Source organism: Bradyrhizobium sp. BR 10261 (assembly GCF_019455395.1).
Classification (GTDB): Bacteria; Pseudomonadota; Alphaproteobacteria; order Rhizobiales; family Xanthobacteraceae; genus Bradyrhizobium; species Bradyrhizobium manausense.
Genome location: NZ_JACOFQ010000040.1, coordinates 1 through 57,671, shown reverse-complemented (window position 1 = coordinate 57,671; position 57,671 = coordinate 1). Strand labels below are relative to the sequence as shown.

Genomic DNA, 57,671 nt, shown 5'->3' with positions numbered 1-57,671 from the left:
AACAGTGTCCCGGCAAGCGGATTCGTTGCTTCTCGTGTGGGCGTCGCGGCCAGGTCGCTGCCCAGCACATATCCACCCAGGGCGGCTTTCCCGAGAAAATATCCAATGATGATCTGGTCGAAACGCCAGTTCAGGGTGCTGACGGCCTGTCCGAGCGATAGCCACACAGAGAACGAGAATAGAGAGCGGCTACCCTTTATCCGGAATTTCGGTCGGAACGGCTGGATCAGATAAGAGGCGACGACATCGATGAAGTTGGCGACGACAGCCCCGGCGATCAGCGCCCAGTAGCTCCTAAAGCAAATGGCGATCCCGGAGGAGACGAGGATGGTAGCGAGCGCCCGGCTGCTGCTTGTCACAAATTCCTGCCAGAAGACGAGTTGACGCTGCATCATCGCTAGCATCGGATTTCGAAGGCCGGATATCACGATCGAACAGCTCAGGACCAACAGGATCGGAATCAAACGTCCATCGCCGTAGGACAAAGACACCGGATAAGCGAGCAACGAGAGCAAGAGTGCGAGCAAGCAGGCGCGAGCCAGGCTCAACGTCCATGCGGCGTGGAATTGATCTTCACTTGGATCCTTATGGTGAATGAGCGCCGATGCCAGGGACAGTTCAGTCATCGACGTCAGAACAGCAATGATGGCCGTCGCGACGGCAACCAGGCCGAAATCCTCCGGCGTGAGCATCCTTGCCAATATGAGCATGTTCAGGAAGCCGAGACTGGCAACCACCAGCCGGCTCACACCGATCCAGGCAGCTCCGATGGCGATTGAATTTTTCGACAAAGGGAGCGCCGTACGCGCACCATTAGCGACCATTTTCAATGCTCGTTCATTGACAGATGGCCTCCAGTGCGCGCTCGAAGATGTCAGGCGCAACCTCGAAATCGAATGGACTGGGCCCAAACGCTCCCTGCGGGCGCGTTCCCTGGCTATCCCCCACGATGTAAGAATAGTCCGCGCCGGCGGACGTTGCGATCGTGTAGTAGTAGGGATGCACGTGGTCTGAAGGGATCAGCTCCAGGACTTTCGTTCCAGGCGAGCAGAATACGAGATTGGTCAGCCCCGCACCATGTGGGCCAACGACAATCGAGCATTCCGAGAAAAACGCCGCTTCATCCTCAACGTCATCAAAGTCGTAGATCTCGAAGCCGAACTTTTTCAGTGCAGGCATCAGCTCTTCTTCGTTGGCAATCTTCCTTTGTCCTTTGCGCGGAACGTATACGCGCCTGTCGTGACGAAGCGGCGACTTGGCTACCTGTAAGCGGAAGAACTCCGTAAGCCATCGCGCATAGTTCCGTCGCAAGCCTGGAAACGAAGTGCCGATTACGAGATCGGCCTGGATATCCTCCTGGGCTGCCCACACGCACTTGTGCATTGGAATTCCAAGCCGGCGAACGAGTTTGGCTGCCGTTTCGGACGCTGGCTTGGGCAAATAGACCCAATCGACATCATCGAGCGACAGGCCACTTTTCTGAAATAGCGCCAAGCGTCCCAGGCAGTCGAGCAGGAAGTGCCCATAGTTTCCTCCGGCGAAATCACTCGCCAGCGAGAGACAGGTGCCGCTTAGCGGCAGCGGCGTCCCGTAGGCAATTGATCGCGGATGGCGCGAGAACGACGATCCGTACCAGGTGCTCTCGTAGAGCAGCGATCCATCCTCCGTCACGAGCCAGCCGTCGGGACCGAGGATGCGGGCCTTGTCCAGGCGGAGAATGCCTAGCTCGGGCATTCTGTTGTCAACGCTTTCACCGAAACCTGCGTCGCGGCTGCCGAATCGAACCGGCGCCTTCCGCGCCAGTACCTCTTCCTCGACGGCAGTCAGCCAAGTATGCGGATGTTCACTTCGCCACGTGCGATGATCACAAAGCCGGCTCGGGCTGCCGCGCAATGCACCACGGAGGATTTGCCTGACGGCGCGAACCTTTGAGTTCATGGACGACTACCATTGCAAGAGACGCTGACCGTGACAGGCAAGCCCGCATGACGGCTCACCTGCCACGTGCCAAAGCAAAATTCAGACCGACCTTCGGACAGCGTGCCGATCGCAATCAGCGGTACTCGGCTTGATCCAGACCAGACGGAGCCTAATGCCACCTTTGGATGCACCACTCCGATCAGCGGCGCACATGCAGCGACAATAGACGGCAAGATCTGGCTTTTTTTGGTTGGATCACCGTGGTGTCGCAAGCAACTGGGACTTCTTTGGGGCCGACCTCGCCCGCGACTTCAGCCGTCAGTTTGCTGCCCAGCAGATAGTTCCCTTCACGCGGCACGGCCGGCAGCGCAAATTCGATCACGCTGACGCCATCTTCCCCTTCCTTGCGAGAGACCTGTTGCAGCGGCTTCTTTGCCGATGCGACCATGACGCCGGTTGTTTCATCGAAGACGTAGGCATGAAGCGTTCGATCTGTCGGATAGTCGTTCGGAATCTTGATCGGAATTTCGATCTTGAGCGGATCGGTTGTGCTCAGTGACAATACCCCAGCATCCGGCTTCTTATCCGCTACTACATTCGTAACATTAAGGAATGTCGGCTTCGGCATGTCGTTGAGCGCCGCCCTATATCCAAATTCATTCGGATCCGGCGTCACGTCGCTCGGGCCGCATTTTCGGCTTCCCCGCTCAGAGGACGTGAACTGGCAGACGCGAACGTAGTCGATCTTGAACGTCTGCGGAAAAGCCGCGTCATCGATCCCGTGCCGGCCGGCCCAGGCTGCTCCGCCGATGGCGAAATTAAGATCGATGTGCGCCGGCGGCCCCAACTGGCCGTCCTTCCTGAGCCACTGATACATGCGCGTGTAGACGAGACGGCCGTCCCAGAAGAACGAAATGCGGTCAGGCGCCCAAACGAAGCCAGCAATATGCCAGTCCTTGTTCAGATCCTCCTTGCTGACCATATCCTGGAACCTGAGCACGAACGAGTTGTCCAGATACGTGTAGGACTGCGGCGTCCACTTATCTTTACTCATGGCATTCGAGTGCAGCATGTTCGGCTTGTCTTCCACGCCATTGATGACGTACTCGAAAATGTCGATCTCCGGCGGATGCCAGAACTTTCCATCGATGTCGTAATCGGCTTCGAGCCAGAATGCCGGCCACGATCCCCGCGCATTCGGAAGAAAGACCCGCGCTTCATAGTAGCCGTAGTAGAATGTCTGATGGCTCCTGATCATCGCGGAATCGAACGTGTCCGCCCCCTCATTCTTTTTTGCAGTAAGATTCAGCGCACCTTCGGACACCACGTGGTTGTCGCGGTAGCGCTGCTTTTCATCGTTGAAACGATCCATCGTTTCGTTGTTGTAGATGTATCGGGTAGCCCATTTGGTTCGATCAAGCTTGTCGCCGTTGAACTCATCCGAAAAGACCAGCTCCCAGCCAGCGCACCAGGCCGGCGTTGCGGATCCGAGTGCAACGACTATCGAGGCGACACAAAGGACTTGCCTGCGCACGGCTGCGATCATCAACGAGGTCCTTTCGGTTCGGCTGTTAGCCCGGCCGGGAAACGCTGTGCCGGTCCAATGCACAAAGACGATGGCAACGGTGACGCTGCCACGTCGCAAGCCGGCACAATCAAGCGCACGTCTCTGCGGCTTTTCCCCGAATAGACAGTCAACTTGCGATCGTTTTGGGGCGCTGACTGGTCGAACAATCAAGAACATTTGACTGTTCCTCGATCAGGTTCCCTCCCTGAGTGCCGTTGAGTGCTTGAATGATCGGCCGGACGGCCGGTTTCGCTTCCGAAGCCCTATCGAGCCGTTTTCGAATCTGTCCCGTCACCTTCACTTCAAGGACGCGATGGCTGATCGTTGCAACGATAAGCGACGGCGGAAGCGAGACCAGCAGGAAAACCAGTTGCGATCCGCTCCCCAATGCATCGACCATGCCCGTTCGATACATGATCAGCTTGACCCCGGCCATGACGATCGGCGGCCAGAGATAAAAACTGAAGCTGACCGTTCCCAGCCACTGCATCACCTGCCAACGCAACATTCTTCCGAACAGACCGTTTCCTCGGGACATGCCTAGCAGGAAAATAGTCCCGAAGACGCCACCAAGAACCATAAATGGAAAAGCAGAGATCCAGTCATGGAATGACAAATATGCTGGCGTGACAAAGCCAACGTAGTCTGTTGCGCTGGCAAGCTCTAGGCCTCTCCAGACCGTCAGGAACAGCACGAAGAAGATCGCCGGGTACTTTGCCAGGGATTGCAACAAGGTCGAGGATAGGTACTTCTCCGCGATGAGCACGCCACCAATCATCAGGAGCGCGCGTGGATAGTACACGAGCAAGATCAGCGAACTGACGGCTAATGCCAGGGCCAGCGGCCGACTGATGCCGCCGGTCAGGAAAACGACAGCACATACTGCATAGAACAGGAATTCGTATCCGAGCGACCACGCGGCGGGATTGATGTGGATGATGTCAATAAATGGAGGCGGCGCCAATAGATTTGCACCAACCAGCAGCAGACTTGGACCCTTTCCTGAAAGCCAGCCAAAAATCGCGATCGCGAACACGGTCGCCCAGAGCACAGGAAGAATCCTTGCATAGCGATCAAGAATAAAGGTCACGACCGAGGATGCCCGATACAGGCTTGGCAGAATCACGATTCCACTGATTCCGAAGAAGAACTCGACGCCGAATTTTCCGGTCTGCAGGGCTTCTCCCAACAGGCCCCTGGCAGACAGATCGAACGTGGGTAGTCCGGAATGAACGACGTGATAGACGAATACCATGAGGCAAAACAAACCTCTGGCACCATGAACGTAAGGGTTAAATCTTGCGCTCGTGTCGTGTTCCATGTGGGAAGTCACTACAGGCTCAAGTATAGAGGGTGAACAGCCTCACGAGCGAGACCAAGATCGACCGCGATCGTTGCCCTGCGCTCAGACGTACCCACCAACCGAGGCGCCAAGAAGCAGTAATCGACGAGTCCTAACATGGTGAGCCTCGACACATTCCCAGCCAGAACCTCGTCTAACAAGCGCCCTGCAGCAGCGTCAAGCGACGAGAGCAACAGCGTCATTTTCGCGCATATCGCCTTCATTCTGTGCATTTGCATGCAGCGCTTCGGACTCCTCATCGGAACCGGACAGATCTTCTTTTCGCTGTTCGGATTCTTCGCGCTCGTCGCGTGGGGATGGTGGGTTGGTCTGGTGAGCATTCGCGGGCCGCAGACTCTCGCATTCGGACTCGTCGTCGTCTGGTTTCTCTTCAGCGCGGTCGCCGCAGCCGAATCTCCCGATCGCGGTGTCGAGACCAGTGCGGCATCACTTGCGATGGTTCTTGTCACGAATTCGATCTTCCTGTTCGGACCCTCGACGAGATTCTCGAACGAGGCGGTCCTTCCCGTCTTCCTGTTCTATGTTCGCCTGTGCGCCGTTCTGGCAATCGTCCAGATCGTTCTTCAATTCGGCGGAATACGCATCTTCTCGTTCAAGGATGCCATCCCGGCGCTCGATCCGGTCCTCGTCGAGTCCGCCTACAATCAAAATGCGGTGGAATTTTATGGGTCTTTGAATCGGCGCGCGAACGGTTTTTTCCCGATGGAGCCAGGAGCACTATCCCAATTGCTCGCTATAGGTGTGATTGTCGATGTGTTCATTTTGCGGCGACTTGCCTATCTTCCGCTATATGCCATCTCGTACGTGCTCACTCGGTCCGGATCGGGCCTCCTGGTGCTCGTCGTGTCCCTCGGTGCCTATCCCCTGATTGCTCCGCTCAAATCACTGCGGGTTATCGCCATCGGGGCGGCCGTTGCCTTGGTGATCGGCACAACGTATCTCGTTGCACCGGAACCTTTTGATCCCATCGTTAGTAGGCTTGATGAATTCAGTTCAACCAAGTCGAGCGGCTATGCTCGCTACGTCGCACAACTACAGACCTGGGACTATCTCTTTCAGACCGACAGAGTGCTTATCGGCTCCGGGCCCGGCGGGTTGGAACGGTCGCCCGCCTACTTTGGCGGCAGCGGAAATCCCGTTCTCAAGCTCGTCGCGGATTACGGAATTATCGGGCTACTGATTTTCCTGTTCTATCTCGTCCTCTCGATATTCAGGAAAGACAACTCGATGCTCGCATTGACAATGCTGGCCTGCTATCAGCTCGGTGGCGGCAACCTCGCGATGGCTCCATTCCTGATCATGATGGCAATGCTGTGCGTATGGTCGCAGCCACCAGGCAGCGCCGGCCTGAGGTCGATCCGTCCCAAAGCTGCGTCTGACCGAAGTGTCCCAGCCCTGCCCTGATCATCGAATGATCCGGAGTCGGCCGAGCAACGCGCGCAACCATTTCGGCCGCTGGGCGGGCACGTAGCGCAAACTCACCAGGGCACGACGGAAGTACTGCGGACTGATCAGGATGCAGAAGATCCAAGCCAGCAGCGATATGCGCTGCGATCTTGAGAAACCTTGCGGCGACGCAGCCGCTCCAAGCGCATCGACAGCGATGCTCAATGAACTATCCGCCGCGATTGGATGAAGGTCCGGCCGCAGCTTGAACGACGCTATCCGCAAACAAAGAAATATCAAATTGCTCTTGAGCGCATCGGGTGCAACCGGCAGCTTCTCCGTGCGCGCGATCTCGGAAAAGAACTTGTACCGCCTCCGCGTGAGGTCGATCTCTCTCGCAAAGCGGGTATCGTCGAGTTGAAGGAAAGCCCCGTGATTGAGGCCGTGCACGCGATAGTCCGCCAACGGCTTGGTGATCGTCACGATCTCGCCACATGCAGGAGCGGCCGCCAAAAGATAACTGTCCGGAGCTCGATCAATGAAGTCGGACTCAAAGCCGAAGACACGCTCGACAAACCATTTCGAGTAGGCATTTCCTGACCCGGGCGGCGTCGGATAAGCGCCGGTTGTTGCCATCCATTTGCGGACGTCCTCCGAGGACGGACAGGAGAAGTACTGCGGCAGGACATTTCCGGTCGGCTTCCCCTCGGCATCGATCACGCGCATCTGAAACTGATATTTGCTCGCGGCTTTGGACCAGACGGATACGATCTCCGTCATCACATCAGGATGCAGGGCATCGTCCGAGTCGAGAAATATGATGATATCGCCGGACGACCTGCGAAAGCCGTTCACACAGGACATCATCTGCCCGGCGTTCGCCTGGCTGATGATTGTGACTTCGTCTGCAAATTCGTTGATGACGTCGAGTGAATGGTCCGTCGACCCGTCATCGACGACGATCACTTCGATGTTTGGCCATCGTATGTCCAGCGCGCTGCGGATCGCGGATCCCACGTAAGCTGCATAATTGTAGTTCGGAATGACGACCGAGAGGCGCGGCAGGGTCGCCAGTTCGACTTCCGGCAACTCAGCATGTCCTGGTATCTTCTTCAACATTCGCCGCTCAGAATACTCGCGTTGTAAGTACGTCGCATGACCGCCGACAGAACATCACCGTCGACGGACGTCAGACACCCAATCCAGGAAGGTGCAGCCTCTAGCACGTGTTTTCAAGCGCAAGGAAGAGGCACGATTCCTTCCGCAATCCGGGAACCATTTTGCCTGTCATTCTGTTGCCGCAACTGCAAATCTATCCTGCCGCCGACAATCGCGGCTTCTTTCGGGAGCTGGCCCCAACTCATGGATGTGCAGAGCAGTGAAGATACATGATAACCGATCTAGGCGCTCAGACGGTTATGCGGCGATATGTGTAGCTATCGCTTCATCGCTCCTCGCAACGATGGCAAACGCTCAAATTTCCGGCTTCGGTCGCACATCTCCTCCGATGTATGGCGGCTCCGGCATTTCCACTCGGCCTTCGAGTTCGATTCGACCGATGGAAGGTACTTTCGCTCCAAATCACACGACAGCGGACGGAAAGCTTTGCATATCGGTCAATCCGTTGACGCACCCCCAAGCCAACAATCCCAAGATCATCGAGCAGATCGTGCTGGTTCAAAACATTTGCGGTCAGTCGATCAGGGTTCGGGTCTGCTACGCGGGAAGTTCCGACTGCATTGTCGTTCCGCTCGCAGGCTACCAGAAACTGCAGAGACTATTGGGGATTGCGGCAGGATCAACGAACTTTCAATTTGAGTATCGCGAGCTCTATTGAGTCGTCCATTCAGACGAAAACCCCTGGTTGCACGCTCAAGAAATGTGCGCGTTGCCGCTTGCAACGCCACCGCATTCGGGATCGCCAAGATGGAACTGAAGTTTCCGCGTTCACACGCGCTGCCTCTAACGATCTTGTTATCGCCGCATCAAAAGCGCACCACTAACCAATTGCTGCCCCGATTTGCTCGCATATCCAGCAGCGAAAGCGCTCGCGGTCGCGAGTGGGCGTACTGCGTGTCAAGCGATCCTGGTCTGTGCAGGCACAACTCTTGCAACGCCGGTCGTGCAGTTTTCCAATGCGCGCGCTCGATCGTCAGCAAGCCTTGAACCAAAGCTCGTCGCAGTTGATCCAGCACATTCACTCACGTTGACCTCGCGCACATGTCCCATCCCACCCAGGCTATTGTATTTGGAGGCGCAGGCTTCATCGGTACACATCTGATGACGCGAATGCTCGCTTCCGGCCGCTACGACCGGATCGTCTCAGTGGATATCGCGAAGCCCAGGGCGCACGTCGAAGGCGTCGAATATGTCCATCATGATGTCCGTGAGCCAATCGACCCGAAACTCGGTGGCGGGGTGCCTGCCGATATCTTCAACCTCGCCGCGATCCATGTCACCCCGGGTCATCCGGACGGCGACTATTATTATACAAACGTGCTGGGTGCGGTGCACGTCTGCCGATTTGCGAGAGACACTGGCAGCCGGAATGTCATCTTTACCAGCTCGATATCGGTCTACGGTCCGACGGAAACCCCGCTTACCGAAGATGCGACGCCAGTCCCCGTCAGTGCTTATGGCCGTTCCAAACTCTCGGCCGAAGCAATCCATCGCCTATGGCAGTCGGAGGACCCGGACAGGCGGCTGACCATCGTGCGCCCCGCAGTTATCTATGGGCGCTACGAGCGAGGCAATTTCACGCGATTGTCGAGGCTTCTCGAAAGGCGGGCCTTCATCTATCCCGGCCGAACCGACACCATCAAGTCGTGCGGCTACGTGAAGGACCTGGTCTCGTCGATGCTCTTCATGGCGTCTCGCAACGACAGTTTGTCGATCTACAATTTCTGCTATGAGCACCGTTACACCATCAGCGAGATTTGCTCCGCCTTCTCTGCAGCTGCCGAATACCCAAAGCCGACGATAACGATTCCGGTATGGCTCATGAATCTCGCCGTGCTTCCATTCGAGGTGCTGCAAGCTGTCGGCATCAAGACCGGCATCAATCGTGACCGGATCAAGAAGTTGTGGTTTTCTACGAACATTCTGCCGAAGCACCTGATCGCAAGCGGGTTCAAATTCGACTACGATCTGGCAAGCTCGCTTGTGGATTGGAATCGGGAATCCTCCATGAAAGATTTTGATTGAGGTCTCGTTGGCTTGATCATTCAAGTGCCCGGAGATCGGAGACTCACCGCCGGAACTTCAAAGCCGACCCTCGCCACCATAGCGGACGAAACCAGACTCGTTCGCATTCCGGTGCCTCATTCGGTCGTAACCCTGAGACCGGATTTGCCTTGCCTGCTGCAGCTGCTCGATCCCCATCCTTGTCCGTCACACTCAGGCCGATATTGCATCGCAGAATTGGTGGCCGGTCGGGCGCTGTTCCACCGGGTCGGCACGCGGGATTCGGGCAACCTGCCCAATTCATGGGCGAACAACGATCTTCTCAGGCGGCGTAAATTGCCTCGATGTTGAAAGTCGCTTTTTGGCGGAGTTGACGGATGATGGCATTATGACGATTTTGCGGCGAGCGGCACCGACAATGGCCCGGCAGCGTTGCCGACACTTCTCTGACCAACAACGTGCCGAACTATCCGGCTAGGTGTTCCGCCGAGGCCTCGATGCCATTGCTCAACTCTCGAGCGCCGCGATCTCGATCACCCGGCGTGTCGAATTCTACCAATGTGCAACTTCTACGCGGTACTTTGCAATTCACGAATTCAACGCGGCGGCAAGGCCAGCCTGATGCCGCATTCACAGAGATTTAGGTAGGCGGGCCGGATGCTTCAAAAGATCACATCTCGCGAGATTGAAACCACCGCGCCGGAGGCTCCATCGCTGGAGCAGACCATCTCCTCTGCGCTTGCGCTGGTGAGCCGCCAGTATCCAGTAATGATTTTCACGCTGCTCCTGTGCATCTGTCTTGCCGGCTTTTACGTGTTCACGGCACCGAAGCGATATACCGGAACGGCCATCCTGATGATCGACAGCCGCAAGATGCAGGGCCTGCAGACGCAAGCGCCCGCGAGCGGCGCAGACAACCCGATCGACTCGGCGATGGTCGACAGTCAGGTCGAACTTCTCAAGTCCGAAGCGATCGCCTCCAAAGTCATCAAGGACCTGAAACTTGCGGAGTCGGCAGACTTCATGAGCGACGGTGGCGGATTGCTCAGCAGCATCAGTAACGCGATTACCAGAATATTCTCCGAGTCGACCCCGCCCACGGAAGAGCAAATACTGCGCGCAGCACTCGCACGCTTTGCGAGCGGCCTCAGCATCAAGCGAGTCGGCGTGAGCTATGTTATCGAGATATCCTTTCAGGCATTATCGCAGGACCTGGCAGCGCGGATCGCCAACGCGGTCGCCGACGGCTATATCGTGGACTCGTTGGAATCGAAATATCAGGCCTCGAGACGGGCGGCGGTCTGGCTGCAGGACCGATTGAAGGAATTGCGGTCGCAGGCGTCTTCCGCCGAACGCACCGTTGCGGATTTCAAGGCCAAGAACAACATCGTCGACGCCGGCGGGCGACTGCTCACCGAGCAGCAACTCGCTGAAATCAATACTTCGTTGACGACTGCGCGCAGCCAACGTGCGGAGGCACAAGCCAAGCTCGAACGCATCACCGCGATATTGAATGCGGACACCGAAGATTCCAAGGTCATTCTGAATGAACTGGCAACTGTGAGCGAGACGATGGCCAACCCGGTCATCACCAAGTTGCGCCAGACCTATCTCGAGTACGCGGCCAAGCAGGCCGATTGGTCGAACCGGTATGGATCGACACATCTGGCGGTTGTCAATTTACGCAACCAGATGCGAGAAATTCGACGCTCGATCATTGACGAACTGCGACGCACGGCCGAGGTCTACAAGAGTGACCTTGAAATTGCTAAGGCGCGCGAGGAGTCCAGCCAGAAGAGCTTGAACGATACGATCGCGATCTCGAATAATACCAGCCAGGCCCAGATCATCCTGAGAGATCTGGAAAGCAACGCTCAGAGCGCTCGCGCATTGTCGGACAACTTTCTGCAACTGTACATGGTCTCGGTTCAGCAGCAATCGTTTCCCGTTACTGAAGCGAGGGTGATCAGTCAGGCCGCGTCGACTCTTCCCAACAAGACGTCGCCAAGAACGACCCTCATTCTGCTTGCGGCGATCGTGGGTGGGTCGATTCTCGCGGCTCTCGTCGCAATTCTACTTGATTTGATGGATCGCGTCTTCCGCACCGTTTCGCAGGTCGAGCAGTTCGTGGATACCCGCTGTCTCGCTTCGATTCCGGTCATCGAGCAGGGTGCCGTCAAAGCGAATTCCGCTGAATCCGGCAAGGCCGCCTGGAGATTCGGTAAACGCGACAAGCCCAAACCGCAGCAGGCACCGCCGAGATACGGAGCATCTGGCACGACGTTGCCACTACATGGGTCCGCGCCCGGGTTCAGCCACCAGCAGTCGTATCGCGACCGTCTGCTTTCAACCGAGGAGAGCGTCGGGCGGCACGTGATCAATGCCCCGTTTTCACGCTTCGCAGAGGGATTTCGGTCAATCAAGCTAGCCAGCGATTTTGCAAATTTCGGTGCAGGGTCCAACAAGGTCCTGGGGATTACCTCCGCACTTCCGAACGAGGGAAAGTCAACCGTCAGCGAAGCGCTGGCGCAGACCCTGGCGCAAAGCGGGTGCCGTACGCTGCTGATCGATGGCGACATCCGCAACCCAAGCCTCACCGCAAGGCTTACACCGGCTGCTCAGGATGGCTTGATCCATGTCGTCATCGGCCAAGCCGACTGGAGGAACGTGGTCTGGATAGACCCGCAGACGAATCTACATTTTCTTCCTTGTGCCATCACATCCCGCTTCTCGAATTCGAGCGACCTTCTGGCCTCGCAACAGATGGAAGACCTGTTCCAGCAACTACGGCAGCACTTTGATCGCATCGTTCTCGATCTTAGCCCGCTGGCGCCGGTCGTCGACGTTCGGGCGACCAGGGGGTTGGCTGATTCCTATATCCTTGTCATCGAATGGGCGAAGTCGAAAATCGATATCGTCGAGCGCGTGCTAGACGAAACGCCGGTTGTGCGCGAGCGGATGCTCGGTGCGGTTCTTAACAAGGTGAACGTGTCGGTGATGAGCCGCTACGATACGTACGGCGCAGCCTACTATCGCAATCGATACTACAAGAGGTATGGTTACGTCGATTGACGTCAGATGATTGATCCGGACCGGTGGGCAGCGCTTGCCCGATTTTTGACAGGGCCCTTGGATACAACATGAATGATTTGGCGCTAGCGCATGTCAGGTCGGCGCTTCTCATGGCGCGCTCAGTTCTGCTCGGTACCGGTCTGTTGATGACGACGACTCCCGGTCGAGCCGAGCCGGTGCGTCCGGGCATTCTGAACTGCGGGTCTGGCATCAGCGCCGACCAGCGTCGACGTTGCGACGAAGAGGCATTCAAGCAGATCCAGTCCGGCAGCCAATCGACACAGCTTGAGGGCGGATGGCGCCTAGTGAAGAGCAAGAATCCAGACGGCGGCGACGATGCCATTTCAGTGATGCATGTCGTCGATAGTGCCAAGTCGGATACGCGCCTTGCTGGTCTGAGCCTGCAATGCGGGAAGGGCGGCATCGAAATTGTACTCATTGTACTCGAGCCACTGTCCCGCTCGGCGCGACCGAACGTAGCCCTCATGGCAGGAGATAAGCGCGCAGAGTTCCAGGCATCTGTAATCCAGGGCGGCGTGGCGCTCCTACTACCCGCCGACGCCTCGAAGCTTGCTGCCAGCGACTGGCAAACCGCAAACGAGCTTGCGGTCGAAATCGGGACTACACCGAGCGCGATCCGCGGCGCGGTGCCGATGGCGGGACTGGCGACGGCTCTCCGTTACTTGTCGCAGTATTGCCATGCTCGATAGTTTAGCTGGTCACGGAAACTGTCATGCCGGCCGAATCCCGTAAATCGACTGCATGTGACGAGTTGACAGGCCGCGTTGTGATGATGCGTCATAGTGGCAACTATCCGGCCATCCATCACCGAGACGACGGTGGCGTCGCGTGCTCGGCTATGCGACGCGTATCAATGTTTCACTCGCGCAATGCTGCGCTCCATTCCCGCTTCCACGTCTCACGGTTCTCCGATTGCTTATCGCTTCCTGGCTTTTGATCACATTGCTGGCCGCGACTCCGATCTTGGCCATCACAAGTGGCTCCTTCGCACAGCATGTGATTTCACTTGCTACTGCCTTGATGATGGCAATGGCAACAAGAGGTCCGGAGGCGCAAATCGCGTCTGCGGCGCAGTTGCTGAAGCAGTTTCTCATTATATTCTTGCTTCCGGTCGCCTGGATGACGTTGCAAATCTTTCCGATGTCTTCGCTTGCGAACCCGATCTGGTCGGCGACTTCGATCGCATTGAATCAGCCATCGCTGCAGGGCAGCATTAGCGTTGATACGGGCGCAACGCTGCAAAGCCTGTTCCTCTATCTGGTCAATGTGTCGCTGCTGGTGTCGACCGTCATCATCACAAGGGATCGCCGTATGGCCGAAACGGTCCTGTTCGTATTGAGCGCAGTGACGACTCTCATGTCAGTCGAGTTCCTACTCGGCCGGCTCGATTTATTCGCCGGAATCATTCCCCAGTCCGGCGCAGCTAAGAATCTGTTTCCGGCAGCTGCGGCCCTTGCGATATTGACAAATGGCGCGCTGGTCGCTCGGGCACTCGAACGCCACCTGCACCAGCAGAACATCCACAATCTGGCCTCGCCCCAACTGTGGGTCGGCGTTTTCTGCGGCCTGTTAGGAATTACCGTAGCTTTCGCCGCACTTGCGGCCCTCGAACGACACACATTGGTGGCGGTTACTGGCTGCGGATTGATGGTCCTCGTGTTCATAGCCGCTGTCCGGCGCTTGGGATTTCGCTTTTGGCCCTCGGCTCTATTGTTCTTGGTCCTTGCAGCGATCGCCAGCGCGATGGTTGTGCCGCACTCGCTATCCGGAGGCTTGGGTCTCGTTGGATTCGTCGGCCTCCCCCCGGAAGCAGTTGCGCCGGCAAGGCACCTGCTCTCTGATGCACCGACGTGGGGGAATGGTCTCGGAACCTTTAGGTTGACTTCGAGAGCCTATCAGGAGTTCGGAGCTGCGCTGGCAGACCCTCCCTCTACCGCAGTCTTGATGGCTGTCGAGGCGGGAAGATTGCCGAGCGCCCTCCTGGCAGCGTTCGCCGCCCAGTTCCTACTCGTTAGCTTTCGCGGCGCCGTCCGGCGAGGACGTGATTCCTTTTTCGCGGCCACCGCGGCCGCCGGCGTCGTCGTTGTACTCTGCGAGAGCTTTCTTGACTCAAGCCTCTCAAACCCCACGATTCAAGCGATTGTGGCGATGATGGTTGGAGTTGGACTTGCACAATCCGTGGGACGGACCAGTGGCGCCAACCACTCGGCGGCATCCGCGCACCGTAACCCTAGCTTTATATTGAACTAATGCATCGACAATGAGTTCATCGGGCTCCTTTCGCATTCTTTTGATGGCGTTGGCCGTGACGGTCGGATGCTATGCCATGGCGTCGGCCGTGACGGCGCTAGGGCGGACAACATTTCCCGCAGATGCGGCCGAGATTGGGGCGCGGTGGACTGGAGATGCGACCTCAGTGTTGGGAACGCGCTCGCCGTTTGGATCGGAGCTGGAGAGCAATCATTCCTTGATCGGCGCGCTGCAGACAATTGAGTCCGGTCAGCTAGGGCCCACGATCCTACGATCAATAGCGCATACCGACGCTCTCAGCCGGGTCCGGCGGACGCTGTCGACTTCTCCTTACAATCCTGAACTATGGCTGGCGCTGGCGCTGCTTCAGATCCAGCGCGATCCGCACGATCCGGTCGTGGTCGAGGCCCTGAAGATGGCATATTTCGTCGCACCAAACGACGCGCGATTGATGCCGGTGCGGATCGACATGGTGGCCCACTTCGACGCACTCGCCCTTCCCGATGTCAAGGACCTCGTACGCAATGACATTCGGCTCATCCTGATACGCCGATCTGGGTCGAGATCGGCACTCGTGTCCGCTTATCGGAGGGCATCAAAACTGGGCAAAGCTTTCCTGGAGGATGCCGTTGAATCGATCGACCCGTCCTTCCTGGCGACACTGCGCGGTTGAATTCGGACAGGGCACTCCTGATGAAGTGCGGGGAGCCATCGGCACCGGGTGATGCCGTAGTTGACCGCTTCGTTCATAGGTTACAGAACTTCGATCGTTCAGGAAAAGCGCGCGCTGCCGCGCGTTTTTCTTTTCACGATCAATTCTCTTGGGCTATACGGGGCGGTTCCCGCCGCCGGCGAACTTACCTAGCGCTCGCGCGCGATCCATAGGTCCAGCGCCAACCGAGTCCACAAACGACGGTCATTGTCGTAGCCGATGTTTGCGGGGATTGACGAAGGCGGTCGTGGGGTGATCGACACAATCTCGGGAACTCGTCGGCTGAAAGGAGCCAGCTGACGCTGCAACAGCGCTGCGTACCCTTTCCTTCCGCGGTTCCGACGGTTAACTTGATCCCATACTGCTGCACTTCGGTGGGACTGGATGACGATACTTGCCATATTAAGCATCTGGCTGCTGCTCAACGTTTTATTCGTGCTCATCGTGGTTCCTCCCCGCGGGTCGCGATCGCGGCTCAACAGGTCGGGAACAATCCTTGCGCCGGTCCCGATCGAAAAGAATCAAGACCAGCTCGATAGCAACGAAACATTCTCCCTTCGCCACGCTCTCGGATCACTCGCGACGGGAGTCTTTTTCGTCCTGATGCCCCGGGTGATCGCAATACGGGAGGTCATCGTGCGGCTATGGAACAGGACGCGTAGGTATAAGGCCTAAAACTTGGTGATGAGCGCGACGACCTGCTTCAAAGGCTCCAAAAGGAGCTCTCGCCTCAATCCGCATCTAGCTCAGCGCATATGAATGAGTCCGCGCCGCGCCCCGCCAAGGCCGCCCGCGCTGCCCTAGTACGCCTCCTGGGAAATGACGGTAGCCGCCGTGCGCGCCATGATTTTCAGGTCGAGCCAAATGCTCCAATTCCTTACATACCAAACGTCATATTCTACCCGCTTTTCCATCAGGTCGATGGTCGGCGTTTCGCCCCGGAAGCCGTTAACCTGAGCCCAGCCCGTGAGGCCCGGCTTCATGTGGTGGCGGTATACGTAATTGCTGATGAGCTCGTCATAATAGTTGTCGTGGGCAAGCGCATGTGGGCGTGGTCCGACCAACGACATGTCGCCGCACAGCACGTTCCAGAGCTGGGGCAACTCGTCAATGCTGGTCATGCGCAGGAAGCGCCCAATCCTCGTGACGCGCGCGTCCCTCTTGGTTGCCTGAGTAATCGAGTTACCATTCTCGCACACGTACATGCTGCGAAATTTCCAGATGTCAAACGGCTTGCCGTTGAAGCCGCGGCGCGACTGTCGAAAGATCACGCTTCCAGGCGAATCCAGCTTGATCAGAATGGAGACGGTGATCAGCACCGGCGCCAGGGCCACTAGCGAAAACAACGCCAGACCGATGTCGAGGCAGCGCTTTTGGAGACGTTCAAACACGCTGAGCGGTGGTCGCTGAATCTCGATTGCCACCGTGCCGCTGACCGGCAAAAACGGGCGCGATACCAGATCAGCGATCGAATTATCCGGCAAGAGACGGATCGGCTGTGGTACAGCGCGCAAGTGAAGTTCGAGTTGCTGCAACAACGGCAGCTCATTCCAATCAACCGCCAACAGGTACTCCTCGACATCCGCTGCACGGGATTGGAGAATGACATCGCGAATTTGGCTCTCCCAGCTGGTCCCATGGTTGTTCGCGGGAAGCACGAAATGGCGAACCACGTCGAATCCGTTCTTGCGCAGGTCCTTGAAACGGCTCGAGGTGAAATCAAGCGGCTTCAAGCTGAGCAAGGCAACCTTGCGATCGACCAATCGGCCCTTGGCAAAGTTCGTGCCGAGCACCCACTGCCACGCAAAGCGCAGGCTGAGCAACCCAAGGCCGCCAATTCCGGTGAAGACGAGAAACGTGCCGCGGGAGAGATTGTCCGACGATTTCAATAGAAACGCCGCGACCGCAAGGATCGTCAGTGACACCAGCCAGATGATCACCGCTTTGCGCAATTGCCAGACCAGACTGAGCAAACGGTGCGTTGCATACACACCCTGAAAATAGGCGATTGCAACGAACACTGCGCTGACGATCAGTCCGGCGCCGATGGGCGCTCCGTCTCCAGATGACGGCGCGGCGACGCTATAAAGTTCCGACGCCAGCGCATAGCAGAGCAAGATCAGCAAAAGGTCGGCCGCGATGACGAGGAGCTGAAAAGGCTTCTGAAGAGCCGTGCCCCGTGCGGAGGACGTGGCATAGGTGCTATCGGAGCCATAAGTGGCAACAACCATTCGATCCTCTACGTGTGGAGAGTGCCTGGCGGTCATTGTGATGCTGAAGATTTACCGCTTCCAAACGAAGGGTGTTAAGTGATCGCAGCGACATTGTGGCGCTGCATGCAAAACTTTTGCGATGCACGAATGATGTGTCGCGTCGAAATGCGCATCGACAATTCGACCCGCGCTGAAGATCTCGTCACGGTGCTGACATATCGGCGACGCGCTGCCGCATTTTGAATCAAGTTCCATATCCTCGGCGTGCTTTAATGGTCACGCGAGCGCGGCTTCGCTCATCTTTGAGGTTTGAGGCGCTCATCTGTCGCGAGAGCGCGAGGAGTCACTTGCGGGAATACAGATGAATTTCAATCTGCGGCTGCATCACGAGATTTGGAATGAGGCATGCATCTTTGCTATGCAGTTCAGCGCTGCAATTTTCGCGGACTGCTGGAATCTGTCGCAAGGGTAGGCAAGAAGTTCCGCCCTTCTTTTGGCGTGATCAAGCCGGAGAACGAGGACCTACTCCATCCACCACACATTGTTCGTATCAGATGGGGAGTTCTCAGGTGCCGGCGACTTGGGGAAACTTCTCGACCACCTGATCGATTTTGCTCCATGATATCTCTCGCCCGACCACGTCGGCCAATCCACAAGCCGCACTTGCCCGACGGGATTCGCGTCTATGCGATCTCGGATATTCACGGCTGTGCGCATCTGCTGCAGCCGATGTTGCGGGTGATCGACGCCGACGTGGCTCGCAGCCGCCCGCACTATGCGATCGAGGTTTTCATGGGCGATTACATCGATCGCGGCCCGGACACGCGCGCCACCCTCGACATCCTGGTCGAGCGTAGTCGCCGGGGCAATGCGGTCTTCCTCAAGGGTAATCACGAGGCATTTCTGGTGAGCGTGTTCGAAGACCCTTCACTGTTCGCGGACTGGATTGCGGTCGGGGGGGCGCAGACATTGATGTCTTACGGGCTCGCCCCGCCGGATTTGAAGCGCGAGGAGCCGACGTCGATCCTGCGCGATTTGATTCGCGCAATGCCGACTGAGCATCTGGAATTCCTGGACAATCTGCGGCTTAGCTTTACGTGCGGGGATTTCTTCTTTGTGCATGCGGGCGTTCGACCCGGCGTGGCGCTATCCGAACAGCAAGAGAACGATCTTTTGTGGATTCGTAAGGAGTTCTTGGAGAGCAAAAAGCATTTTGGAAAATATGTCGTGCATGGTCACACGCCGGTGCGCAGCGCCGACGTACGGTATAACCGCGCCAACATCGACACCGGCGCCTATGCTACCGGCAATCTCACTCTGATGAGTATCCAGGGAAGCAGCATGCTCGCGGTGTGACATGGCGACAAGGGCTTGCCACGCGGGAAACGGCTTCCAAGGTTGGAACGGCTGGCGGTCGCACCAATCAACCTCTAGTTAAGCCGCAGCGCTCTCTCCCGGCGCATACGTGTCTGGGCCATCCAGTCACCCCAGGCGGGTTCATGCTTGACGTAAAGCTCCGCCCAACGTTCGCCATGCCTGGCCTGCGGACGCGCGCCGCCTCGCCGAGCAGGTCGGCGCCGGGACGTGTGTCCGGCCTGTCCAGCGCCTCGAACTCGCTCGTTTAGTTCGAGGACTGGATTGCCTTCGGCGGGACCCCGACGTTGATGTCCTACGGGCTCGCTCAAGCGCGACGAGCCGGCATCGATCCTGCGCGACTTGATTCGCGCGATGCCGACCGAACATCTGGAATTTTCGACAATCTGCGGTTGAGCTTCAGTTGCGAAGACTTCTTTTTCGTCCACGCCGGCGGTCGTCCGGGCGTTCCGCTGGCCGAGCAGACCGAGCGCGATTTGCTCTGGATCCGCGAGGAGTTTCTGCGAAGCGACGAGCAGTTCGGAAAATATATCGTCCATGGCCACACGCCGGTCCGGAGCGCCGAATTTCTGGCGAACCGCGTCAACATCGATACGGGCGCCTATGCCACGGGCAATCTGACCTTGATGAGCATCCAGGGAAGCAGAATGCTGGCGGTGTGAGATCGGATGCGAACGAGCCGATGGACTAGTTGAGCAAGTGAGTCGTCAGCCGAGTGCGGGTCTCGGCCATCCAATGGCTCCAGGCCTGCTCGTGTTTGACGTAGAGCTCGAGCCAACGCTCGTTATGCTTGTGCTCACGAATCCCAGACCCATTGGCGAGCAGATCAGCGCCCGGGCGGGCTTGCCCACTCTCGAGAGTCTCGAATTCGATTGTCTCGGAAATCGTCAGGCCGACCAGAACACGTTGGCCGGCACCGTCCTTGATGTAGCGCCGCGGAGCATCCTTCTTTGGCTCGCTCATGTCGTCGTCCCCTGGATTGATACGAAACGCGTCTACGGCGTGACTGGAACCTAGAAAGCCCGTCGCGTATGTCCGAAAGTCGAAATCGGAGCAGGTGTCGCTGATGAGCGTGAGGCGGAGGGGAACAAGTTCGCCAACTTACGGCGGACACGCCAGGCGCGTAATGCGTATCCCAACGCTAGCCCGGAGCAGAAGAACGATGCGGAGACAGAGGCAGAAACCATTGAATGCGTCCTGAGGAATCTGACACTCATCAAGAGTGAGTAGTGTGTCGACATCATGATTCCTGGCGCCGAAAGATTGATCACGTGAGATCTTTGGTGTGCAGCGTCGGACTCGATCTTCACCGCACACCTGCACTTATCCCTTCGGAGTTGCACGACGATTCCTGATATGGCGCTCGGCGCTCTGATCCGGCCGATCACGACGCGCACGGGCTCCATGCCCCGTAGACAGATTGTTCGCGGCATTTGGTGCGACCGCACGCCCTTGCAACCTTTCGGAACCCGTAGCATTATTGCCCGTCTCATTTTAATAGGGATTCCATGCAATGAGCCTCCGTGCCCTTGTTCCATCGATTGCCCTTTCCGTACTCGGCATCGCCATGACAACAACCATGGCTCCGGCCGCAGAACTGGCGCTTGCCCCATCGCACCATCGCGCGGCCTACGTCCAGACCGGCTATGTGTTTTGGGACGACGTCTATCCCCCCGCGGTCTATGGCCCGCAGCTTCGTCCCGTCGAAGAGGTCCAAGCCATGAAGGCACAGGCCCAGCCGATCCCTCGTCGTGGTTGGTGGCCATTTTGGTTTCGGTAAGCACCGGAGTGATTAGCTAAGCCAAGTCACGCTCGAACAACGACCGCCGCTACATCGGGGCAACCGAGCAGCGGCGGTTTGCGTTGCAAGCTCGAGCTTTTTCGCTGATGGGACTGCCGCGGAGCGCTTTTCAACTGCGTAAGTTGGGCGATGCGCTCAAGAGCCGCGCAACCGCAGCCGGGCACCGCCTGTCACGCACCTGCTGGGCCGGGCAGCCATAGCGGCGGGCGACATCGGTTACAATGTACGCATCCGGCGAAGGCCCCTGCTAGACCGCGCATCGCCGCGCGCCCCGGCTGGAAGAAAATGCGAAAACAACCCCTGCACAGTAGGGGTGATTAAATACCTCAACCCAAACCCACTTCGCTATTGGCCAGCCCGGCCGTTGCCGATACCACTCAGCCCGCCCCCGCCGCGCGGACAATGGAACCGATCATGCCGTTTGAAAGCTACAAGAATAGCCGCATCCTCGTAACGGGAGGCGCCGGCTTCATAGGATCGCACATCTGCGAGCGACTGCTCGATGCCGACGCCGAGGTGGTGTCGGCGGACAATTATTTCACCGGCAGCCGGCGCAACATCGCCCATCTGATCGCAAATCCGCTATTCGAGGCGGTCAGGCACGACGTCACCTTCCCGCTCTACATCGAGGTCGACGCGATCTTCAACCTGGCCTGCCCGGCCTCGCCGATCCACTACCAGCGCGACCCCGTGCAGACCACCAAGACCTCGGTGCATGGTGCCATCAACATGCTCGGCCTCGCCAAGCGGCTGAAGGCGCGTATCTTCCAAGCCTCGACCAGCGAGGTTTACGGCGATCCGCTGATTCATCCCCAGACCGAAGATTACTGGGGCAACGTCAATCCGATTGGCATCCGCTCCTGCTACGACGAGGGCAAGCGCTGCGCCGAGACGCTGTTCTTCGACTACTGGCGCCAGCACGGCTTGCCGATCAAGGTCGCGCGCATCTTCAACACCTATGGCCCGCGCATGCAGCCCAATGACGGCCGCGTGGTCTCGTCCTTTATCGTCCAGGCGCTGAAGGGCGAGCCAATCACCGTGTTCGGCGACGGCGATCAGACCCGCTCGTTCTGCTATGTCGACGATCTCGTCGAGGCCATCATGCGGTTGATGGCGACTGCTGAAGAGGTCACCGGCCCGATCAATCTCGGCAACAATTCCGAGTTCACGATCCGCGAGCTCGCCGAGAATGTCATCAAGCTCACTGGCTCGCGCTCCAAGCTCGAATTCAAGCCGCTGCCGCAGGACGATCCGCGCCAGCGCCAGCCCGACCTCACCAAGGCGAAGGCAGTCCTGAACTGGGAGCCGAAGGTTGCGCTCGAAGACGGGCTGAAGGAGACCATTGCCTACTTCAAGCACTCGCTCGAAATCGCCTGAGCCCGCTCGCGCCTTCCATCATCTCGCCCGCTGCTCGCTGCTGCTGGCATGCCGGACGTGAGCTTGCGGTCGGGCCGCCGGCTACTGATCTGAAGTGCCTCTGCAATCGAACGAACCGTCTCGCCCGCGTCAGCCCTCGCCAGAGCGAGTTCGCGAAGATCTTCCGAATAGGGTCGCGTCATCCATGCTGGCCCCTGTTCCCCAGCATGGAGTTTGAATCAGATATTGCCGCCGGTGGGAATCCCGATTCCGGAAAAAAACAACATGCGCTAGGCTGCTTTTGGCGGAAGGCTGATCGTGCTATGCGGCGTGGGCGACGCTTTGAGGCTGCCCATTCCAAGGCAGCAGTTCGTCAATGCGCTTGGCGGGGTGATCCGGTAGGCGCGCCAGCACGTCGGCAAGCCAGGCCTGCGGGTCGATGTCATTGAGCTTGGCGGTGGCGATGAGACTGTAGATGGCGGCCGCACGCCGGCCGCCCTCGTCGGACCCGGCAAAGGTCCAATTTTTTCGACCCACGGCGACCGCCCGTAGCTCACGCTCAGCAGCATTGTTCGACATGCAAAGCCGTCCGTCATCAAGGAAGCGGCTAAATGCATCCCATCGGCTGAGGCAATGATTGATCGCTTTGGTCGTGTCATTGTTCCTGGAGAGCTTGGCGCGCTGCTCGCGCAACCACGCCTCCAGCTCGACGATGAGCGGGCGGCCGCGCTTCTGGCGCACACGCAAACGCTCCTGCGGAGCAAGGCTGTTGATCTCGCGCTCGATGGCGAACAGGACATCGACGCACTTGACCGCCTCGGCCGCGATCGGCGCCTTGCTGAGCCGCGCGAGATCAAAGAACTTGCGCCTGCCATGCGCCCAGCACGCGGCCTCGATGATCGGGCCACCTTTGCGATTGGCCTCATAGAGCCTGCCAAAGCCGGCGTAGGCGTCGGCCTGCATCAGTCCGGCATAGCCCGCCAGATGCTGCTCCGGATGCACACCGCCACGAACACGCTCTCTGTCCGGACTGCTGGTCGCGCCGTCGATTCAAATCACAGCGATCAGCCGGCCGTCTGCGGCCGCCACGTATGTTGCGGCATCCGCCAGTCAATGCCCTCAAGCAGGTAGCCAAGCTGGGCTGGGGTGATCGTCACCACGCCATCAGCCGACGACGGCCAGAGAAAGCGGCCGCGCTCCAGCCGCTTGGCATAGAGCGACATGCCCAGCCCATCATGCCAAAGGATCTTGCTTGCCGCTTTTGCCACGGAACAGATAGAGGTCGCCACCGTGCGGGTCTCGCTTGAAGGCTTCCTGCACCGGCAAGCCCAGCGAGTTCATGCCGCGACGCATATCAGTGTGGCCGGTCGCAATCCACACCCGCACGCCCGACGCAATGGGGATCACCGGAGGCGTCCATCTGCCAGCGCGGCCACGGCGGCCTTTAGCGTCGCCGCGTCGACCGCACCCGTGATCCGCATCCGAGCTCCGGTCGCAAACTCGATCTCGATCGCCCCGCCGCTGCTGGCCGGCGCGGCTGGACAAGGCGTCGGCCCCGATTCCGCGACCACCACCGCCGGTACGAAGCCAGGCTGATCGGCGGGATCCTTCGGCTCCGGCCGAAACGAGCGTCGCCATCGCAGCAGCAGTGACCGCGAAACGCCATACCTGACGGATACGTTACAATCGCACCCGGCTTCAAGGCTTTCCGCGACAATCTGGGCCTTCTCATGCGGCCGGTTCTTCCGACCCGCAACAGCATGCACTTGTATCCGTCTGGTGAAGGCCGCCTTGCCGATGAGGCGTGTTGAGTACTGTCCTAATGGACAGTGATGGGCGCACCATCGGCAGTAATGAAGGACTCCGTTGATAGTGCTAATACGCGAGCAAGCAGCCCCTCGTTGCCCCGCTTGGCGCGAAGCGCGAGGATGACGAGGGAAGGCACGAGGCCTTATCCGCTCCTGCGGCGGCCTTCGCCGCGCGGACGGTCGATCAGGAAGTCCTCCAGCCTATTTCCAGCCATAAGCTGTGCTTTGAGCCACAGAGGTGTCTTGCCACGGCCTGACCAACTTTGCACCAGATTATCTGGATTGTGATACTTGGCGAAAACTGGCGGGTACGAGCGGCGTTTTCGCACACCCCTCATCCTCTCGGCAGCGTCGAGTTCACAAAGGCGCAATTCCAATGCGGCTTTCTTGGTGACTATCTTTTCAGCCAGCACATCCGTGATTTCTTGATACAAAATCCACAGATCATCTGTGCACATGGATCTAAACTCGTCACTTGTCATGACACCCCCAAAGCAAGACACCGTGTTTGCGCTGCAAGCGGCAATCTAATCTACCGCGGGTGACCGGCAAGAGTTGGGCGATATAATCCACATTATTATCATTATCGGACCTGGATTTTCGCCGCCGAATGCAAGGCTGGTCCATCTGCCGCGTGGTTCAATCGTCGGCAATGGTCAGCCCGACCGTCCTTGAACCGATCATTGAGCAGCGCAATTCAAATGGATGCGGACTCCATTTTAAATATGATCTTGCCGCCATTCTCGTTTTGAATACCACCACCCATACTGCTAGAGGAGTTTCTGCGATGCCACTGCATTTCCGTCGCTCTGTCACGCACATGGACATATGGAGTGCAAGCACTCACGGCCTTTCTTTTATGGTCAGGATCGAGAGCATCGATGGTCCCAGGTTTTATGATCGCCCTGGCTATATGGCGAGTTGGAGGCCGCTTTACGAAAGCGCGGCGCCATCGAGCTCGATGCTCGATGCATCCCCACTCACGATGTTTGCGGAGGCCGAGAAGGCCTTGGTCTGCTCAGACGTATAGGACGAGATGAGCAGAACTCGATGGCAGCACCTATAGTCTCCAACCTCTCAGGTTCGCGATAGCCGTCAAGCCCCGACTCGCCGGACTGCTTTGGCCAACTCCTCTCCTGGCGCTCACAGCCGGAGTTGAGCGGGAGCTGGCACGGGCACCCGGCTAGTTTAGGGCTGGAGCATCTCCAGCGGAAATTTCCGGGGCTGCGCGGTTGATGCTGCTACTCCGCTTCTACGAAGCGGCGACAGATGCGGGCGAACTTCGGCAAGTTCACGCCGAAGGACTCTCAAGCCGGGGAGACCACACCAACTGATGATTGGCCCAAAGCCCTTGGCGTCATTCTCCGGGCTGCGCCAACGTTGCACCGCCGGCGGGGCTACCGCCACATAGTAGGAGCGTCACTCAGCGCTTTCCGGCCGACCTGCATCAGGCCATCGGCCGATGTTTCGCCTTTCGTCGCGGCCTCAAGAATTTTGGATGCCACATGTGCGCGGGCACCGGTTTCGTGAGGCGAAACGCCATCACAGATTTCGTTCAGAACTGCACGTAGCAGGGCAGTGGTAGCGGCATCAAACATTGTGCCCCCGGAGAATGAAAGATATACAAGGATCGGCTCGAGAGACGAATTCAAGAAATTGATCGTCAGTTTAGCAAAATAACCCAAGGGTTCAATCGGATATATTTCAAGCCGGGGAATTTTTGAATTTTTTAAAGTAGCTGGACCGGACTGCGCTTTTTCATCCTCGGGATTTTTAGGGAAAGCTTGAGTTCTCGCGCCTTCGAGATGACGGCAGCTGGGCTGCGTTCAAGCCTCGAAGCAAGTTCTCGGGTGGGCAATTCTCGCGCTAGCGTCCTCAATAAGGCCAGATCTTGATAGCTCCACGGTCTCACGACGTGTCGTCGCATCGCTGTCTCCAACTCGGTTAAATAAAAAATCTACTGCCAAAAATTCGTTCGGCGCCGCATACAATGAAAATAGCGCGGTTTAGGCGATGTCGAAGCAGGCGAACTGTCCGGCGCCGAGAGGCTTGTGGAATTATTGCGAACTGAGCGCTTTCGGTTTTAATTAACAAACCTCGCCGCTTGCCAACAGCAAGGCTCACGATCGGAGTTTGGCTCGCGGGGTTGCACGTTTTCTTGGGTCGTTGGTGGACGATTTGCGAGCCTGTATCGCGAGATTTGGGCCACGAGCCAGGAGCCGCCTAGTGCGGACGACGCCAGCGACGCCGCTTGATAGCCTCCTCTCCGACCCGGATGGTGATTTTGTCCGATACGACCGGAGGATCGAATGGGTAGTGCTTGGCGTCGCCCAGAACGAGCTGGAGAGTGTGCCTTCCAGGCGGAAGTTCGAGATACGTTTCGGTCTGTCCGGCGCCGAAGTGCAAGTGAGATTTGTCTTGCGGGATTGGCTCCTTGGGATCGACCGGCTCGTCAACGTCCACCAAAAGATGGTGATGACCGCTGTTCGCGTAGTCGTCGCCCGCGTGCGTCACGCCCATGTTTCGCAGCCCGAACCGGGCCCAAAAGCCGCTTTTGATTTTCTGGCCATCCATGGGCGAGATAAAGTACAGCTTCGCGTCATTCGGAGCCGATTTACCTTGCCCATGCGCCATTTCTGTCAGCAAGAGCGGCGCTACAAGGACAACCATTCCCACAATCCTCATCCGGTACCTCCTTGCCAGTTCTCAGGGACCTAGGGCCACACGCAGGCCGTGCGTCGGATATCTGACCCCAGTGTCATAGCTGTCTCGGTTCGAGGGACGCACGTATCTGGCATCGTTTTTCCAAGAGCCGGACCGAATAACGCGCGAGGCGCAGTCCCCTGTAATCCAGGGTGAGCCATCTGTCGGCGCGCCCTGATAATTTTTATGCCAGCAGTCATCGGTCCATTGATCGACCGTCCCTCCCATGTCGTACAGACCGAACCGATTTTGCGGATAGTTTCCCACCTTGACCGGAGCCGCGGACGAGGACGGTTCGCAATCCTTGCATCCCGCCATCCCCGGCAACATCCGATCGCCCCACCAATACTTGGACTGAGTGCCTGCGCGCGCCGCATACTCCCACTCCGCTTCACTCGGCAGCCGATATGGCTTGCCGGTCACCTTGGCCAGCCATGTCACATATTGTCGTGCATCCGTCCAACTCAGGTTGCCCGCTGGCGCCTCGTCTTCTCCCGCTGCGCTAACGGTGCAGGCCTTGGCGGCGGCGCATTCATTCCATTCTCGAACGGTCACTGGATATTTGCCAATTGAGAACGGTCGCACCGTCACCTGATGGATCGGCCGTTCCGTCGGATCATCATTGCTGCCCATTGCAAACGCACCACCGGGAATCGGAACCATCTCGGGCTCGCGCGGAGTAGGCTCATGAGACGCCTGCGGAACGGGTGTGCTCGACTTCGCCACGATGGTTGGCGCGTTGACGCTTGACGATGCCGGCGCCTCCGGGCTCTGCTGAGACTGAGCCAGACTGGGAGTTGTCGGCGTGAGTGGAGCGACGGGGGTCGAAGACGGAACCGAAACTTGCCGCCCCTCTCCACCCTTCGGCTGCTGGACCAGGTACCACAGCACACTGCTCGCCAAGACCAGACTTGTGACGCCCAGCAGCAAGATCAGGATCGTCTCGCGACGATTCCGTCGACCTGCAACTGCCTGTGCATCGGGGAGGACCCGGTAGATCGTCACAGGATCGGTGATGTTCTTGACGCGCCGGTCTCCCAACGCTTCATAGCCGCAGACCAGCTTGTGTTTGATCTGCTCGTAGATTGCGCCGGAGATGAATACCTGCCCCGGTTCAGCAAGACCTTCGATGCGCGTGGCGATGTTGACGCCGTCGCCGTAAATGTCGTCCGGCTCGACGATGACGTCACCCAGGTTGACGCCAATCCGATACTCGATTCTTGAATGCTTCGGCAAAGGGACGTTGCGGCCAAGCAGGTTCTGCTGAATCACGATTGCGCAACGCACCGCTTCAACCGGACTGTCAAAAATCGCGATAAAGCCGTCTCCCGTCGTCTTAACGAGCCTCCCCTCGTGTTCACTTATGCTCGGCTCCACCAAATCGCGCTGAATGCGTTTGACACGCTTGTGGGTCCCCTCCTCGTCCAACTGCATGAGATGGCTATAGGAGGCGATATCACCGACGATGATCGCTGCGAGGCGGCGCGGCGCGCTACTGTCCCCACCTCCCTCCCGCTCTCCAGACCTGAAACTGCGTATCTCGGCCATCATTGAGCTCCAGGGCTGCGGACAGTTCTTGAGTCGCCATGCAGCTTTCGATTGGCGTGATCAAAATGATATTAAATAGACCATATTTAAATTTGAGGTCAATGTCTATCATCGGACCCTTTACCCGAATTCAATGTAGCGATTTCTTGGTGTATCCTCTCACCGTTGCAGGCTCTCGTGCTGCGAAAAGCGATCAATTGTCTAGATGGCCCCGCGCAGCGAGCGGGGCTTCTCGCCGATTGCCTCGTGCAACGAACTTTGGTCACCGGCCCTGCTCTTTTTCATGAACAGTAAGGACGATCGGTTTGCCTGCGGGAAAGCAGCCGCCGTTGTGAACGGGGTCACAACGGAATTGAAACGAGAGCGCTAAGGTGCGCCGACGCACTTGCGCGAATATCCTATAGGTGCGCGCTCCAAAGATGGAGGCGACCATGCTCGTCATATTCGACCTGCTCTATCGCGAATATTGCCGCGCCCGCCTTGCTGAAATGCAAAAACCGCTTTTGCTCGCCGGCGAAAGCGCCAAGCCTTCAAAAGAAGGTCATGGCGCCGCTGATCGGACTCACGACGAGAAAGGCTCCCTGCAGCAATGCGGCTGGCACGCTGCCGATCGAGGCGGCTGACCGCTGCGCACGCTGTTATAATCGCCTAATTCGCAGCCCAATCCTGACGAATTCCACCTTCCAGTCCGCGCTGCGTGACTAAATTTGGTCAAATTGGCACTGGTCTTTATCTCCGGGGCAGGACCAATTAAACCCGGAGTCTTGCATGTTTAAGCAAATAGTTGTTGCGTCCCTGCTTGTTTTAATTGAGCCCATCTCCTCGCAAGCTCGCCCGTTCCGCACGAGCCGGCCGCCAGAATGCAATGTGACAATGCCGTGCGATTTTTCGTATTCACTGCCAGGTGCGGCGCGCTTGTCTAGATCTTCCTATGGACTGCATGCTCTTGAGCGAAGGCCGTTTGCCAGATTGGCTATGTCTGCGGGCAGAGTAGACGTCCCAGCCGCCCGTATCGTTGGAGGTCGCCCTGCGGGCTGTCCTCAATCCTTCTGCGGCTGCGGTGCGGCTATGCATGTCTTTGGCCGCATCGTGCCGGAACTGAATCTCGCAGCCAATTGGCTGCGCTTCCCGCGGACGTCGCCGGCGCCCGGTATGGTGGCAGCGCGACACGGACACGTCTTCGTCTTGGAACAGCACATCGGTGGCGATATTTGGATGGCGTATGACGCAAACTCGGGAGGCCACGCGACGAGGATTCACGCGCGTTCGCTACGAGGCTACACAGTGGTGAATCCGCACGCAGCATGACGTACGCCGCTGCCGGATTTCGCCCACCCTGACGCGGACGAGCCTGCATGGCATACCCGCACGCAGAGCTTGAAGATGCGCGCGCGCGACAAAATCGGAGCGGCTGACAGCCATCGCGGTAGGGTCGGGATCCAACGGTGGAATCGCGTGACTACCGTCCGCGACCAGGTGTAGACGCGCGAGACAAGGAGCACTGCCGAGCGCTGTTGGTTAGACGGGTCGAACAGGTCATGCATCCAGCCGGAACGATTTCGCTCAGAGTTTCGCTCGCGCTCGGACGCAACGGCCTGGCCCCATTCTCCCCTAACATCCAAAGCCGCTGATCGCGCGCGATTGCAATGCCTCTCAACATAAAGCGACGTCGGGTTGAAGGCTGCCGCGTAGGTTACAAACGGTCAGCCGCCCGGATAGCCAGGGGCGTTCAATCTCAATTCATGAGCCTGAAAATCGACAATCACTCGGTTTGAATATTGAATAGAGCGAGTTAACGAACCATTTCGTCAAAATCAGCAGATCAGACGCGCGCCGACGCATGAAGCTGCCGCAGCGCTGCGGTCGGAATACTCAATTGATGGCGGCGCACCCCGTTTCGCATCGCTCCGATCGCGCAAGAAGTACGCCATCGGCCAAATGCTCCCAATACTCGGCCTCAGCGAGCAGCTTCCAACTTCGATCGGGATGATGAGCTGCAGTTTGTCGGCACAGCTGTGCCATCGCGCGCAATCGGCGTACGGTGTCCATCCACTCCTCCCTGGGTATTATTTTCTCGAAGTCTAATTCCATTTTTACGTCCAAGTCATTATGATTACATTTAATAACTATTTTATATCGGTAAAGGGTACTTTATTTCTGATTTTCAGCGAGCATGGCAGTCGGCTGGAGAACGCCGCTTTAAGGATCGCCAACGCGACTGCTCGCAGCAAATCTTCCCGCAGGATGGTCCGCCCACCGGGAAGAGAGTGACCCGGCGGGCATTCAGGGCGTGGCATATCTTGGCGTCTCGCGGGTTAGCTCTGATAGGGGCAGCGGGCCAACATCCTCGCTAGCTTACCTGAGCAGAGATCGCGGGGTGGCTCGGCTCGGGGTGTAGAAGAAACTCTGCATTGACGCGACAGTCGGCCTTGCGGATCATCGATGCGGCGAGGCCGAGGCCTGCGATCAGTTGGTCCCGGGCCGCTGTTGGCAGCGCACCACCTTCGGCGCGAGGAGACGAGTTCGGCTCGCATATGATGGCGCATCACCCCGCACGGAGAGTGTTTACGGGAGCGATTTCCGCCTCAATGTCTCGCCGCTCTCTCCAAGAATTCCAGCAGCGCCGGAGTCAATTCGTCGATCTCGACAAAGCGGCGACGCAGCTCGTCTGCGATGTCCGTGGTGACATCACGGGACCATCCTTCCGCCGTGTTGAACGCCACGATGCGGCTGGGATGCTCGTACTGACCATCGATCAAACGCCGCACCAGTGTCGCGCGAGAGGTGTCCTCTTCGGCCGTCTCGCACCAAGCTCTCCCAAGTCGGCTCCCGAAATCCTCAAGCACAAGATAGACGTCCTGATCTGCCGCCACGAGAGGCACTATGGATGGGGAGCGGCTCATGCCAGAACCTCTAAAGACTTCGATAATTGGTCATTTCGACTGTCGCGCTATTTACTCATGAGGGCGATTTATAATCAAGTTTAAATCGACTTTAATTGTGGACATGATTTTAATTTGAGGTAGGATTGGTGGTCGCTGGCGCCGGATGCACGCGCCAAGGACCTGCGAGAAACGGCCCCGGCATCCTCCTGCCCCCCTGCTTACGCCCCCAAGGGTGCCGGGCCGTTTCCTTGCCGCTCGGTGCCTCGTGCGGAGCGGCTGTCAGCGCGGATGAGCACAATCGGCTCGGTAAGGATTATTTCTGGCGAGAAGGGCTATCTCGAGGTCCTTTGCGTCGACACAGTCGAGCAGGACAGAGCTTGCGAAGGACTCCTTTGAACGTCCCGAGTTCGAGTGCATCGGCGGCTCTGGGATGGCTTCGTCGCAGCAACCGTTAGCTCTGAGCAGGCGCCGGTCTTGCCAACTGTCGGCTCTCGAGCGCTCTCGTTTCCCCGTTGCCGCGTTGTGTCGTTTGCCGAGTGGGTTAAGGCGCCGCTACTTTTACGAGGACTTGCCAGGAGCACCGGTCCGGCAAACCCTGTTCGTGATTTCAGAAGCATCTTGGGAGTCGCGCTATGCCCAGAACATTGGAAGCCCTGCTATGGTGCTCAGCTCTCGCGACTTGGCTGATGCTTCTCTTCGTCGTCATGGAGAAGCGAATGAAATCGCTTACAAGGACCGTTAGTCGCATGATCGCTGAAGTATTCAGGATCAAGACGAACTAATTCGCCTTACGCCGGGCCCCTGCAGAAAGACCAACAACGCGTCCATTGCGCAGCATCATCCGCTTGCTGGCGAGCGGACTGTTAACGCAGGTTCAAGGCACCCGGTCAGCCGTGAGGATGTTTAGTCCCGCAGCATTGCGTGTATTTGCGTGAAATGAGTGGACACCTGCATTGGACCAAGAGCGGTGGGCCGTGTCATTCCAGCGGCTGCTCATACGATAGGCGCGCCTTGCCACCACGGCGCATCGGCCCGCGGGATGCCCGACTTGAGCTTGCTTCTAATTAAATATTGCTTTAATTCTATATGGATATAATAATTAAATTGAGATTGGGTTTTATGGCTGAAGGTTCGAAAGGCCTTAAACGCGGCAGCGGCGCCTCTTCTGGCTCGGGCATTGTGGCCCAGCCCATCCAGCCGGAGCCATTTTCACGGCTGGGATCCAAGGCTGCACATTGGAGTGGCAAGCAATTGAACGACAGCACGATGAATTATCCATACTGCACACACTTCCGATGGAGCTTCATTGGCATGAGGCGACCCATTTCACGGGCTTATCCCACGCAATCCAGGAACTGCCCTGCTGTCCCGATGGTCCTCAGATGTTTCGCTCAAGTCCATTAGCAATAACGCTTCTGCTGCCAGCGCTGGTCGTCCCTGCTTCTTACGTGGTTGCCGACGACCAGCCAATTCCGCCGGCGGAGCCGAAATCACAACAAGAGTGCACCACCTATCAGCGGCAGCAGATCGACTACGCCCATGCAGCAGCGCAGAAGAGCCGGGAGTGCTCCGAAAAATATCGAACAGCTAAGAGCGACGACATCGTGCTTTACCAGTCCTCGTGCGGAGGCAACATATTGAGCGCCTTCAAATCTTGTAGGGCACTGTCCGATGAGGCTTGGTGTGCTCTTGCAGGCGTGAGCGAAAAGGTAAGCGCATGTCTTGCAAAGGCCGGTGCGGCAGAACAGAAGCGCCTGACAGAGGTGCTCGCTCAGAGTGAGAAACAGAAAAAGGTTGAGACCGAAAAGGTCCCAAGAAGAAATGATGCGGCGCGAGACAGCGGCTCTGGCACCTCCGATTCCGCACCACAAGAACAGGAGCATGTCGGGACACTGGAACGGCATTTGACAACGGGCAGCGGCAACGCCGAGAGGCAGACGGCATCATCCGCAAAGGGGATAGACGACGCCAGCGGAGCCAAGCAGGTCATGGACGACACCACTGCGGAGCTTCGCAAAGTCGTGCAACACGAACAAGAGCGCGCAAGCCGCTTGGAGGCAGCCTTGGCAGCGGCCCGGCGTGAGGTGGAAGCTCAAACGGCACTGGCAACCAAAGCGATCGATGAAGCAAACCGGATGAAGCAGACAGCGGAGCAGAGCTCTGCGGAGCTCAAGCTGACGTTGGAGAAAGAGCACGAGCGGGCCGAGGCATTCGAGAACGATCTGTCGATGGCGCACGCCACAATCTACGCGTATGAGGCTCAGGCCCGCAGGGCCGCTGATCGGGCGGCTGCCCCCCAGGAGGCGTCAGAGACCGGCGCCGCGGAGTTGCGGAGGTCCTTGCAACAAGAGCAAGAACGCGGAGAGCGGCTGGCGCATGATCTCGAGGCGGCCCGGCTGGAAATTGAGTTGCAGGCCGCCCAGTCGAGCGCCGAAGCTACTCGGCTGAAGCAGGTTGTCGCGGACACGTCGGCGGTCTCCTTGAGATTGCTTCAGCAGGAGCGCGAAAAGACCGCACAGCTGGAACGGGAGCTTGCATCGCAGCGGAACGCTGCATCCGGGGATACCACGAAGCGTCGGGGCGTGCAGGACAAACGGCCCGAGGCTGACGCGATCAGGCCTGTTGCGACGTCCCAGACAACCCTAGCCGCCACGCGAACGAACGCCAGGCCTGATTCGGGGATTGCTGCAGAGGTGGCAAGACTCGTAGCCCGAGCAAGTGTCTTGCTTGGTCAGGGTGATATCGCCTCGGCGCGCGCGGTGCTCGAGCGTGCCGCCGAGATCGGGGATGCGCATGCAAGCTTCGCACTTGCGGAGACCTATGACCCGATCGTCCTTCGCAAATGGGGCGCGTATGGGACGGTCGGCGATGCGGCGAAAGCGCGCGATCTCTACGCAAGAGCACGGGCCGGCGGCATCAAGGAAGCAGAAGAGCGGCTCGACTCGTCGCGGCGCTGACCCGCGATTGAGGAGAGGCGGCGCAGACAGAAATTTGATCCATCGGAGGGCCTGGCAAATGAACTCTTCTTTCGGTCGATGGACGCTGTTTGCTTTCGCTGCCTCGATTTCGCTATTGCTGACCTTACGGCCGGCTTGGGTTGAGGCGCGTACCAAAACTTTCAAGGCTCAGGGCGTTAGCGTACATCAAGCGCCTAAGCCGCAAGATACGATGAACGCCTGGACGATCGGTCTTGCTGGGGGCCTCATCGAAGGCGCCCCCATCCGACTCGCCGCCGAGATGGCCCGCGTCGTCGATGACGGAGACAATCTCCACGTCCTGCCGATCGTGACGCGGGGGCCGACCGAGAACGTCAATTCATTGCTCTACCTTCGCGGTGTTGACGCTGCGATCATCAATTCCGACGTACTCGAAGAGTACAGGAGCCAGGTGCCCGACATCCAGCGCAGGCTAGCCTACGTTCTCAACCTATTTCCATCCGAGCTACACATCTTCGTGCGACCGGAGGTTTCCAAGCTGAGCGATCTGGTCGGCAAGAAGGTGAATTTCAATACCCAGGGCACCGCCGCGGCCTATTCGGGACCGCTGATCTTCAGTCGTCTCGGCCTCGACGTTGAGCAGACATTCATTCCACATCAGGTTGCACTGGAGCAGATGCGCAAGGGCGATATCGCCGCAGTTGTATTCATCACATCGAAGCCGGTCGACGCGTTCGTGCGCGGTCACTGGGATCCAGGATTCAAGTTCCTTCCCGTCATCTATGATGCCAAGCTTGAGGATTATTATGTTCCTGCCTTTCTCGACGCGAGCGATTATCCCAGCCTGATCAAGCCAGGCGAGCGCGTGCCGACGATCGCAGTGCCGACGGCGCTGGTCGCCTTCAATTGGGCTCCGAAGTCGAACCGCTTCGGGCGCGTCGCGCGCTTTGTCGATCGACTGTTCTCGCGGATTGAGAGCTTGCAGGTGGCGGGTTTCGATCCGAAGTGGAAATCGATCAATCTTGCGGCGACGGTTCCTGGGCTTTCACGTTTCCCCGCCGCACAAGCATGGCTGGACGCCCATCCACCCGCGACACAGGCATCGCAATGAAACGGGCCGTAGCATTCGACTCAGCCGTTCTCGTGTTTGTGAGCGGCGTAGCCTTAGCGCAGGGGGAGGACCATCCGACAGCACAGCTTCGCGCCTGCTCCGGGATGGCAGGCGCGCAGCGGCTGAAATGCCTTGACGAACTCTCCCAGGCCATCACGTCTGCTATTCCTCTGGGGCGCAACGAGGATGGCTGGGTTGTCGGCCAAACGAGATCACCGGTCGATTTCTCACCGATCGCCACCGCGACGATATCATCGCGCCAAGATGTAGGCAGTGCGACGCGGCTCTCGATCCGATGCCGCGCTGGACGCACGGAACTTGTGGTCGCAGGATCTGATGTTTCGGGTCGCGGTGAGGACTACGCCATTTCCTATCGGGTTAATGGCGGCCAGGTCATACAGCTCCCTGCGGCTACTCCAGCATTTGGAGGCGGTGTCGCGTTCAAGACTGATGCAGCGGCCTTGATACAATCGCTTCCCAGCCAGGGTCAGCTTGACGTGCAACTTTCCCGGTCGACACAAGCATTTCTAGACGCCTCTTTCCTTTTGACCGGACTGGACAGGGTGCGCGCCAAGATCGCCGCTACATGCAAATGGCCGCAAGCGATCGCGAAGCCCAACAACTAGTGCGCGATAGAAGACTGTCTTTTCAGATAGGAGATTGGAACATGAGCAAGTTTCGATACATGCTAAGAATAGCCATCGTCTGCATCGCAGCACTCCTGCTTGGCGCGTCGTTCTCTGCAGGGCAAGAGTACGCCCGTCCGTGGCCGGCGCCAAAGCCAGCAGTTGCGGAAGGGACGCGCACCACAAGCACGCGTGCGACGTCGCCCGCGAGTGCGCGGACGCGCCATCAGGCGGCGTCTCCCCGGACGGATCGCCACGCCATGGCGAATAGCAAGCAGCACCATCTGGTCCTCCAGGTGAATACAAATGATCCCGCAGCAATGAACCTCACGCTCAACAATGCAATGAACGTCACGCAATATTACAAAGACACCGGCGACAAGGTGAAAATCGAAGTGATCGCGTTCGGTCCCGGGCTGCACATGTTCCGCGAAGACACCTCGCCAGTGAAAGCGCGCATCGAAACCATGGCGCTCAGCACGCCGGAGGTCTCGTTCAAGGCCTGCGGCAACACCCAAGAGAACATGCGGAAGGCTGAGAACAAGGACATCCCGATTATCCCCCAGGCTGAAGTGGTCAAGTCCGGCGTCGTGCGGGTGATGGAGTTGGAAGAGCAGGGCTGGACCTATGTTAAGCCATAGGCGGGAGCATTCATCGTAGCGCTGCTTCTCGGTAAAGCGAGCCGGAAGAACATCGCTCAGTCTGTGACGTGCCGCCTCGCGCGCGATGCGATACGCCCCGAACGCGCATGCCGCATCGAAACCTGCTTGTGCTTTGAGTAGGGCGGCGACTGAAAAACAATTCTCGGTTTGTCCACAGTGCCTCTCGGCGGTACTTGAGGAAGACAAAGCCGCAGCGCACGATGAACATCGGCATCTGGCCCCTTAAGCCACCCCGTTGATCTCCCCAAGGGACGGCACTCGCCCGCGTCAATCGATGCACCCTATTCGGCCAAGAGACCACAATTTACAGCTTCTTAGCTCGGCGGCTCGTGCAGCCGGCATTTAAATACCGCCTCGGTCGTAAATCGCTAAGACTTGTCGCGATCGACTGATTATTCTTAATATAGAGAGCTTGGGCGGTGTTAAATTTTCGGGGCCAAATATGACTTTCTCGCCAGAGGATCGTAGTTACATTCGGCTGCTGCAACTTGGACCTTTTAACAAGCGCGTCCGCGGCGGCTGGCGGTTCGGGACCAAGCGGATCAGCGACGCGGTAGTTGATCGGCTCGTCGCAAGAGGCGTCGCAAGCCGCGAAGGTGATCGGGTAGAGCTGACCGGCTCTGAAGCCGCTGAGTGAGTTGCGAGGGCACGTTAGGATCCGCACGCAACGCTAGTGCACCCGGTCCGCGGTATCTTTTCTCCGATGCCTGTCGCTCGGCTTCGGAACGCTCGACCGCGCGAATCGGACTGCAATTTTCTCGTCGCCCTCCCATTTCAAATCATGTATTGTTTGATTTGATTTTCGAATTATCGATCGGGGCGGAGAGAATACTCATGGCCCAGCGAGCAACATTTCGCGCCGATTTCCGTGACTTTATTGCACTATATTTGTTGGCTGTAGACCACAACGAAAACCATTACGACGCATCTCGACTGCACAAGCTTTTTGTGCCCACTCGAAGCACTTGCGAAGACCTCCTCGATCCCGCATCAGATCCCGCCGGGGTGTATGATCCAATAAGTGGCGGCCGCGCGTTTGGCCCAAGCGGTCAGGCGGTCGGTCGCGCGGCGAAGTATGACCACGCAAGCGCCTTTCTTCATGCAGTGCTCAAAGGGGTTGGACCAAAAACAGCACCGTAGACTACCGTTTCGTGGGCGGGCCCATCCGACGGAGCTAAGCACGCCTGTAGGCGAGCCTGAGCGCACGACACCAAAGCGCCGCCGAACGGCCATGGAATCGTGGTTCTCGTCAATATGCCGGGCAGCACAGGACCCGTTTATCATTCCGCAACGTCAAGTGTATCGAAATCAAAGCAAAACCGCAGCGGCGAGATATTAGCGTTGCGGATGCACGTTGCTCGACTGTATAGCCGCGACCGGAAGCCCTCTCACATTCGGCGATGTCCGCCATCGCAGCGCACGCGGACGTCTCCATCGAATGCAGAACCGCTCAACGACACGGACAGCTCGATCGGACGTGCCATGCATCGTCACTCACTGATCCCGCCTCAGCGATGAACTGCCTGCGTCAGCGCTCTCCGATCGAAGCTGTTTGAGCCGCGTCTCCAACGCGAGCTTTTTGGCAATCAGCCTCTCCGCAAGAATGGCATTGACCATGCTGTGGAGCTCCCACAGTTCGTCCATCGACATTCTCTCGAACTGGTCCTGATACATGATTCCCCGAATCACGACGTCGATAGGGTGGGCGCATGCGATGGAAAGTGCAACCAATCGGCGGTAGCAAGACTATTGCTCCCTTGCGACCGCCGGGAAGCGACCGGGCGTGCCTTCAGCTGCTCCGCTCTCTGACTGATAGCAGCCCTCTAAGCAGAATGGTCGGCGCGTCGGTTTAACCCGCGTTCTTCTGAACCGTGAACCGCAGCGCGGCTGCGGCTTAGACCTTGTTGAGACATTGAGGTTTTCGGGGCCTCAGCTTGAGGCAGGCGCAGCTGTGGGGGCAGCTTTTTCCGAAAGGCCTCGCTGCAAATTGAGACCAGCCGAGCAACTTCGGCGACGTGTCCAAAAGTCCAAAAGCTTTGACAGTTGCGCCTACATGCGATCGGGACCGGGATCCCGCACCCTTGCTCACCGCAGCCGATGACCCCGCCGCAAGACTCGGAAGGCAGTCCGGCAAATGCGTATCGCACGGACGAAAGACTGACGACGCGCTGCCCGGCCCCCCCGGGTCGAGGCGAAATCGCATAACTATCGAGCGAACATTCACTTGAGGCCGACGGAGGCCGAACGAACCAGAAAGTCCGGCAAGGCACCGCCAGCTAGGCCGGCCCGCTCATACGATCCTCGGGTTTTTTCGCGCCCTGCTTCTGCACCTGCTCCTCTACGAATATAACGATCGTACGCCGAGCAGCCGGGTCCGTTACTTTCTGAAATGCTCTGATCAAGCGGAGCATCTGTAGATCTTCGAGGAAGTTTGACATTGAAAGCCCCCATTCACAATTGGGAAAGCTCAGTGTTAGGTTCGCGCGGCAGGCTGGCCTCTCGTCGCCGTGTCCACGTACCCTTATCTCAGCGCGATACCAAAGGCCCAAGTTTTGCGCGCTCAAGTTCGTTCATCTCTAGAATTAGGCTCGCGGCAAGAGCTGCATCGACCTCTACGTGCAGCGTCCACAACTCATCGATAGACCATTCCTCCAGTCGCTGCGGGTTCATGCCGCCCTCCTCCGCGGGCTCTGACATCCGCACCATAGCCAACGCCCAGGCCTGCTGCTTGCCGGTAGGTGTCGTTGCCTCCGCCAAGCGCACCGCCCGCCTGCGCCCTTGAAATTATAATTTAAATTTTAATCATTATCAATTTAATTTTCCCATATTAATCTAAATAAGGGACGCCATACGGAGTAGCCGTTTGCGCAGTGTGCAGCCGCTGGAGTGCTCAGGATCGGAATTACAGTCGCTCAGCACTACGGGCCGAAGTTTTATGAATGCACGGGCTGCGGCCGACGTTTTGGACAAGTAGCTGCTGGCGAGCCGTCCGTTGCCGACGACGGATTGCCGAGCATCAAGCCTGAACCATTTTGCCTGAACGGCTTAGCTGCCATTTTTGATCAATTTGCCTTCCTGCCGGCATGAGACTGCTTCGCCGCTTTAGCTTCGGCGATCGCGACGCTCTCGCGTAACTTCAACAGCTCGTCATACGCTGCTCGAAGTGGATCGCAATCCTCGACCGCAGGAGATCGCCTCGAGAAGTTTGTCGTGCCGTAGGATGAATATCTGATCATCGCAAACACGCAGCTATGATGCACCCAAAGCGTATCAAGGCATTGCCGTTGCGCAACCAGAGCCGCTCGTTAAGCTTGATGTTGGTGCAAAAAGTTAAGATCGGTACGAAGACGTGGTATTCGCGCGCATCGCGCAGGTTCTGCGACGGGTGGATTAAAGATGCGCTGCCAGCCGACGACGGCTAAGCGACAACCATAGCAGCTGATTTCGCAGGAGCGTACATGACGTTCCAGACGAAGCCGATGTCGCTCAGCGTCTAATTGTCCCGACGTCCCCCAGGGGTTCGAAAGACCGCAATGAGCCGATCGCCTTCCCAAAGCTCAACATCGTGCTCCCCAGACATTTGCTCGGCCCGATATCTCGCGCTCTGCTCGTCGATGCAGTCAAGCTTTGCGGCACAGATCGGGTGCCGGCTACTGTCCACCAGGAAGGCTTTGTACCGCATGGCGATCCCCATCCAATGACTCCGCCATCCTAATCGAATGGCTGCCTGATGCAGCACCAAATCCATTTCAGCAGCCGCGGAACCTTTGTACGTGTGGCCATTTCGCTATAGACGCCTGAACTCGTGGCTTTCGATGCCGAGCCGCGTCGGGTCCGCCATGAAACGCCCGCGATCTTTCCACGCTCCTATCGGCGCAGGATTTCCGAGCCGCATTTCGCTCCACCGATCCGGACCCTTTTGGCTTCTCGGAGCATTCCAGAACGCTGAGGGCTGATTGGCCAGGACTGTAACTGCAGGGTTCAGATGAAACTCGATCCGAAACCAAAGCGAAAGGAGCGCACGCTCGTTCACACTACATTAGTGGGCCTTTTAACCTTTTTGCCTTGCATCATGCGCCTACTTGCGATTGCATAGTTTTCCCGATATCGCTGCGGTCATTTCTGCCATTGTTTTTTCTAGGAACTGCTGATGTGTAATCGAAGTCAGGTTTACAATTATTCGGCCATTCTGCGAGACCGAATACAGGGTCTGGTCGCACTTGTTACAGAACTGGAAAGACTTCGTTTTCGGCTGCGTCAAGCGGAGGCAAGGACAATGCGGCGAAGAGGGAGGTTATCAACCCGGACTGCACGACGGCTGCTCGGCCGACGATGAGGGCAATCCGCAATTCACCACGCGCGATTACGCGCAATGGTGACACGCCCACAGCTCACTTGCAGCCAACGCCTTAGCCAGCCCTTCTTTCCACTTCCTGCCGCCGGGACGCAATCTGGCGTGCAGCGTCGCTGTTATCAGCGCCCCCGCAATCGGCGAAGCCCTCGTGATGCTCCGGTCGATGTTGATCAATGAGATGGGTGTCAGGCACCGAAATATCGAAGGCACTACCCTCTTGTGTGCTTGCTGCTCGGCCCGTACGTAGAGGCCCAATCTCGGCACATTCCGAGATCGTGTCATATCGCTTCAGCGCTGCGTTGATCCTCTGAGCTAGCGTTCGATTGTGCTCACGGAACATCGACAAATGATCTCCATTCACGGGTACGATTTCCAGACCCGAAAGAAACAGACCCTTCCAGCCAAGGCTGTCGTCCAAACCCCGCATACCGTCCCCCGGTTCTGACCGAAAAAGAACCCCCCGAGTGTCAAGGAGGCGCGGGCGATAAGACCGCAGGATCCTTGTATACAATCGTTCTACGAGCCTCGTGGGCAACGGAGCCCCGTCCTCGTCGACCATGGTGGTAAAAGTGCTTCGTCCCCTCCAGATGCCTCGAAACCATTTCCGCGCTTCCTCATCGAGCATCCAGTGGACGGTCTGCCATGAGCGCTGCAAGCGCGATGCGATTGATGGTGAAGACAGCTCGTTCGGAGCTTGCTTCCAAATTTGTCGGCATTTCCGCCAAGCAACTTCACGCGTCGTTGGATATGTCGCAGAGGTATCGAACAACATCACCAGATCTACCCGGCGACCTTGCTTTTGCAATTGATGAGCCATTTCGAAGGCAATGATCCCTGCGAAGGAGTGCCCCGCGAGCACACACGATGACGAAGCTAAATGGGCGCTCAAGGCTGCTGCATATGGCGCAACTAATTGTTCGATTGTGGGGAAGGCGGATTTCCGGTTGTTTGCCACCGCGGCACGCCATTGCAGGGGCCAAGGAGGCATATCGATCCCGAACACCTGGTTATCCAGCATTGCTGCAAGCCCGAATTCATCCGGCCCCGCGTAAACGAAATACACCGGGCGCTCCGCGTTGCCCTTCTGCAATTCAACGATCGGCGGTCGTGTCGCTAGCCCTCGGGTAGCAATGACCTTTGATAGCTCTTCCACTGTCGGACTTTTGTAGAGATCCGAAATCCCAAGGGTTACGTTCGTTACTTGTTTGATCCGGTTGATCACCCGCACAGCCATTAACGAATGTCCACCCAATTCGAAGAAATCGTCCTTGATACCGATTTTCTTCAGCTCGAGTAATTCGCACCATATGCTGATTACCGCTTCTTCCATCGGAGTGCTTGGCGGCACATACAATTCCTCGGACTGAGATGACCTCACACCAGGCAAGGGCAATGCCCCGCGGTCCAGTTTACCGTTAGGCGTCGTGGGAAATGCATCCAGGAAGATGAAGTCCGCGGGAATCATATAAGTCGGCAGTTGATCTCTGCACAGTTTCCGGAGTTCGGCGCCGAGGCCAGCCGACGGGATCGCCGGCCTCACATAAGCTATCAGTCTCTTGTCCCCCGCTGAGTTCTCTCGCGCCACAACCGCCGCTTCCTGCACCGCTGGATGCATGGTCACGACCGTCTCAATCTCGCCCAGTTCAATGCGATGGCCACGAATTTTTACCTGATGATCCGCTCGACCAAGAAACTGAAGCATGCCATTCGGCAATCGTCGAACCATATCACCGGTTTTGTACAATCGCGCTCCAGGCGCCTTGCTGAAAGGATCGCCAATGAATCGATCACATGTCAATTCCGGCTGATTGTGGTAGCCCCGAGCTATCTGAATGCCACCCAGATATAACTCGCCAGGGACGCCGACGGGGACATGCCGCATATGAGCATCCAGCACGTGAGCCTGAGTGTTGGCTACTGGCAAGCCAATGGGAACAACATCGTCAGCGTGCTGACGCGGGACTGAGTAAAACAGCGAGGTGATTGTGGCCTCGGTTGGTCCGTAAAAATAATGCAACTCTGCGCCGACCATTCCAAAAAACTCTCCGGCGAGTTCTCCAGTCAATACATCGCCCCCGCAGAACACATGCCGGAGGCTTCGGCAGGCCTTGAGTTCCGGTATCTTCAGAAGCAAGCGCAGCGTCGACGGCACGAGGTGCATGACAGTGATCCGGCTTCGAATGATCGTTTGCACCAAATACGCCGGGTCACGATGTCCGCCCGGCCGCGCCAGGACCAGACGCGCGCCGACAAAGAGCGGTGCCAGGATTTCCAGGACAGCGGGATCGAAGCTAAATGAAATCTGCTGCAATACGCGATCGCCCTCGTTCAAAGGAAACGTCGATTGCATCCAGGTCATCAGATTCCTGACCGCTCGGTGAGGAATCATGACCCCCTTCGGATTGCCTGTAGATCCCGAGGTATAATTTACATAAGCAAGGCTCGAGTCGCTCGCAGCGCGGTTGGGGTTGCCGACGCTCCCCGCACAGACTGCAGGGTCATCCATGAAAATGACGGCGTTCGCTTTAAGATCGGGCAGAATTCGGCTCAGCTTGCGCTCCGTGAGTAGAACGGGCGCGTTGGCGTCCTTCAGCATAAATGCGATGCGTGCCGGTGGATAGGCTGGATCTATTGGCACATAGGCGCCTCCAGCCTTGAGGACGCCGAACAAGCTGATGATCAACTCTGGCGACCGCTCCAAGCAGATCGCTACCAAAACCTCGGGACCAACCCCCAATTCGCGCAAATGATGAGCAAGCTGATTTGAACGATGGTTGAGCGCGCTATAAGTCAGGCGCTGCTCGCCGAATTCCACTGCCACGGCGTCCGGAGTTCGATCGACTTGCGCCTCGAAGAGTTCATGGATGCACCCATCCTTCGGGTAATCTGCCAGTGTTTCATTCCACGCGACCAGCAGGTCGTGACGCTCAGCCGCTCCCAATAACGGCAAATCGCCGAGCCGTTGCTGCGGCTTCTCTGCCATCGCCTCGAGCAGTGTCTGTAAGTGGCCGAGCATTCGGCCAGCCGTCGCGCTATCCAATCGACCGCGATCGAATCCAATTTTCAGGCATAGCTCCGTCCCGTCGTAAGCTGCCAAGGTGATCGGATAATTGGATTGCTCAAAGAGATGGAATTGCCGAGTGGACCAAGACCGTCCCCGCATTTGCAACAGGGAGTTCAGTTGATGATTCTCAAATACAACGATGCTTTCGAACAACGGCCTGCCCGCTGACACATCGCTCCAAGCCTGCACCTTCTCAAGCGGCGTATGCTCATGTTCGCGCATCGCCACAATTGCCGCGCGCACTTCCTTAAGCCAAGGAATGAGTGCGGCGTCGCGGTCCACGCACACGCGCAACGGCAATGTGTTGATGAACAAGCCGATCATGGCTTCAGCGCCCTCGATCGTGCTTCGGCGACAACTCCTGGTCACTCCGAACACGACGTCGGCCTCGCCGCTATACCGGCTTAGCAGCACCGACCAGGCACCCTGGATGATCGTATTGACAGTCAGCTCATTCTGCTCAGCAAGCGAACGAAGAGCCGAGGTGATCTCACGCGACAACAAGATCTCCTTGTTGCCGCCCTGGAGATCGACGTTCCGCTCGTTGGTTGGCAAGCGATCCACCACCAGCGGAGTGGGCGCCGTGAAGCCTTTAAGAGTGCTCCTCCAAAACGTTTCGGACTTGGCGAACTCCCGTGTTTGCAGCCACTTGATGTAGTCCCGATAAGGTCTGGGGCACTCCAGCGTTATTGCTGTGCCGGCGCGGAGAGCCTCGTAGTAGGAGAAAACTTCGCCAAGAATTGCCGGGAATGATCTGCCGTCCAACAGCGCGTGGTGAAACGTCCAAATGAGGCGGTTCTTTGCTTCGCCACAACGTACCAGGGTTAGACGAAGCAGCGGCGCTCGCGCTAGATCGAATTCTCGACGACGGTCCGTCTCCAATAGATCAGCCATTCGTCGATCCTGCTCGGAATCTGGAATTCCGCGCCAGTCCTGTTGCTGCCAAGGGATTTCGACCTGTGCTTGCACCTGCTGTTGCGGTTCATTGACGTCGATCCAGCGAAACTGGCTTCGCAAAACCGGATGACGAGCGACCACGATTCTCCAGGCGCGCCGCAGAGAGTCTTCATCAACTGCTTCGTGCAAGTCGCAGAGCAGTTGCTCGGTGTAGACCCCTGTTCCGGGAGCCGACAAACTGTGAAACAGCATGCCTTGCTGTAGCGGCGACAACGCGTACAGGTCTTCAATCATGCTCATTGGCCGCTGAGGACAGGCCGGCGAACCTGTGTTGAACCTTCCGGTTGGATTGCCTTGCCGATGGTTTGCGATCTTCAATTGTCGTTCCACGCGATTTAAATTTAATCCAGCGCGAATTCAATATAGTATTTTGTTGAATTAATAAATCCCCCAGGTATTAATGTAGGGCGCTTTAACTCTGGCCGGGACAGTACGCGGAGATTGGAGGAAAATGCCGAAGATTCAGAGCTTTGTGACGACTGAAGACGTCATTTCCGCGGGACGAGTTCTTGCCTGGGCCAGGAACTATCTTGCACGGGAGGAAGAAAAGGTCAGACGTCCTTACCCGCCTCAGACGGTTTGTCCCTATGTGGAGGCCTCGATTAAAGCGAACTCGCTCTACATGGTGTTTCATAACGAATTGAACGGAGAAGATGCCGCGTCGATTGCCGACGTAATCTTGGGATACGTCAATCCCTTCAAGGAGGCACCCCCCTTTGCGCGGCATGAGCAGGCGCTAAAAGCGCTGCTCATCGTATTCCCGAATATCGAGGAGAAATTCCTAGGGGTGCTCGATGAGTGCCACCGGACCATCAAGCCGAAGATCGTCAAGTTCGGTTTGATGATTGGTCAGTTTCATCCGAAGTGCCGGGAACAGGCGATCCACAATCCTGAGTGGAACGCAATCTCGCGATCTCCGCTTCCTCTGATGGCAATCCGCAATATGACGTTACATGACATCATGTTTCTACATGACGATGAGGAAGCATTTCGAGCGTATGAAAGCAGGTTTGGAAGCCGATTCGCGCAAGGTGGTGTGTTTCTGTATCCGTATCACAAACACCTCATCACTTGCTATGAACGCGCAAAATCCGCTTATGCAAGCCACCAATAGCCTAAATTGAACGGCTGTTTGTAACAGTCACCTCGGTCTGTTGAGTTTCAAACGAGGCTTCTGACGCACTTCCTTCATCTCTTGCTGGTGCACAATTGTGTCTCGCCGCGTGTGCGATACCTCCGCCACGAGGTGAGGCACGATCGATCGCCCATCCATTGAACCTTTCACCGAGTGGGTGGACCAACCCTCAAATCTGGGGGACCAGGAGGTTTCCTATGCGCACGATCTTGATCGCAGTGGCGGTCGCTGGCTGTCTCGGTGCGACCTTTTTGCTGTGGTCCTATCCGCCAACAACCAAAGTTGATGTGGCGGATCTGGCCGTCGATCGCTGTACCAATTTCCACAGTTTGGCCCCGCTCAAAGTATCCGAACTCATGCGCAACTAGGCAAACCGGAAGGGCAAGGAGCACGGGGGCGGTTTGGCGAGCGGCTTTGGACAACCTTTTGCATCCAAGACAAACGGCCACGGCTCGAGTCTGAGATCGCCAACCCTTGGGGGAAGGCTTACTCCCGACGCGAAAGCCTTTTGACCTGGGTATTTCTCGGGAGCTTGGATCCGCCAATGATAAAGCGGCGGGGCCTCGCCATGCACTCGAACGCGTAGGAGTCCTGGCTACCCTCGATGAGCGATAAAGGTCTCCGCGAGATCGCGCGCCGCTGCGCGAAACTTCTGTGGAACTCCTCCATGACGCTCCCCGCAACGTCACTGAAAGTCGGATTTCAATACCCGGCCGCGCCGAAGTCTAGAGTTTAGGCCGGGGCCATATCTCCCCGATGCAGCGCCGGCGGCGGAACTAAGCTTTCAGCTTCAATGGCTATGCTCCAATGTTGCAACGACGAGCCAAGCCCCTTGGCTACACGTGCACTTAGCCGCCCAAAATTTAAATTAACCGGCATTAATTCGATTTAATGCTGAAATAAAATCATTTCATTTGGGCCATTTAGAGGTAAAGTACTATTGCGAGCGCAGGCACTCCGCGTGACGCGCCCTGCCCAACGGACCGTCGGCTCCGCTTGAAGTTTTTAGTCCCGGGCCGACGGTCCGAGGCAGTTCCGCGCTATTTCTGGGGAAAATTGAGCTTGGCCACCAGGATGGCGTAAGCTCTCACTTAAATCCCTAATCTGAGATGAGTCGGGGAGTTGCCGTGGGTATTTACTTGCTGTTACTGGCGGCATGCGTTGTTGGGGTTCTTCTGTTCCTGGCATTCCGCTTATAGAACCGACAGCGGCCGCAACCGTTGCTTTGAATCCTCAGCCAGCGGCCGAAATTGAAAAACTTCGGCTTGAGTTTTTGACTGTGCACGGATGAGCGCGTTCAACTCCATCGCTGGAGACGAACGTGATCACTTGGCTGCTGGTAGCTTTCCTCATCGCCGTTAGCGTCGCGATCTTGATCGCCCACGCGATCGACGCCATGCGCTCCTGAGGCTGCGCCCTCCCACATTCGGCATTTTGACGGTGCGGCAAATGCAGGCAATTCTAATAGGGAAAGCCGCGCAAACGCCCTGGTCCCCGCGGAGAAGCCGCCTCGTCGGTGGCTTCCTTGATCCATCGCTCCACACTATTGCACGATGACCAGTTTTTGGCGGCGAACCCTTGTCGAGAGCTGTGATCATCCGACTTTTCCTCGCTTCGCCTTCAAGAACATAGACCGCAGTCCCAACGGCCTGGGGCGTCAACGGCCAGACGCCAATTGGGTCGGCTGAGACAGCTTCGGCTCGGATGCGCCCTGAAATGGGGCCCTGCCCCGATCCTAGATGAGCCAGGCCCGGAGACTAAGCAACATCTGACATCTAATTTGTTTGGAACCTGTAACATGGTTTAAAGTATTTAGTTTGTGGCGGGTTTAATATTTATATCAACCATGGGAGAATGTAGTATGCCCTCGGAAGAAGAAGACCGGCGGGAGTTTTTGAAGACCTGCGGAAAATTTGCTGCGGTCACGCCCCCGATCATGACCATGCTGCTGTCCACCTCGCTCACGTCAAAGGCGATTGCGCATTCTGGAGGTGGAGGGGGCCACCACCGCGATAATGAGCACCACCATCATCACCGAGACCGCGACTAGGCCGCCCTAAGCTTGCAAGAGCCCGCCTTCCCGCAGGCGGGCACCTTGATGCACAACATCAGGGAATCGGCGCGCCCCGCGGCGATGCTGTGGATCACGTTCTGGCGGTGACGCGCGGGCTGAACTGGAGGCGATAGCCGGTATGCGCGGCAGGCAGATTCGAACGATGTCGGCCCGTGAATAGGTAGGGGCAGACTGGGCGCTCCGCGAGCTGCATCTAACTAATTAAATGCTGATCTCGCCAAGATGGGGCAGAGTGTCTGTCCGCGCTGGGAACGACCCCCCTGCTCTTTCATCTCCCGTCTCAAGTAACCCGCCGGCGGGGCAGCTGCTAGGTGTGGGACCGGCTGCTCGCACTCTGGTCTCCACGTCGCGGATGGACCGACTTGCAGGGACATCGCAATAATCCATTGCAGCCGGGGCCCAGGTCGGCTCATTAAATAGTGAAATTAACCATATTTAATATCGAATGCGAACCCAAAGCCGTGTATCGAGCAGGCGCACGCTGGGTAAGTGAAGAGAAGGGCGAGGGAATTGCCGGTAGCCTGCCGTGGCGTGCGCTCGATCCCTTACGGCACGAGAAGAAAATGACGATTGAATGTCAATTTAATATATAATACGATAAGCGAGATTTTAAATGAAAGAGGGCTGATCGTGATGCGGGTCGACAACGACGATGATGACCGGCGGGCGTTCTTGAAAACCTGCGGGAAATTTGCAGCCGTGACATCCCCTACCATGACGCTGCTTCTGTCCACTTCCTTGACTTCACGAGCCATCGCACATTCAGGCGGCGTGCATGGAGCGACGCAGAACGATAGCGGCCGGTCGTTCTTCGAGAACGATCGGTCCTTTGCGGCAGGACCGCGGAGCTCCGGCGGCGGGTCATCAGGCGGTGGGGCAGCACTTGGCGGTCGCCCTGCCGGGTCATCTCATGCCGGGACAGCTGGTGGTGGCGGCGGATCCAGCGGTAGCGCGGGGGGCGGTGCTGGCGCAACCGCCAAAGGGCCGTTCGCGACAGCCGGCGGCTCGGGAATGCAAACCGCACAGGGTGGGGTCGATTGCGCAGACGAAGAGGATGAGGAGAAACGAAGGACCGATTGCCCCGGCGCTAACACACGGATTTCGAGAGCAACCGAATCCAGCCGATAGGAGTCGTCTCAGCCTATGAATGAGGTGACTGCCGTACGGCTAGGCTCTGTCGCGGCCTTCGCCCGCGGCATCGCTAAGTGTGTGGCCGAGCGCATATCTGAGCAGCCGAGCGACCTCTTGATGCACCGCGCCAGAGCTGAACCTGCCAAATGTCCGTACGCTTGTCCCAACATTGCATAGTTTTGCTGACTTTCAAGAACTGATCGAGTTCTCTTCAGCTGTGCTTGGGAGCACCCACTCGCGCTGTGCGCCGCGTTGGACTTTGGGAAATTGCGCTGAGCGGCGGCTTAGCGGCGGCCATCTGCCGCACTTCGCGATCGAATTCCAATTCGTTTAATTATTAAAAAGCCTATAGAATACGGCTGATTTCGTTGCGGAGGGCGCGATGATAGATGAACAAGATGATGACCGGCGTGAATTTCTGAAGATCTGTGGCAAGTTTGCGATTGTTACGCCGCCCGCTATCACAGCGCTGCTGTCGACGTCGCTAACCAGCCCAGCCCTTGCGCAATCCGGCGGCGGCTTGGCGCACGGCAATAACGGCTGGGGCAATGGCGGCCGGGACGGCAGTCCCAACGGCAAGCCGGATACGTATCGCTGAGGCTGCCGTTATCTCCTAATGTCTGGTCGGCTCTTCCTCGATCTCCTGCTCGGGCAGGTGATCGATGACGTCGCCGAGCCCGCGCGCCTGTCGAGTAGGCCCCTGCAGCCGAGACAGCGGACGCAGTGGTCGCGCTCCTCTGTGGAGCCTCAAGAGGTTGTCCGCGGTTAGGCCGAGGCGGCTGATCGGCGTTTGTGACTCTATACCGCCATGGGGCGGTGCCAGTTGTATCGATGCAGCCAGATCGGCAGCCTGGAGTGTCACGCTCATAACGGCGCTCCGGCTCGGCCGGTTGATATCCCGTATCCGGTTCAAGCCCAAAACGGCGTAGAACACGGCTAACAGTGGCGCCGCAGCCTGCTCTAACTCTTCCCAACGTTACTCGCCGACGCCGGCTGGGTTGATGGCTGCCGCGGTGGCAAACATTGCTTACTAGCGGACGGTTTGCCTGAGCGCTGTAGCTGCTACTATGCGCAATCACCCGCCCGGCCAGCACACAAGGCCAAATGTTTGCACCGTCCTGCTCATTGCGCCCGATCACGACTCTGGATAATGAAAGATATGGTTAGGTTCTTTCGCGCCGTGGGATGGTTGGCTCTCGCTCTGGTGGCTTTCGTGACGCTCGCCCCCATTTCCGATCGGCCAACGATTGCGCCCGCTCACTTCGAGCACTTTGCCGCATTTTTCGTGCTCGGGCTCGTGTTCGTGCTGGCCTACCCAAATCGCATGATGCTGGCCACCCTGATCGTGATCGGCAGCGCGATTATCCTGGAAACCCTACAGCTGCTCACTCCTGATCGACATGGTCATCTCGTGGACGCGCTGGTTAAAGTGGCTGGAGGTCTCTGCGGCATTTCGTTCATCACTGTTGGGCGGCAGTGCATATCTCAAGTCGTGACCAAGATCGCGTCTCGGGGGTGACGAGATCACCGATCCGGGCGGTATGCAGCTGTCAGGATTCGCGCCAAACTTATCCGTACACAGGAAGATTTTTGACTTCCGACAACAGCGGCGCGTCGGCATCCTTGGGCGACAGCGCGGGGCTTTCGACGCCCCACTTGATCCCGATCGCCGGATCGTTCCAGGATCGGCGGCGCGCTCCTTCGCGCGCTAAACCATAACCGGAGACCGAGCATGCGGTTCAAAGGCTCCACGATCTTCGTCACCGGCGGCGCCGGCTTCATCGGCTCGGCCGTGGTGCGGCACCTCTTGCGCGATACCCAAGCGCGGGTGGTGAACATCGACAAGCTGACCTACGCTGCCAATCTCGAGTCCCTGCCCGGCGCGACAGGAAATCCGCACTACGCATTCGAGCAGCAGTGCATCTGCGACGGCGCGGGTCTTCGAAAACTGTTCGACAAGTACCAGCCGGACGCGGTGATGAACCTCGCCGCAGAAAGCCACGTCGACCGCTCGATCGACGGCCCCGGCGAGTTCATCCAGACCAACATAGTCGGCACCTTCACCATGCTTCAGGAGGCGGTGCGCCACTGGCGCAGCCTCGCCGGCGAGAAGCGGGAGCGCTTTCGCTTCCTGCACATCTCGACCGACGAAGTGTTCGGCTCGCTCGGCGCCGACGGCTTGTTCACCGAAACCAGCCCCTACGCGCCGAACTCGCCCTATTCCGCCAGCAAGGCATCGTCGGACCATCTGGTGCGCGCCTGGCGGGAAACGTATGAGTTGCCCACCTTGGTGACCAACTGCTCCAACAATTACGGGCCTTATCATTTTCCCGAAAAGCTGATTCCTCATATGATCATCAGGGGATTGTCCCGCGATCCTCTTCCCGTTTATGGCGATGGTCAAAATATCCGCGATTGGCTCTATGTCGAGGACCACGCCAAAGCGCTGACGCTGGTACTGGAACAAGGCCAGATCGGCGAAACGTACAACATTGGTGGTCGCAACGAGCGCACCAACCTGCATGTCGTCCGGACAATTTGCGATCTACTCGATGATCTTGCTCCGAATGAAAGTGGCTCGCATCGTCAGCTTATTTCCTTCGTGAGCGATCGCCCCGGGCACGATCGTCGCTACGCCATTGATGCGTCGAAGCTTGAGCGAGAACTTGGTTGGCGCGCCGGCGAGTCTTTCGAAAGCGGTATTCAAAAGACTGTGCGTTGGTACATCGAGAACAAGCCATGGTGGCAAAGTATTCTGAACAGAGGCTATCAAGCTCAAAGGCTTGGACGCGCCTGACAAATGGCTCGCCTAGGCAGGACGGCCAATGCCTCTCGGCATCGCGTTTGCTACCATCGGCAACGACCAGACCGGAAGAGGTTGCTGCAAGGGGAGTGTCCGCTCCTCTCAGGGCAATGGCGGCTTCGTCAGATCAGCGGCTGGAATGGCTCCGTTAAGGCGAAGCCAACCCATTCTTCAGGAAATGCGGCCTGCAAAGTCCAATCAACTCGGTTAGCGGTCAGCCTTGATCAGGCTTGCATCGACGGCAAATCCTTCACCGCCGACCAGCCGCTCCTCGATGCAGCGGGGCAAGACAAACCCGCGACGGAGAGATCACTCTCGGAAGCGATCATGCCTGTTCTTGGAGAACGTCGAGCGATCCGGCACCGCGCCGTCCAGGCTGAGCCAGCAAAACCATCAGTAGGCCAAACCAAGATCGCACAGACGCCGCTCCGATCTGATCCCGAAGCATAGCCGACCAGAAGCATCCGGATCATCAACTCGGGATCGATCGAGGGCCGGCCAGTTGGGATTGCTGCCCAGCCTCACCCCTTACCGTCCCAAACTGCAGTCACGCGATCGAGCTCGTCATAGGGACGCTTTTGCAGTCAGGGCTTTACCGGCTTCGCTCCCAGGGGCGTCTGCCGTCCGCATCACGATCCCAGGGGCGGGCCGTCGTTGCGGCTTTGTCGTCCTCTGCGGCTTTTGCGCGATCGGCTTTGACTTGTTCTCGATCGGTCAGAGGCGGCTTGGTGGAGGGCACGCCCGTCTGCGCCAAAGCCGGAGCCATGGTGAGAAGCGCAACGATGGTAATGAGCTTTGTCATCCCCGGCTTTAGCACGGCTGCGGGCACGTGTCCGATTTAGTTGCCCCCTCATCGAGGAAATAGCCGGGCGTCCGAAGGATCACCGTTGCTGCGTCGAGGCGGCGCCGAAGCCGGCGAGAAATGCCGGCCGGGGCTTACTGCGATCGAGGCTGCGTACTCATTGGGCGACTGGCCGCTGGATGCCCGATGTCCGCTCGACTCCTAACAGCGGGGGAGAAAGCGGACATTTCGCAAGGTCGATGATCGCAAGGTCGCTAAAGGGCCATTCCGGACTACCCTGCGCCTCTAAATCATACTACCCGGCATGAAACAGCGAATAGTGGGATGGCCGTCCTCATAGTAGGGCCAGACAACCGTTCTCCCGAAGCGGTTGGGTCCCTTCACGACCGCAACGTCCGGAACGTCAATCCACTCGTTCGCAAGAAAGACTTGGAAATGCCCGTTCTGGCTTCGCCAATCTGTGTCCCGCAAAGTATTTCCGTCGGAAAGAGCGCAGCAGGCCTCTCCTCCTTCGGATTTCAATTGCTCGAACCATTTGTGCATTTCCGGATCGACCTGCGCGTATTTACCTTCTGGATCGCGAGCCGCCACGGGGGTGGACATCAGCAGCAATGCCACCATCATCGATCTTACGGTGTGGGTATTCTGCAACCGGGCTCTCATAAGAGCCCCCCTGCTCAAAATTCAATTGTTTGAACGCGATCACGCCGAGTAATAAACTCGCCTCCGGGGCAACGGGAACGGAGGGAAATGCATCAACGACATCGCCCGGAGACGGGGCGCTCGGGCCCAAATATTCTCAGTCAGTAGGCCTGATCGCCCGCCCCATCACAACTAGAAGAAATGATGGAGCCCCGAAACGTAGCAATGGTTTTCCGCCAGTTCAACCTGAAGTCAATTCGGCGCGGCTACGGGCCTTCTGTGGAAGTGCAACGACGCTGACCTTTCTCAACGCAATTGAACCTTTGCGGAATCCCTCGGACCAACAGTTAAGCAGTTCACATGGTTTCAAGTAGACCAGGATTAGGATGAGTATGGAATTTGTGGTGGGAATATCTTCTAATCCAAGACAGGGGAAATCCCATGAAGAGAATGTTTCTGATGGTGAGCGCCATTTCGATCATTGGAAGCGTGGCCGTCAATCACGCCAACGGATGCGCACTGCAGCGTCCAACTTTTGAAGTTACAGGTTTCCCGATCTCCGGGCATCAAGTAGCGGTGCTGGGCTCGGCCCAGGTGGAGGAGAGTGCGGCTGAACCGACGCTCATGTTAGCTGGGATGCCGGCTTCTCCCAGTCAGATCGAGATTCTGACGAGGCCCCGAAAAACAAGAAAAATTGTCGAGGCTTCAGCAGATGCCAGTCTGCTCACCGTTGGCGTGGCGAGACCGAGCAGAAGCGCTGGAGAGGCATCGTGTGGCTCTGAGTGATCCCGCGGATCACGTGGTATCTTGCGCCCGCCTTCGGCGGGTTTTTTTTGCGCTTGCACGTGAGTGACAGCCCTATTGGGATCGCATCGTTCGTAGAAAAAGCACGATCTTCTTTCGATCCTCAACGGACGAAAGACCTCCGTAGGGAGTCATTTTGTTCCCGGGAACGACCTCATCTGGATTGGCTATGAAGCGCGCGAGTTTTGCTTCATCCCAGATGAAATCACTGTTCCTCATTGCTGCCGAGTAATTGTAGTCCGGCAGCGATCCCGCTTTCCTTCCAATAATCTGGTGCAAGTTAGGGCCAAGACGATTGTCGTCCTTTTGGATCGAATGGCAAGTTCGACAAGCGTTGTTGAACACCTGTTGCTCTGCGCCTTTCGAGAGAACGTCCTGAGCCAAAGGCGAGGACGGCGGTACCAGGTACAACATTGCGCTCGATACCACGGGGCCCAGCCGGCCGATACGCTTCATGCCAACCTCCCATCGCCTGCGAAGGGCGACTGAAACCGCCGACTCAGTCATTCCAGCTGATACCGGAAGTCCAGCCTCGACTGGCCATCCGCCTCCAGTCGGCTCTGGGTCAATCGCGTCGGTTTTGGCCTGACACCGCGCGCTTCCGCTCAAGCCTGTTGAGCGGAAGTGTCGGTGCTGTCAATATCCGAACGGGCCAGATCGGAAGCTTTCGTGAGCAAGATTGCCCGTTCTCCTAGGAACAGGCTGCCAACGCGTTTGTTGTTGCGTCTTAAGGTACACGAGAGGAGACGATCATGGACCGAGAACATGTAAAGGGCGTTGCCGACAAAGCAAAAGGCGCCATCAAAGAAGGTGCCGGTAAGCTCACTGGCGACAAGGACATGGAGGCCGAAGGTAAAATCGATAAGGCTAAGGGATCTGCCCACAATGCCGCTGGAGATGTGAAGGACGCCGCGCGGGACGCCGCTGACGCCCTCAAGAAATAAGAAGAAAGAAGCCACAATTAGCCGCCTCCGGGCGGCCCTTTCTTTCCGTTCGGACACTACGAAGGGTTGGGAAAATGGTCTCACGAATCCGCCGGGACGTCGCTGGATAGGGACGCACTTGTTCCAGATTTAACCTCTCGCGGCGACATCAAGCTTAATCTGCGTCTTCGATTGCACCGAAGTTAGATGGCGGTAGCCTTTCGATTACCGGACATTGCCCTTAGTCCGGTCCCACTGGCGAGGCCGCCGCGCCATTATATTCGACGCGGCGGCCTTCCTTAAGCGCCTCAAGATGAGCTTCATTCGGTAAATAAGCCCTACGACAACCGGCTCGATCTCGTTGGGATGCGACGACAGATCACGACCTTGCGCTCGCAACACCCTGATAATCTTGTCGTCACATCGCGACTGAATCGTTTTTTTCGCTAGGATCGCTTTTCTCGCAGAGCGAAAAGACGCGGCGCGCGCCCGACATCGGCGCGAACCCCTTCGATGCGCGCGGCAATATCTTTAGCATCGGGCGACTCAAGCTCGCGCAACTGAGGCGAGAGATCTACAATCCGATTGTACGCTGTAGATGGCGCAGCACCGACAAGGTGCTGTCGGTGTAATGGCGCTCGTTCCAACGCGTATCTGCCTCGTACGCAAGGAATGCGGCAATGATGATGGCAAATCCGATCCTGCCCATGAAAATATCCGTCGCGATCTAAATACTTCGAACATAGCGCGGAAGACGAAGAATGGGTTGCCGGTTAGGACGACGCTTTCATAAAATTTCGCCTATCAGATCGAGCTGGGTGAAAGTCTCTTAAGGAATGCAAAAGACGGGGCCCGGACACGTTCACTGGAGCACCCGATCGTTTAACCGGGGTCACGGGCTGGTTCCATTTTTGGAACCCCTCGGTGTTGCACGGCGGGCACGTCGTTGGACTACTTGCCGGACGCCATTGCTACCGATTCCAGACTCAGGCTTCTTCATCGAGCCGGAATTTCCTCGATGGGGACCAAAGTGCACGGCGAAGCTGGATGCATCGTTTGCTGCCAAGCCAGAACGCTGATAGCGCTTTTTCCGGTGGCTGAAGGATGCGAGCTAAAGCTCTACGAATGTGCTGGCTGTGCTAGCAGCTTGTGGCTAATCACCAGGGCATCGACACCAAAGCGTGGCAAAAAAGAAGCGCAGCTTATGACAATCGACGCTGCGCTAAATGTCGCTGCCCTCGGAGTACGATTGCCGAGGAAACCTGTGAGGCGGGAATAGGGGTCGTGGTCGACCCTGCGACATGGAAAAGCATCTGTAGGGGTATACGGCAGGACGAGAAGGCCGGCGGCGCGATATATTTCGTGATTGGAACCGATTAACTTGTTTTAATTTATGGATCTGAGGTATTTAATATCGGCCGCCTAGCAAATCATAGGGTGGTTGCCATGACCTCGGAAGACGAAGATCGGCGTGAGTTTTTGAAGACTTGCGGAAAATTCGCAGCGGCCACACCGCCTGCCATGACCATGCTACTGTCGACCTCCCTCGTGTCAAACGCAATTGCGCACTCCGGAGTTGGAGGCGTCCGGCACGAGCACCACGAACACCATCACCACCGCGACTAGCGACAGGTGATCTTTCTGAAGGGACATGAGGCCCCCTTACAGGGCGGCCTCAATCAATTGGGCCAAATTCTCTCACGGCCCTCTTCGCGATCTCGTCCGGGTCATGGGTGCCTGCGGCGTCGATCTCGATTACCTTCCGCGCGACTATCTCGCTGACCGGATCGTTGCGATTGACCAAATCTAGTGATTTCAACGTGGCAGCGAACGCCTGACGGAGTCGTTCAGCGTCTGCCGAGCTGGCATTCCCCAATAGCCGATTGATCGGCATAGCTTCTAGCCCCGTTAGCCGCCCCTCATTTTGGGGGAGGCTTGCCAAGCGGGATGCTAGCAAGCATTTCAGGTCAATTACAAATCCAATTTGGAAAGTTCAGCCCGGGCAATGGCAGACCGCGGCGGAAGACACGGAAGACCGGGAACGCTTTGCGGAGCGTCGATTTTTCCCGATGCCCTTCCCCAAGAGGGCGATCCGTTGAAGCCATTTAAATCGTTCTTGCAAGCAAGGCCGCGGTAGACGCGTCTTTTATCGCCAGACAGACCGCCGACCGGCTCTCGGTGCGAGAGTCGCTTTGAATTCTTCGCGTGGCTTCACTTCGGCCCACTAACCAACAAGACCCATCCGCAGTGATCCCGCTCACGTTGGGACATGTTTGAGAGGCGACAATCTGAATAACATTACGCCGCGAGGCCTAAATCGAGCCTGGTTGCAGGCCTCGGTGCCATGTCATGTGCCGGAAATGTTTTTGATGGGAAAGAGGCCGCCAGTTGAGGCGGCCTCCACTCGCGAGCAGCTCTGGGCTGGAGAATTCAGAAGGGCGGCTGCCCCGGCCCTGAGCCCGGGCCAAACGGGCCGCGCAGGTTG

General features: G+C 57.6%; 42 protein-coding genes and 5 pseudogenes (1 of these 47 running past the window's edge). 24 read left to right on the top strand and 23 right to left on the bottom strand.

The window, feature by feature from the left end; all coding sequences use genetic code 11:
- The 4 genes from HYH07_RS32520 to HYH07_RS32505 form a co-directional block, all read right to left on the bottom strand.
- On the bottom strand, positions 1-824 hold part of the coding region annotated (locus tag HYH07_RS32520; RefSeq protein ID WP_228749901.1) for an oligosaccharide flippase family protein (this coding region is incomplete at its 3' end). The annotated region extends 202 nt beyond the left edge of the window; 824 of 1,026 annotated nt are visible.
- A gap of 13 nt (positions 825-837) precedes the next feature.
- Positions 838-1,938: a DUF563 domain-containing protein gene (locus tag HYH07_RS32515; RefSeq protein WP_220006292.1), complete on the bottom strand. Its 1,101-nt coding sequence runs from the start codon at positions 1,936-1,938 to the stop codon at positions 838-840.
- A gap of 181 nt (positions 1,939-2,119) precedes the next feature.
- Positions 2,120-3,466 carry a family 16 glycosylhydrolase gene (locus HYH07_RS32510; RefSeq protein WP_220006291.1) on the bottom strand — a complete coding sequence of 449 codons (1,347 nt, stop codon included), beginning with the start codon at positions 3,464-3,466 and terminating at the stop codon, positions 2,120-2,122.
- A gap of 148 nt (positions 3,467-3,614) precedes the next feature.
- Positions 3,615-4,808, bottom strand: a complete 1,194-nt coding sequence (locus HYH07_RS32505) for an acyltransferase (protein WP_220006290.1) — start codon at positions 4,806-4,808, stop codon at positions 3,615-3,617.
- Positions 4,809-4,946: 138 nt separating this feature from the next.
- Between HYH07_RS32505 and HYH07_RS32500 the strand changes: the two genes are divergently transcribed.
- Entirely contained in the window at positions 4,947-6,254 is a 1,308-nt protein-coding gene (locus HYH07_RS32500; protein ID WP_220006289.1) for a hypothetical protein, read from the top strand.
- Here the strand turns inward: HYH07_RS32500 and HYH07_RS32495 are convergent, their stop codons facing one another.
- Entirely contained in the window at positions 6,255-7,355 is a 1,101-nt protein-coding gene (locus HYH07_RS32495; RefSeq protein WP_220006288.1) for a glycosyltransferase family 2 protein, read from the bottom strand.
- Between the two features lie 439 nt (positions 7,356-7,794).
- Between HYH07_RS32495 and HYH07_RS32490 the strand changes: the two genes are divergently transcribed.
- From HYH07_RS32490 to HYH07_RS32465, 6 genes are all read left to right on the top strand, one after another.
- Positions 7,795-8,073: a hypothetical protein gene (locus tag HYH07_RS32490; RefSeq protein ID WP_128935719.1), complete on the top strand. Its 279-nt coding sequence runs from the start codon at positions 7,795-7,797 to the stop codon at positions 8,071-8,073.
- 383 nt (positions 8,074-8,456) lie between these two features.
- Positions 8,457-9,440 carry an NAD(P)-dependent oxidoreductase gene (locus tag HYH07_RS32485; protein WP_220006287.1) on the top strand — a complete coding sequence of 328 codons (984 nt, stop codon included), beginning with the start codon at positions 8,457-8,459 and terminating at the stop codon, positions 9,438-9,440.
- A gap of 636 nt (positions 9,441-10,076) precedes the next feature.
- On the top strand, positions 10,077-12,491 hold the full coding sequence (locus HYH07_RS32480) for a polysaccharide biosynthesis tyrosine autokinase (RefSeq protein WP_220006286.1): 2,415 nt from the start codon (positions 10,077-10,079) through the stop codon (positions 12,489-12,491).
- A gap of 68 nt (positions 12,492-12,559) precedes the next feature.
- The gene (locus HYH07_RS32475) at positions 12,560-13,201 is read left to right on the top strand and encodes a hypothetical protein (RefSeq protein ID WP_220006285.1); all 642 of its coding nucleotides are present in this window, start codon (positions 12,560-12,562) and stop codon (positions 13,199-13,201) included.
- A 139-nt stretch (positions 13,202-13,340) separates the two neighbouring features.
- A complete protein-coding gene (locus HYH07_RS32470) occupies positions 13,341-14,762 on the top strand; it encodes a hypothetical protein (protein WP_220006284.1) in 1,422 nt (473 codons plus the stop codon).
- A 76-nt stretch (positions 14,763-14,838) separates the two neighbouring features.
- A complete protein-coding gene (locus tag HYH07_RS32465) occupies positions 14,839-15,435 on the top strand; it encodes a hypothetical protein (RefSeq protein ID WP_220006283.1) in 597 nt (198 codons plus the stop codon).
- A gap of 839 nt (positions 15,436-16,274) precedes the next feature.
- Here HYH07_RS32465 and HYH07_RS32460 read toward each other — a convergent pair.
- The gene (locus HYH07_RS32460) at positions 16,275-17,705 is read right to left on the bottom strand and encodes an undecaprenyl-phosphate glucose phosphotransferase (protein ID WP_220006282.1); all 1,431 of its coding nucleotides are present in this window, start codon (positions 17,703-17,705) and stop codon (positions 16,275-16,277) included.
- 600 nt (positions 17,706-18,305) lie between these two features.
- Between HYH07_RS32460 and HYH07_RS32455 the strand changes: the two genes are divergently transcribed.
- Together HYH07_RS32455 and HYH07_RS32450 are read left to right on the top strand one after the other, a co-directional pair.
- A complete protein-coding gene (locus tag HYH07_RS32455) occupies positions 18,306-19,043 on the top strand; it encodes a metallophosphoesterase (RefSeq protein ID WP_220006281.1) in 738 nt (245 codons plus the stop codon).
- 269 nt (positions 19,044-19,312) lie between these two features.
- Positions 19,313-19,723, top strand: a pseudogene (locus HYH07_RS32450) (serine/threonine protein phosphatase); the annotation flags it as partial.
- A 25-nt stretch (positions 19,724-19,748) separates the two neighbouring features.
- Here HYH07_RS32450 and HYH07_RS32445 read toward each other — a convergent pair.
- Entirely contained in the window at positions 19,749-20,024 is a 276-nt protein-coding gene (locus tag HYH07_RS32445; protein WP_220006280.1) for a hypothetical protein, read from the bottom strand.
- A 550-nt stretch (positions 20,025-20,574) separates the two neighbouring features.
- Between HYH07_RS32445 and HYH07_RS32440 the strand changes: the two genes are divergently transcribed.
- Both HYH07_RS32440 and HYH07_RS32435 read left to right on the top strand, forming a co-directional pair.
- A complete protein-coding gene (locus HYH07_RS32440; RefSeq protein ID WP_057747528.1) occupies positions 20,575-20,841 on the top strand; it encodes a hypothetical protein in 267 nt (88 codons plus the stop codon).
- A gap of 435 nt (positions 20,842-21,276) precedes the next feature.
- Positions 21,277-22,239: a UDP-glucuronic acid decarboxylase family protein gene (locus HYH07_RS32435; RefSeq protein WP_220006279.1), complete on the top strand. Its 963-nt coding sequence runs from the start codon at positions 21,277-21,279 to the stop codon at positions 22,237-22,239.
- Between the two features lie 300 nt (positions 22,240-22,539).
- Here the strand turns inward: HYH07_RS32435 and tnpC are convergent.
- The 7 genes and pseudogenes from tnpC to HYH07_RS32405 form a co-directional block, all read right to left on the bottom strand.
- Positions 22,540-23,235: pseudogene (tnpC, locus tag HYH07_RS32430) on the bottom strand (IS66 family transposase); the annotation flags it as partial.
- 47 nt (positions 23,236-23,282) lie between these two features.
- Positions 23,283-23,559 (bottom strand): annotated as a pseudogene (tnpB, locus tag HYH07_RS36540) (IS66 family insertion sequence element accessory protein TnpB).
- A 62-nt stretch (positions 23,560-23,621) separates the two neighbouring features.
- Positions 23,622-23,984, bottom strand: coding sequence for an IS66-like element accessory protein TnpA (gene tnpA, locus HYH07_RS36890; protein ID WP_409363929.1), 363 nt, complete (start codon positions 23,982-23,984; stop codon positions 23,622-23,624).
- A gap of 185 nt (positions 23,985-24,169) precedes the next feature.
- Positions 24,170-24,484 carry an H-NS family nucleoid-associated regulatory protein gene (locus HYH07_RS32420; protein ID WP_228749900.1) on the bottom strand — a complete coding sequence of 105 codons (315 nt, stop codon included), beginning with the start codon at positions 24,482-24,484 and terminating at the stop codon, positions 24,170-24,172.
- Positions 24,485-25,423: 939 nt separating this feature from the next.
- A complete protein-coding gene (locus HYH07_RS32415; protein ID WP_220006295.1) occupies positions 25,424-25,624 on the bottom strand; it encodes a hypothetical protein in 201 nt (66 codons plus the stop codon).
- A gap of 625 nt (positions 25,625-26,249) precedes the next feature.
- A complete protein-coding gene (locus HYH07_RS32410) occupies positions 26,250-26,711 on the bottom strand; it encodes a DUF4399 domain-containing protein (RefSeq protein ID WP_220006277.1) in 462 nt (153 codons plus the stop codon).
- A 21-nt stretch (positions 26,712-26,732) separates the two neighbouring features.
- A complete protein-coding gene (locus HYH07_RS32405; RefSeq protein ID WP_220006276.1) occupies positions 26,733-28,277 on the bottom strand; it encodes an SUMF1/EgtB/PvdO family nonheme iron enzyme in 1,545 nt (514 codons plus the stop codon).
- Between the two features lie 431 nt (positions 28,278-28,708).
- Between HYH07_RS32405 and HYH07_RS32400 the strand changes: the two genes are divergently transcribed.
- Positions 28,709-28,900, top strand: coding sequence for a hypothetical protein (locus tag HYH07_RS32400; protein ID WP_228749899.1), 192 nt, complete (start codon positions 28,709-28,711; stop codon positions 28,898-28,900).
- A 1,962-nt stretch (positions 28,901-30,862) separates the two neighbouring features.
- Here the strand turns inward: HYH07_RS32400 and HYH07_RS32395 are convergent.
- A complete protein-coding gene (locus HYH07_RS32395; RefSeq protein WP_220006274.1) occupies positions 30,863-31,180 on the bottom strand; it encodes a hypothetical protein in 318 nt (105 codons plus the stop codon).
- Between the two features lie 1,430 nt (positions 31,181-32,610).
- On the opposite strand from HYH07_RS32395, the gene HYH07_RS32390 reads away from it, so the two are divergent.
- From HYH07_RS32390 to HYH07_RS32375, 4 genes are all read left to right on the top strand, one after another.
- Positions 32,611-34,119, top strand: a complete 1,509-nt coding sequence (locus HYH07_RS32390; RefSeq protein WP_220006273.1) for a hypothetical protein — start codon at positions 32,611-32,613, stop codon at positions 34,117-34,119.
- 58 nt (positions 34,120-34,177) lie between these two features.
- Entirely contained in the window at positions 34,178-35,209 is a 1,032-nt protein-coding gene (locus tag HYH07_RS32385) for a TAXI family TRAP transporter solute-binding subunit (RefSeq protein WP_220006272.1), read from the top strand.
- Between the two features lie 667 nt (positions 35,210-35,876).
- On the top strand, positions 35,877-36,476 hold the full coding sequence (locus tag HYH07_RS32380; protein ID WP_220006271.1) for a hypothetical protein: 600 nt from the start codon (positions 35,877-35,879) through the stop codon (positions 36,474-36,476).
- A gap of 855 nt (positions 36,477-37,331) precedes the next feature.
- Entirely contained in the window at positions 37,332-37,637 is a 306-nt protein-coding gene (locus HYH07_RS32375; protein ID WP_220006270.1) for a hypothetical protein, read from the top strand.
- 354 nt (positions 37,638-37,991) lie between these two features.
- Here HYH07_RS32375 and HYH07_RS32370 read toward each other — a convergent pair whose 3' ends face one another.
- From HYH07_RS32370 to HYH07_RS32360, 3 genes are all read right to left on the bottom strand, one after another.
- Complete coding sequence (locus HYH07_RS32370) at positions 37,992-38,141, bottom strand: hypothetical protein (RefSeq protein WP_228749897.1); 150 nt, start codon at positions 38,139-38,141, stop codon at positions 37,992-37,994.
- A gap of 882 nt (positions 38,142-39,023) precedes the next feature.
- Positions 39,024-39,254 (bottom strand): hypothetical protein, encoded by a 231-nt coding sequence (locus HYH07_RS32365; protein ID WP_220006269.1) that lies wholly within the window; start codon positions 39,252-39,254, stop codon positions 39,024-39,026.
- Positions 39,255-40,906: 1,652 nt separating this feature from the next.
- Positions 40,907-45,190, bottom strand: coding sequence for a non-ribosomal peptide synthetase (locus tag HYH07_RS32360; protein WP_220006268.1), 4,284 nt, complete (start codon positions 45,188-45,190; stop codon positions 40,907-40,909).
- A gap of 133 nt (positions 45,191-45,323) precedes the next feature.
- Between HYH07_RS32360 and HYH07_RS32355 the strand changes: the two genes are divergently transcribed.
- The 4 genes from HYH07_RS32355 to HYH07_RS32340 all read left to right on the top strand — a co-directional run bounded on the left by HYH07_RS32355 (position 45,324) and on the right by HYH07_RS32340 (position 49,810).
- Positions 45,324-45,986, top strand: coding sequence for a DUF6875 domain-containing protein (locus HYH07_RS32355; RefSeq protein WP_220006267.1), 663 nt, complete (start codon positions 45,324-45,326; stop codon positions 45,984-45,986).
- 218 nt (positions 45,987-46,204) lie between these two features.
- Positions 46,205-46,375, top strand: coding sequence for a hypothetical protein (locus HYH07_RS32350; RefSeq protein ID WP_220006266.1), 171 nt, complete (start codon positions 46,205-46,207; stop codon positions 46,373-46,375).
- A gap of 1,478 nt (positions 46,376-47,853) precedes the next feature.
- Positions 47,854-48,057, top strand: a complete 204-nt coding sequence (locus HYH07_RS32345) for a hypothetical protein (RefSeq protein WP_409363928.1) — start codon at positions 47,854-47,856, stop codon at positions 48,055-48,057.
- A 1,537-nt stretch (positions 48,058-49,594) separates the two neighbouring features.
- Positions 49,595-49,810, top strand: coding sequence for a hypothetical protein (locus tag HYH07_RS32340; protein WP_220006264.1), 216 nt, complete (start codon positions 49,595-49,597; stop codon positions 49,808-49,810).
- 141 nt (positions 49,811-49,951) lie between these two features.
- Here HYH07_RS32340 and HYH07_RS32335 read toward each other — a convergent pair.
- Positions 49,952-50,064 (bottom strand): annotated as a pseudogene (locus HYH07_RS32335) (IS481 family transposase); the annotation flags it as partial.
- Positions 50,065-50,362: 298 nt separating this feature from the next.
- Between HYH07_RS32335 and HYH07_RS32330 the strand changes: the two are divergent.
- Together HYH07_RS32330 and rfbB are read left to right on the top strand one after the other, a co-directional pair.
- Complete coding sequence (locus tag HYH07_RS32330; protein WP_228749896.1) at positions 50,363-50,731, top strand: VanZ family protein; 369 nt, start codon at positions 50,363-50,365, stop codon at positions 50,729-50,731.
- A gap of 213 nt (positions 50,732-50,944) precedes the next feature.
- A complete protein-coding gene (rfbB, locus tag HYH07_RS32320; RefSeq protein ID WP_220006263.1) occupies positions 50,945-52,009 on the top strand; it encodes a dTDP-glucose 4,6-dehydratase in 1,065 nt (354 codons plus the stop codon).
- 219 nt (positions 52,010-52,228) lie between these two features.
- Here rfbB and HYH07_RS32315 read toward each other — a convergent pair.
- Positions 52,229-52,518 (bottom strand): annotated as a pseudogene (locus HYH07_RS32315) (transposase); the annotation flags it as partial.
- 584 nt (positions 52,519-53,102) lie between these two features.
- On the bottom strand, positions 53,103-53,468 hold the full coding sequence (locus tag HYH07_RS32310; protein ID WP_228749895.1) for a hypothetical protein: 366 nt from the start codon (positions 53,466-53,468) through the stop codon (positions 53,103-53,105).
- A gap of 432 nt (positions 53,469-53,900) precedes the next feature.
- On the opposite strand from HYH07_RS32310, the gene HYH07_RS32305 reads away from it, so the two are divergent.
- Positions 53,901-54,245 (top strand): hypothetical protein, encoded by a 345-nt coding sequence (locus HYH07_RS32305; RefSeq protein ID WP_220006261.1) that lies wholly within the window; start codon positions 53,901-53,903, stop codon positions 54,243-54,245.
- A gap of 72 nt (positions 54,246-54,317) precedes the next feature.
- Here the strand turns inward: HYH07_RS32305 and HYH07_RS32300 are convergent, their stop codons facing one another.
- Positions 54,318-54,719, bottom strand: a complete 402-nt coding sequence (locus HYH07_RS32300; protein ID WP_220006260.1) for a cytochrome c family protein — start codon at positions 54,717-54,719, stop codon at positions 54,318-54,320.
- Positions 54,720-55,015: 296 nt separating this feature from the next.
- Here HYH07_RS32300 and HYH07_RS32295 point away from each other — a divergent pair, with 296 nt between their 5' ends.
- Complete coding sequence (locus HYH07_RS32295; RefSeq protein ID WP_057741240.1) at positions 55,016-55,207, top strand: CsbD family protein; 192 nt, start codon at positions 55,016-55,018, stop codon at positions 55,205-55,207.
- Between the two features lie 553 nt (positions 55,208-55,760).
- Here HYH07_RS32295 and HYH07_RS36660 read toward each other — a convergent pair.
- Positions 55,761-55,895, bottom strand: a complete 135-nt coding sequence (locus tag HYH07_RS36660) for a hypothetical protein (RefSeq protein WP_283842860.1) — start codon at positions 55,893-55,895, stop codon at positions 55,761-55,763.
- Positions 55,896-57,671 lie beyond the last annotated feature (1,776 nt).

Coding starts and splice junctions, on each gene's coding strand:
- HYH07_RS32300 (WP_220006260.1), bottom strand. CDS start 54,719: ATGAAGCGTATCGGCCGGCTGGGCCCCGTGGTATCGAGCGCAATGTTG.
- HYH07_RS32510 (WP_220006291.1), bottom strand. CDS start 3,466: ATGATCGCAGCCGTGCGCAGGCAAGTCCTTTGTGTCGCCTCGATAGTC.
- HYH07_RS32420 (WP_228749900.1), bottom strand. CDS start 24,484: ATGTGCACAGATGATCTGTGGATTTTGTATCAAGAAATCACGGATGTG.
- HYH07_RS32490 (WP_128935719.1), top strand. CDS start 7,795: ATGGAAGGTACTTTCGCTCCAAATCACACGACAGCGGACGGAAAGCTT.
- HYH07_RS32495 (WP_220006288.1), bottom strand. CDS start 7,355: ATGTTGAAGAAGATACCAGGACATGCTGAGTTGCCGGAAGTCGAACTG.
- HYH07_RS32460 (WP_220006282.1), bottom strand. CDS start 17,705: ATGGTTGTTGCCACTTATGGCTCCGATAGCACCTATGCCACGTCCTCC.
- HYH07_RS32440 (WP_057747528.1), top strand. CDS start 20,575: ATGAGCCTCCGTGCCCTTGTTCCATCGATTGCCCTTTCCGTACTCGGC.
- HYH07_RS32485 (WP_220006287.1), top strand. CDS start 8,457: ATGTCCCATCCCACCCAGGCTATTGTATTTGGAGGCGCAGGCTTCATC.
- HYH07_RS32375 (WP_220006270.1), top strand. CDS start 37,332: ATGGCCCAGCGAGCAACATTTCGCGCCGATTTCCGTGACTTTATTGCA.
- HYH07_RS36660 (WP_283842860.1), bottom strand. CDS start 55,895: ATGGGCAGGATCGGATTTGCCATCATCATTGCCGCATTCCTTGCGTAC.
- HYH07_RS32400 (WP_228749899.1), top strand. CDS start 28,709: ATGCTCGTCATATTCGACCTGCTCTATCGCGAATATTGCCGCGCCCGC.
- HYH07_RS32295 (WP_057741240.1), top strand. CDS start 55,016: ATGGACCGAGAACATGTAAAGGGCGTTGCCGACAAAGCAAAAGGCGCC.
- HYH07_RS32340 (WP_220006264.1), top strand. CDS start 49,595: ATGATAGATGAACAAGATGATGACCGGCGTGAATTTCTGAAGATCTGT.
- HYH07_RS32505 (WP_220006290.1), bottom strand. CDS start 4,808: ATGGAACACGACACGAGCGCAAGATTTAACCCTTACGTTCATGGTGCC.
- HYH07_RS32405 (WP_220006276.1), bottom strand. CDS start 28,277: ATGGCCGAGATACGCAGTTTCAGGTCTGGAGAGCGGGAGGGAGGTGGG.
- HYH07_RS32395 (WP_220006274.1), bottom strand. CDS start 31,180: ATGAGCCGCTCCCCATCCATAGTGCCTCTCGTGGCGGCAGATCAGGAC.
- HYH07_RS32465 (WP_220006283.1), top strand. CDS start 14,839: ATGGCGTCGGCCGTGACGGCGCTAGGGCGGACAACATTTCCCGCAGAT.
- HYH07_RS32350 (WP_220006266.1), top strand. CDS start 46,205: ATGCGCACGATCTTGATCGCAGTGGCGGTCGCTGGCTGTCTCGGTGCG.
- HYH07_RS32410 (WP_220006277.1), bottom strand. CDS start 26,711: ATGAGGATTGTGGGAATGGTTGTCCTTGTAGCGCCGCTCTTGCTGACA.
- HYH07_RS32500 (WP_220006289.1), top strand. CDS start 4,947: ATGGTGAGCCTCGACACATTCCCAGCCAGAACCTCGTCTAACAAGCGC.
- HYH07_RS32455 (WP_220006281.1), top strand. CDS start 18,306: ATGATATCTCTCGCCCGACCACGTCGGCCAATCCACAAGCCGCACTTG.
- HYH07_RS32475 (WP_220006285.1), top strand. CDS start 12,560: ATGAATGATTTGGCGCTAGCGCATGTCAGGTCGGCGCTTCTCATGGCG.
- HYH07_RS32435 (WP_220006279.1), top strand. CDS start 21,277: ATGCCGTTTGAAAGCTACAAGAATAGCCGCATCCTCGTAACGGGAGGC.
- HYH07_RS32445 (WP_220006280.1), bottom strand. CDS start 20,024: ATGAGCGAGCCAAAGAAGGATGCTCCGCGGCGCTACATCAAGGACGGT.
- HYH07_RS32345 (WP_409363928.1), top strand. CDS start 47,854: ATGGGAGAATGTAGTATGCCCTCGGAAGAAGAAGACCGGCGGGAGTTT.
- HYH07_RS32515 (WP_220006292.1), bottom strand. CDS start 1,938: ATGAACTCAAAGGTTCGCGCCGTCAGGCAAATCCTCCGTGGTGCATTG.
- rfbB (WP_220006263.1), top strand. CDS start 50,945: ATGCGGTTCAAAGGCTCCACGATCTTCGTCACCGGCGGCGCCGGCTTC.
- HYH07_RS32330 (WP_228749896.1), top strand. CDS start 50,363: ATGAAAGATATGGTTAGGTTCTTTCGCGCCGTGGGATGGTTGGCTCTC.
- HYH07_RS32305 (WP_220006261.1), top strand. CDS start 53,901: ATGAAGAGAATGTTTCTGATGGTGAGCGCCATTTCGATCATTGGAAGC.
- HYH07_RS32355 (WP_220006267.1), top strand. CDS start 45,324: ATGCCGAAGATTCAGAGCTTTGTGACGACTGAAGACGTCATTTCCGCG.
- HYH07_RS32480 (WP_220006286.1), top strand. CDS start 10,077: ATGCTTCAAAAGATCACATCTCGCGAGATTGAAACCACCGCGCCGGAG.
- HYH07_RS32380 (WP_220006271.1), top strand. CDS start 35,877: ATGAGCAAGTTTCGATACATGCTAAGAATAGCCATCGTCTGCATCGCA.
- HYH07_RS32415 (WP_220006295.1), bottom strand. CDS start 25,624: ATGTTTGATGCCGCTACCACTGCCCTGCTACGTGCAGTTCTGAACGAA.
- HYH07_RS32385 (WP_220006272.1), top strand. CDS start 34,178: ATGAACTCTTCTTTCGGTCGATGGACGCTGTTTGCTTTCGCTGCCTCG.
- HYH07_RS32370 (WP_228749897.1), bottom strand. CDS start 38,141: ATGGACGAACTGTGGGAGCTCCACAGCATGGTCAATGCCATTCTTGCG.